Consider the following 55,521-nt stretch of genomic DNA (forward strand, 5'->3'; position numbering starts at 1 on the left):
GCGAGATCACCCGAAGCTCGCTGTACGACGACCACGGGTTCCCAGCGCTGGCCGAGGTCTGGCAGTTCCTGGCGGAGTCGAGCGCGCCCGCGCCCGTGTCGGCCGGCTCGCCGGAGGTCGCGTCCGTGCTGCGGGAGATGCTGCGGTCGCGCCCGGCGGCCCAGCAGGTGCCGGTGGACAACGACATCGCCGCGCTGTACTCGGTCGTCTGCGACGACGTCGCCTGGCCCCGGGAAATCGGGACGTACGCGCGCAACGTGGCGGTCGACCGTCGGGTGTTCCCGGCGACCGCCGGCATGCCGTCCAACGCGTGGCCGTGCGCCTTCTGGACGAGCCGCCCGACGGAGCCACCGGTCGAGGTCACCGACAAGGGGCCGCGCAACGTGCTGATCCTGCAGAACCTGCGCGACCCCGCCACGCCGTGGATCACCGGCTTCGGCCTGCGGCAGTCGCTGGGGAAGCGGGCCGACTTCATCAGCGTCGACCAGGGTGGGCACGGGGTGTACCTGTTCACGCGGGCGCCGTGTGCGAATGATGTCGCCACGGCCTTCCTCGCCCAGGGCGTCCTGCCGGCCCGTGACGCCTTCTGCCCCGGCCAGTCGCCCGGTGACGTGACCGGCTTGACCACCACCCCGAGGGTGCGGCTGCCGGGCCCGCTGGGCTGACGCGCGTTCGTCGACACGGGCGCCCCTCTCACCGGATATCCGATGGGAGGGGCGCCCTTGTCGACGACAGGGGATGTCTCACGCCGCGGCGAACCGGGACCGGTACGCGGTCGGCGTCGTGCCGACGTCCCGGCTGAAGTGCCGGCGCAGGGCGGCCGTGGTGCCGAAGCCGGCGCGTCGCGCTACCTCCTCCACCGGCAGGTCACCGCGTTCGAGGAGTTCCTGCGCGAGCTGTACCCGCTGGTGGTGCAGCCACCGCAGCGGCGTGGTGCCGGTGGTCTCCACGAACCGGCGGGCGAAGGTACGCGGGGACTGGTGGGCCCGCCGCGCCAGGCCGGTGACGGTGAGCGGGTGGTGGAGGTGCTCCCGGGCCCACGCCAGGACGCCGCCGAACTCGTCGGGGAGCGGCTCGATCACGCGGGGCAGGTACTGCGCCTGGTCGCCGTCGCGGTGCGGGGGAGTGACCATGCGCCGGGCGATCGTCGCCGCTGCCGTGGCGCCGTGCGCCTCCCGGACCAGGTGCAGGCACAGGTCGATGCCGGCGGCGGTGCCGGCGGAGGTCCACAACGGACCGTCGTGGACCCAGAGGGGACCGTTCACCACGGTCACCGCCGGGTGCCGGGCGGCCAGGGCGGCGGTGAGCCGCCAGTGCGTGGTCGCCCGGCGTCCGTCCAGCAGCCTCGCGTCCGCGAGCAGGAAGGCGCCGCTGCACAGCGCGGCGACGGGTATCCCGGCGTCGTGGGCCGCCCGCAGGGCGCGCCGTTCCGCGTCGTTGCCGGTCGGCGGGGCCGGTTCGGCGCCGGGTACCAGGACGAGGTCGGCCCCGGTGAGCCCGGACAGGCCGTGGGTGGCCGACAGGCTCGCGCCGCCGGCCAACCGGACCGGGCGCCGGCCCGGCGAGCAGCGGCGCAGGTCGAACGGTGGTACCCCGTCGTCGCGTCGGTCGACGCCGAAGACCTCGTGGATCACGCCGTAGTCGAACAGCCGGACGGCGTGGTGGAGGAGGACGGCCACGGTTCGCATGCCGCCATCATGCCAGCGTGATCACGCGTCGGGCCAGAAACGATCATGGCAGTATTCGGCGCATGATGGTCAAAGCTGCCACTGTCGCGGCGGCGTCCACCGATCCACGATGAACGGCATGACCAGCGATTTCGAGTCGGCGTCGGCTCCCGTCACCGTCCCGTCCAGTGCCACCCCGATCGAGCTGCGCCCCGACGCGGCCCTCATCGTCGTCGACGTCCAGACCGGCTTCGACGACCCGCGTTGGGGTCGCCGCTCCAACCCCGCCGCCGAGGAGAACATCGGCCGGCTCGTCGCCGGGTGGACCGCGACCGGGCGTCCCGTCGTACGCGTCCGGCACGCCTCGCGCCAGCCCGGCTCGCCGCTGGCGCCGCAGGCCCCGGGGCACGCGTACAAGCCGGTCGTCGCCGACCTGGAGCCGGCCCTGGAGGTCGTCAAGAGCGTGCACTCGTCGTTCCACGGCTCGCCGGACCTGCACGCCTGGTTCACCGGCGCGGGCATCGGGCAGGTGGTGATCTGCGGCATCCAGACCAACCGGTGCTGCGAGACCACCGCCCGGCTCGCCGGTGACCTCGGGTACGACATGCTCTACGCGCTCGACGCCACGTACACGTTCGACGAGGCCGGCATCTCCGCCGAGCAGATCATGGCCGTGACCGCGGCGAACCTGCACGGCCACTTCGGCCGGGTGGTCGGCAGCGACCAGCTGCTCGCCGCGCTGGGGGACCGCACCGCGTCGGTGTGAGCGGCCCCGCCGTCGGTGCCGGGCCGGCGGTCGGTCGACCGCCGGCCCGTTGGTCGGACCGCCGAGGATGGTGAAGCCGGCGAGGAACGGTCAGACCAGCGAGGATAGGACGAACAGCGCGCCCAGCGCGTACGCGAGCACGACTGAGCCGGCGGCCAGCACGCCGGACAAAGCCGCCGGTAGATGTCGGAACACCAGCACCATCGGCATCATCAGGGCGTGCGCCCGGACCTGGGTGGTGTGCGGCCAGATGACCAGCGGCGCCGTGAACATCAGGATCCCGTACCCGACGAGCGCGATGTCGAGCGCGGTGGCGCTCCGGCGGATGGCCTGCACGGCGACCACCAGCACGGCGGCGACCAGCAGGATGAGGGCGGCGCGCAGCTCCCAGCGGAGGGTGCTGACGATCTCCGCCGTCGGCCAGGGGTGTGCCCCGGTGCCCCTGGCGTAGGGAATCCTGCCCGTGTCGAGAAGCTGGCGGTACGACTCCACCGGGTTGTGCAGCCGCCCGCCGGTGACGCGGCGCTGGAAGTCCAGATACGGGGTGAACCGGCCGGTGTCGTACCACATGACGGCGCCGGTGACGACCACGCCGAGACACGTGAGCCCGCACGTCTCGGCCGCCTCCCGCAGCCACGCCCGGGAGCCGCGGGTCCGGGTCAGGAACAGGTACAGCAGCATGGCGGGTGCGATCAGCACCGAGATCCCGTACGTCATGGTGGCGAGCAGGCCGGCGATTCCGGCCGGCCGCGACTGCCCGGTGTCGAGCAGCCACCAGGCGACCAGTGCCAGGAGCACCGACAGCGCGATGGGGAAGATGGCGTGGTAGTAGACCGCGCCCGGCCAGGCGGCGGCCACCGTGAGGCAGGCGACCGTACCCCCGGTGACCCGGGCGCCGAGCAGGTGCCACACCGCGATGAGGGCGCCGAGCAGGGCCACCTCGGCGACGAACGCGCCGATGGTCACCAGGCTCCAGCCGCCGAGGAGGTGGACGGCCCGCAGCAGCAGCGGGTACAGCGGGAACCAGCCGATGTTGCCGCAGGCCTCGAGCACCTGCCCCGGCGCCGGGCAGCGTTCCACCCGGTAGCCGTGCTGCGCGATGCTCAGGTACTGGAACGTGTCGTACCGGGCCCGCGACATGGCGTCGAGCCAGTTGAAGCCATGGCGGCGGGCCGCGAACCAGAACAGCAGGTTTCCCGCCACGAGGGCCAGCAGCGGCGGGACCCAGCGCTCCAGCGCTTGGGAACTGCCCCTGCCGGAGGATCTGCGGACGGCGACCGTTGAGTGACCTTCTACCACCTATGTAGGTTATGTCCCTATTACTCTCTTCGTCGGTATGACGGCTGTTTATCCACCGCGAGCGGCCCGATGTATGGCCTGCCCGGTGGTGAGCGGCCCGTGCGGGCAGGGTTGTTCGGCGCTGCCTTCATGCATCTGGCACAATGGTCGGCTGGTATCCGGTACGTGTTCGGCGCCCTCTAACCCGGGCACGTCACCAGTCCACCGAGCTGCCGTTCGCGCGATCCCCACCGCGTGTAGCCGGCGAGGATCTCAACAACCACGAATCCAGGAGCGAGCAGACAGTGGCCGTACGCATCCGGCTTCTGCGGATGGGCAAGATCCGCAACCCCCAGTACCGCATCGTCGTCGCCGACTCGCGCACCAAGCGCGATGGTCGGGCGATCGAGTTCCTCGGGATCTACCACCCGAAGGAGGAGCCCTCGCTGATCGAGGTCAACTCCGACCGCGTGCAGCACTGGCTGAAGGTCGGCGCCCAGCCGAGCGAGGCCGTGCAGGCGATCCTGTCCAAGACCGGCGACTGGCAGAAGTTCAAGGGTCTGCCGGCACCCGAGCCGCTGAAGGTCAAGGCCGAGCGCGCCGACCGTCGCGCGGCGTACGAGGCTGCGGCGCAGGCTGCCGCCGGCGTGGCCGCCGAGGCCACGCCCGCGAAGAAGACCGCCGCCAAGAAGGCGGCACCCGCCGCCAAGAAGGCGGAGGAGCCCGCCGCCAAGAAGGCGGAGGCGCCCGCGGCCGAGCAGGCGGAGGAGCAGGCTGGTGCCGGCGCCGGCGAAACGGCCTGACTCGTTGCGCCCGGCGCTCGAGCACCTGGTGAAGGGCATTGTCGACCACCCGGACGACGTTCGCGTCCGGATGGTCGACTCCCGGCGCGGCCAGCGCCTGGAGGTCCGTGTGCACCCCGAGGACCTCGGTACGGTCATCGGGCGTGGCGGGCGTACCGCGAGGGCCCTGCGCCAGGTGATCACATCGATCGGCGGGCGCGGTGTTCGCGTCGAGATCGTCGATTCGTACTAGTCGCTGATGCAGCTCGTCGTCGGTCGGATCGTGCGCCCACACGGCATCCTCGGTGAGGTTGTCGTCGATGTGCGCACGGACGAACCCGCTGAACGCTTCACGCCCGGGTCGGTGCTGATCACCGACCCGGGCGGGCGCGCCGCTCCGCACGTGCCCGCGACCCTCACCATCGAGACCGTCCGGCCGCACCAGGGGCGGCTGCTGGTCGTCTTCGACAGCATCTACGACCGTGGCATCGCCGAGGGGCTGCGCGGCGTCCTGCTCTGCGTCAACAGCGAGGACGTGCGTACCAGCGACGACCCCGACGAGTTCAGCGACTTCGAGCTGATCGGGCTGGCCGTCGTCACGCCCGACGGGGAGCCGCTCGGCGAGGTGGTGCGCATCGACCACGCACCCTCCTCGGACCTGCTGGTCCTGCGCCGTCCCGACGGCCGCAGTGCGCTGGTGCCGTTCGTCAAGGCGATCGTGCCGGAGGTCGACGTGCCCGGTGGCCGGATCGTGGTGACCGCGCCCGAGGGCCTGTTCGACCTGTAGCTCTTTTCGCGATCCTGGACACCGGTGCCACCTTCAGGCCGCATTGCCGTCCACGATCGCAAGGTGAGGCGACCATGAAAGTCGACATCGTCACGATCTTCCCGGAGTACTTCGCCCCGCTCGACCTGTCGTTGATCGGGCGGGCCCGTACCACCGGGCTGCTCGACGTCGCCGTCCATGACCTGCGGACGTGGACGCATGACGTGCACCGGACCGTCGACGACACCCCGTACGGCGGCGGTGCGGGCATGGTGATGCGCCCGGAGCCGTGGGGCGAGGCCCTGGACGCGGTGGCGGGCGAGGGTGCCCGCCTGGTGGTGCCCACGCCCGCCGGGACCCCGTTCACCCAGGCGGCCGCCCACGAGCTGGCGGACGCGCCGCACCTGGTCTTCGCCTGCGGCCGGTACGAGGGCATCGACCAGCGGGTACTCGACCACGCCGCCACCCGGATGCCGGTCAGTGAGGTGTCGCTGGGTGACTACGTGCTCTTCGGTGGCGAGGTCGCCGTGCTGGTGATCCTCGAAGCGGTCGTCCGGCTGCTGCCCGGGGTGCTGGGCAACGCCGACTCGCTGCTGGAGGAGTCGCACACCGGTGGCCTGCTGGAGGCGCCGATGTACACCAAGCCGGCGAGCTGGCGCGGCCACGATGTGCCCGAGATCCTCCGTTCGGGTGACCATGGGCGGATCGCGCGGTGGCGGCGCGACCGGGCGCTGCTGCGTACGGCGGCCCGCCGGCCGGATCTGCTGGCCGCGCTGCCGCCGGAGAACCTGGACAAACGGGATGTGGCGCTTTTGACGGAGGCCGGATTTCAGGTCCGGCCCTCCGATATGGCAAAGTAGTGAGGTTGCCGCGGCCTGGTGCCGCCGTGACCCGTGGTCCTGGTAGCCCCGCGTTCCCGGTGACCCGGTAACTCAGTTCGATCTCAGCCGCGCGCCGTGTCCCGGTGCGCCTTGAGCCACGAGGATGTAGCAGCGATGAACTTGCTGGACGCTCTTGACGCCCAGTCGCAGCGGACCGACATCCCGGCCTTCCGTGCCGGCGACACGCTCAAGGTGCACGCGCGGGTTGTCGAGGGTAACCGTTCCCGGATCCAGATCTTCCAGGGCGTCGTGATCGCGCGCCAGGGCACCGGTCTGCGGGAGACCTTCACCGTCCGCAAGGTCAGCTTCGGCGTGGGCGTCGAGCGGACCTACCCGGTGAACAGCCCGGCGCTGGACCGTATCGAGGTTGTGACCCGCGGTGACGTCCGCCGGGCCAAGCTGTACTACCTGCGCGAGCTCCGGGGCAAGAAGGCCAAGATCAAGGAGAAGCGCGAGAAGCAGGCGAGCTGACGTCGGTTCGCGGGCTCCCCAAAGTAGCGCTGGCCCTCTAGGCTTGCGGCAGTGATGTACCGGGACTCCGACGAATACGACCCCTATCAACGGGACTCGTCTGACCGTGTCGAGCCGCACCCGCGGTACGAGCGCCCCTCCCCGGGATACGGCCCGGCGGGTGGGCGCTCGGACGTGCCGCCGCGGCGCGACCGGGAGCGCGACGGGTACCCCGCTGATCGGGTTCCGCCGGCTGCGCCGGTACGCGCCAAGCGCAAGGACATGCCGTTGTGGCAGGAGCTGCCGCTCCTGCTGATTGTGGCCTTCTGCCTCGCCGTGCTGGTGCGTACGTTCCTGGTGCAGGCGTTCTTCATCCCCTCCGGGTCGATGGAGGAGCGGCTGCAGGTCGGCGACCGGGTGCTCGTGAACAAGATCGTCTACGACGTGCGCCAGCCGGAGCGCGGCGAGATCGTGGTGTTCCGGGGTACCGACAACTGGGCTCCGGAGAACCAGGTCGACACCAACGCCGGGTTCTTCGCCAAGCTCGGGCACACCATCGGGGACCTGGTCGGCGTGAGCCAGCCGGGCGAGAAGGACTTCATCAAGCGCGTCATCGGCCTGCCCGGTGACACCGTGGCCTGCTGCGATGCCAACGGCCGGGTCACGGTCAACGGATACCCCCTCGACGAGCCGTACGTCACCGACAACTCGCCGATCGACGCGCCGCCCAGCCCCAAGGAGTGCCGCTCCCGGCGGTTCGGGCCGATTACCGTCGAGCAGGGCCAGATGTTCGTGATGGGCGACCATCGGCTGGTCTCGCAGGACTCGCGGTGTCAGGGTCAGGTGCCGATCGAGAACGTGATCGGGCGGGCGTTCACGATCGTGTGGCCGAGCAGCCACTGGGCCGGTCTCGGGGTCCCGGCCACCTTCAGTAAGGTGCCCAGGCCGTTCGCCGCCGCGGGGCCCCAACGGCAGCCGGTGGCCCCCGTCCCGTCGGGTGGAACTCCCGAGACGGTCGTCACCCTGCCGCTGCTGGCGAGTTCGGCTCTCGCGGCGCGTTCCCGGCGTGTTCGGTGGACGCGAGGACGTAGGCTCCTCGCGTGATTGACGAACAGGCCAGCCGGCACAAGAATTCGTTCTGGCGTGAGCTCCCGATCCTTGTCGTCGTCGCGTTCGTCGTCGCGCTTCTGGTTCGCGTGTTCGTGCTCCAGACGTTCTACATCCCGTCGGAGTCGATGGAGCACACCCTCAACATCAACGACCGGGTGCTGGTCAACAAGGTCGTCTACGACTTCCGCTCTCCGCACCGCGGCGAGGTGGTGGTCTTCAAGTCACCCACCTCGTGGCGCCGCGACCCTACCGAGGTCGACTTCATCAAGCGGGTCATCGCCGTCGGAGGTGACCATGTCGTCTGCTGCGACCAGCAGCACCGGCTGACGGTCAACGGCCGCGCGCTCGACGAGCCGTACCTGTACCACGACGCAGACGGCTCCGCCGACCTGCCCAGCGACGAGCCGTTCGACGTGGTCGTGCCGAAGGGTCGGCTGTGGGTCATGGGCGATCACCGGTCGCACTCCGGCGACTCCCGGGAGCAGTACCTCAACACCCGGGACACCACGGTCGCCACCATTCCGGAGGAATCCGTGGTGGGGCGCGCGTTCGTGGTCTTCTGGCCGCTCGACCGCGGGTCGTGGCTGACCGTGCCGAGCACCTTCGACCACGTACCGGACCCGCCCAAGCCGTGACCGGCCCTACCCGGGTGGTGGTCGCGTGGGTGTCGTAGCCCGGTCGTAGGCTGGGCTTGCCATGACTCGACCCGACGCGATATCCCGCCGGGCGGCCCGCGTACTGCTGGTCGACGCCTCCGGGCGGGTGCTGATGCTGCACGGCCGCGACCCGGCCCGGCCGGACCACGGATACTGGTTCACCGTGGGCGGCGGTCTGGACGAGGGCGAGTCGCCGGTCCAGGGCGCGGTGCGGGAACTGTTCGAGGAGACCGGTCTGCGGGTGTCCGCCGAGACGGTCGGCGCACCGGTCTTCCACGAGGTGATCGAGTTCCCCTTCGACGGGGCGTGGTACCGGCAGGAGCAGGACTTCTTCCTGCTGCGGGTGGACTCCTGGGAGGTCGACTTCACCGGCCACACCGAGATCGAGCGGGCCTCGGTCGATGCATACCGGTGGTGGCCGGTGGACGAGCTGCGCGCCACGGGCGAGCAGATCTATCCGCCGACCCTGCCGGACCTGCTGGCCACCCTGGCACCGGACCTGCTGGCCACCCTGGCACCGGACCTGCTGATGCCCCTGACGGTGGAGGACGGGCCGTGCTGAACCCACCGCGTACCGTCGTCAACCGCGGCGCCGGCCTGTACGCGCTGGAACGGGCATTGCAGCGGCGCGGCTTCCGGTACGTCGCCGGGGCCGACGAGGCCGGCCGGGGCGCCTGCGCCGGTCCACTCGTGGCCGCCGCGGTCGTCCTTCCGTCGGACCGGCGCGGTGAGATCGACGGGCTGACCGACTCGAAGCTGCTCGCCCCCGCCACCCGCGAACGGGTCTATGCGGAGGTCGTCGCGCGGGCGGTGGCGTACTCTGTCGTGGTCATCCCTCCGGGTGAGATCGACAGCCGGGGGCTCCACGTGTGCAACCTGGCCGGCATGCGGCGGGCCCTGGCCCAACTGCCGCAGCGCCCCGAGTACGTGCTCACCGACGGGTTCCCCGTCGACGGGCTCGGCGTACCCGGCCTCGCGGTGTGGAAGGGCGACCGGGTGGCGGCCTGCGTGGCGGCGGCCAGCGTGGTGGCGAAGGTGACCCGGGACCGGATCATGGTCGAGCTGGACGGCACCTGGCCGGCGTACGGTTTTGCCGTGCACAAGGGCTACGTGACCGCCGACCACACGGCCGCGCTGCGGCGGCACGGCCCCTGCCGGGTACACCGCTTCTCGTACGCCAACGTGGCCGCAGTGGTGGACGAAGGGTCGCAGCGGAGTACCGTCGGCGTGGCGTCCGGCGTGGCCGCACCCGGAACGGCGGCGGTGGGCGACAATGTTTGCATGGAAGGCGGAATGTGATGAGCGCCGAAGATCTCGAAAAGTACGAGACCGAGATGGAGCTCCAGCTCTATCGGGAGTACCGCGACATCGTCCGCCAGTTCTCGTACGTGGTGGAGACGGAACGTCGCTTCTACCTGGCCAACCAGGTGGATCTGCACGTGCGTAACTCCGACGGCGAGGTCTACTTCGAAGTCGAGATGCACGACGCGTGGGTCTGGGACATGTACCGTCCGGCCCGCTTCGTCAAGAACGTACGCGTGATGACGTTCAAGGACGTCAACGTGGAGGAGCTGGAGAAGCCGGACATCTCGCTGCCGGACAGCGGATTCGCCGGCTAGCTCCGCGTCAGGCAACGTCTGCGCGCTTGACCACCTCACGCGGCATTCGATCCTGCGCGTGCCGGGGTGCCCGGGCGTGACTCTCGTGGTCCGTGCCGTCGACACGGACGTGGCGCAGCGCGGTGAACCGGGCCAACGCGGCGCATCGCGCGCGCGATGGCGCTGCCGCGTCGTGGCGACCTGAGCGTCACCGAGGTCTGCTTCGCGGTCGGCCGCTCTCGCCGGGCACCTTCAGTTCCCGCTTCACCGAGCTGGTCGGCGTGCCGACCGGCGTCTATCGGCGCCACGCGGTGCGCGCGACGGCGGGTTCGGATCGTGCGTCGCGAAACAGGTGGCCAGACCGATCAGGATTCGAGAAGCGCGGACCCCCGAGCCGCGGCTAGCGTGACCGCCATGGACGGCACCGTTCACGCGACCTTCATTCCGCCCGACGGCCCGCACGCACCCCTGGCCTTCTGTCGCGACCACCCGGAGGTGGTCCCGGCGGTCCTCCTCGTGCGGGCCGGGCTCGGTTGAGGCGATCGGCCGACGGCGGCGTGGCCGGGGCCCGGAGGTTCCACGGCCGGAGCAGCGGAGAACCAGACATATTGCTCGAATCTGATCAGATCGAGCCAGGCGATGTCGATGGAGACCGCGAAGGCGGCTCCGCCCAACAGATGGAGACACGATGAGCAAGGCCACCCGGGCGGACTCGCAGTCGCCCGCGTCGCACGCTGCCGACAGCCACGATCTGATCCGCGTGCACGGCGCCCGGGAGAACAACCTCAAGGACGTCAGCGTCGAGATCCCGAAGCGCCGGCTGACGGTGTTCACCGGCGTCTCCGGCTCGGGCAAGAGCTCTCTGGTGTTCGACACGATCGCCGCGGAGTCGCAACGGCTGATCAACGAGACCTACAGCGCCTTCGTGCAGGGCTTCATGCCGACGCTGGCGCGGCCCGAGGTCGACGTCCTCGACGGGCTGACGACCGCGATCATCGTGAACCAGGAGCGGATGGGTGCCGACCTCCGCTCCACGGTCGGCACCGCCACCGACGCCAACGCCATGCTGCGCATCCTCTTCAGTCGGCTCGGGCAGCCACACATCGGCTCGCCGCAGGCGTTCTCCTTCAACGTCGCCTCGATCAGTGGCGCCGGCGCGGTCACCATCGAGCGCGGCGGCCAAACGACGAAGGAGCGGCGAAGCTTCAGCGTCCTCGGCGGCATGTGTCCGCGCTGCGAGGGTCGGGGATCGGTCAACGACATCGACCTGTCCCAGCTGTACGACGACAGCAAGTCGCTCAACGAGGGTGCGCTCACGATCCCCGGGTACAGCATGGACGGCTGGTACGGCCGCATCTTCACCGGCTGTGGCTTCTTCGACCCGGACAAGCCGATCCGCAAGTTCACCAAGAGGGAGCTGCACGACCTGCTCTACAAGGAGCCGACCAAGATCAAGGTCGACGCCATCAACCTCACGTACGAGGGGCTCATCCCCAAGATCCAGAAGTCGATGCTGTCCAAGGACGTCGACGCGCTGCAGCCGCACGTCCGCGCCTTCGTGGAGCGGGCGGTCACGTTCACCACGTGCCCGGACTGCGAGGGCACCCGGCTGAGCGAGACCGCCCGGTCGTCGAAGATCAAGGGGATCAACATCGCCGACGCCTGCGCGATGCAGATCAGCGACCTGGCCGGGTGGGTACGGGGGCTGGACGAACCGTCCGTCGCACCGCTGCTCGCGGCGCTGCAGGACACCCTCGACTCGTTCGTGGGGATCGGGCTGGGCTACCTCTCGCTCGACCGGCCATCGGGCACGCTGTCCGGTGGCGAGGCACAGCGCACCAAGATGATCCGCCACCTCGGCTCCTCGCTCACCGACGTCACCTACGTCTTCGACGAGCCCACCATCGGCCTGCACCCGCATGACATCCAGCGGATGAACGACCTGCTGCTGCGGCTGCGCGACAAGGGCAACACGGTGCTGGTCGTGGAGCACAAGCCGGAGGTCATCGGCATTGCCGACCACGTCATCGACCTCGGCCCGGGCGCGGGTACCGCCGGCGGCCAGGTGGTCTTCGAGGGTACCGTCGACGGGCTGCGGGCCAGTGGCACGCTCACCGGGCGGCACCTGGACGACCGGGCCTGCCTGAAGCCCTCGGTACGGACACCGTCGGGGGTGCTGGAGGTGCGCGGCGCCAGCACCCACAACCTGCGGGACGTCGACGTCGACATCCCGCTCGGCGTGCTGGTGGTCGTCACCGGGGTGGCGGGCTCGGGCAAGAGTTCGCTGATCCACGGCTCGGTGTCCGGCCGGGACGGAGTGGTGTCGGTCGACCAGACCCCGATCCGTGGCTCGCGACGGAGCAACCCGGCGACGTACACCGGACTGCTCGACCCGATCCGCAAGGCGTTCGCGAAGGCCAACGGCGTGAAGCCGGCGCTGTTCAGCGCCAACTCCGAGGGCGCGTGCCCCACCTGCAACGGCGCCGGCGTCATCTACACCGACCTGGCGATGATGGCCGGCGTCGCCACCCCCTGCGAAGAGTGCGAGGGGAAGCGGTTCCAGGCATCGGTGCTGGAATACCACCTCGGCGGCCGGGACATCAGCGAGGTGCTCGCGATGTCGGTGACCGACGCCGAGGAGTTCTTCGGCACCGGCGACGCGCGCACGCCGGCAGCAGCCGCGATCCTCGACCGGCTCGCCGACGTCGGGCTCGGTTACCTCAGCCTCGGCCAGCCGCTCACCACCCTGTCCGGCGGCGAACGGCAGCGGCTCAAGCTGGCCACCCACATGGCTGCCAACGGCGGCGTCTACGTCCTCGACGAACCGACCACCGGCCTCCACCTCGCCGACGTCGAGCAGTTGCTCGGCCTGCTCGACCGGCTCGTCGACTCCGGCAAGTCGGTCATCGTCATCGAACACCACCAGGCGGTCATGGCGCACGCCGACTGGATCATCGACCTCGGCCCGGGCGCCGGCCACGACGGCGGCCGGATCGTTTTCGAGGGCACAACGGCAGACCTCGTCGCCGCCCGCTCCACCCTCACCGGCGAGCACCTCGCGGCCTACGTCGGCGCCTGACCGAGACCCCCGCGGACACTCGCCTGTTCGACCCGTCCCCGCCAGCCGGGAACGGGCGGGTCGACAGGGGCGAGTGGCTCCACCCGTTGGCCACGCATGTGGTGGGCGAAGGCGGTGCTTGCCGGGCAGGGTGGTGAAGCGCGCAAGCGTTGCCCGACGCGGCACCAGGTCCCGTACCAGATCCACTCCGGTCCGGCACGCCCGTCCACAGTCACCCTCGCCGTCCACAGGGTCGGACCCGCGTCTGGTGACCACCCGTCCGCCGGCCCGATGCTGCCGGTATGCCCTTCGTACCCGCCCGCTCGTCCGGATTTCTGGCGCTCGCCGCCACCCTGCTGCTCGCGGTCCCGGCGGGGCCGGCGTCGTCGGCTCCACCTCGGCTGCCGGATCCGTCGCCGGCTCCACCGCGGCTGCCGGATCCGTCGCCGGTCCCCGGCCGGTTCGGGTGGCCGCTGGACGGGCCGCCACCGGTCGCCCGCCAGTTCACACCGCCGCCACGGCCGTGGCTACCGGGCCACCGGGGTGTCGACCTGGTCGGGCGGCCGGGCGTGCCGGTTCGCGCCGCCGGCCCCGGGACCGTCCGGTTCGCCGGCCAGGTGGGCGGCCGCACGATCGTGAGCGTCGACCACACCGACGGGCTGCGGACGACGTACGAGCCGGTCACACCGACCGTCGTCGCCGGGCAGGTGGTGCGCGCCGGGGACCCGCTCGGCGTGCTCGACGCCGGTCACGAGGGGTGTCCGGCCGCCGGCTGCCTGCACTGGGGGCTGCGGCGTGGTGAGGTGTACCTGGACCCGCTGGTCCTGGTCGGTCGGGGCCGGGTCCGGCTCCTGCCGCTGGCCGTGTGACGCCGCCCGACGATCGGGCGGCGTCAGCGCCGCTCCGGTCAGCGCCGCTCCGGTCAGAGCCGCTCCAGGAAGTCCGGCAGCCGCTCGGCGAGCCGGTCGTAGTCGGAGACCTGGTTGTAGACCTGGGCCGAAAGGCGGAGCAGCACCCGGTCCCGGAACGCGTTCATGCCCACCTCGACGCGCAACTCGTCGGCGACGCGCTGGCGCAGTGCCGCCACGGAGTCCGGGTCGGTTGCCAGGCCGGGAGGCAGCGGCACCACCCGCATCGCCAGCCCGGGAGGCCCTTCGGGCGCCTCGGCGTCGAGTGCCGCCGCAACGACCCGCTGACCGTACCCGGCGAGCTGGGCGTTGTGCGCGTGGACCGCCTCCAGGCCCATGGTGCGCAGGGTGAACAGCCCGGCCGGGGCGGCGAGCCACGGCGTGTAGTCGAGCGTGCCCTGCCACTCCACGCTGGCCGGGAAGCCCGTCTCCTGCTCCCAGGAGACGACCAGGGGCCGGAGGCGCTCCCGCCATGCGGGTGCCACGGCCAGCAGCGCGGTGCCGCGCGGCGCGTACGCCCACTTGTGCAGGTTGCCGACCCAGAAGTCGGCGCCGATGTCGGTGACGGCGACCGGGAGCTGACCGGGCACGTGCGCTCCGTCGACCAGGACGGGTACCCCGGCCGGACGCAGCGCCGCCGCGATGCGGGCGACCGGGAACAGCCGCGCGGTCGGCGAGGTGATCTGGTCGACGATCACCAGGCGGGTACGCCCGGTGACGGCTCCGGTGACCGCCGCGACGACCTCGTCGTCGGTAGGCGCCGGTGGCAGGGGCACCGTGCGGTGCACCGCACCGGTACGGGCGCAGGCGGCGTCGACGGCCAGCCGCACCGCGCCGTACCCGTGCTCGGTCGTGACCACCTCGTCGCCGGGGCGCAGGTCGAGCGAGCCCAGGACCAGGGCCGTGCCGGTGGTGGTGTTCGGCACCAGGGCGCTGCCGTCCGGGTCGGCGCCGAGGAAGGCGGCGAGGTGCCGGCGGGTATGGGCGATCCGGTCGACCAGGCCGACGGCGTGGAAGCGCAGCGGGTTGGCCTCCACCTCGTCGCGCAGCCGCTGCTGGACCCGCTGGACGGTGAGCGGCACCGCGCCGAACGAGCCGTGGTTGAGGTGGACGACCGACGGGTCGAGCGAGAACAGCAGCCGCCCACCCGGGATCGGCTTCGGCACCGGTGCGGCTGACACATTGTCGATCGTACGGGCTCGCGGCTGCGCCCGGTGGTACGCCGGGCGCAGCCGGGAGCCCCGGTCGTTCGACGGTCCGCGGGTCATACCCGGAACGCGCCGACGGGCTGCCGTAGCTGTGCGGACACGGCGTCCAGGTCGCCGGCCGCGGGACGGCTCAGGCGCGCGGGTGTGCCTGGCGGTACGCCGCCCGCAGCCGCTCCACCGAGACGTGGGTGTAGATCTGGGTGCTCGACAGCGACGCGTGCCCGAGGATCTCCTGGACCGCCCGCAGATCCGCGCCGCCCTCGACCAGGTGGGTCGCGGCGGAGTGCCGCAGCCCGTGCGGGGACAGGTGCGGCAGGCCGGCACCGGTCGCGGCGGCCGCCACGATCCGCCGTGCCGCGGTGGCGGCCAGCCGGCGGCCGCGCGCGCCGAGCAGCAGCGCCGCGCCGCTGTGCGGGCCGGCCAGCGCGGGCCGCCCACGCCGCAGGTACGCGTCGAGCGCCTGCTCGGCCGGTGCGCCGTAGGGCACGGTGCGCTCCTTGGCGCCCTTGCCGAAGACGCGGACCACCCGGCGACCGCGGTCGACGTCACCCTCGTCGAGCCCGCACAGCTCGCCGACGCGGATGCCGGTGGCGTAGAGCAGTTCGAGGACCAGCCGGTCGCGCAGTACGAGCGGGTCGTCGGGCTCCCGGGTCGGCGTGGTCACCAGCGCGGCGGCCTGGTCGGCGCGCAGGACGCCGGGCAGTTCGCGGTGCGCCTTGGGGCTTGCCAGCCGCTGGCCGGCGTCGGTCGGTGCGAGCTTCTCCCGGTAGGCCCAGGTGCAGAAGGTACGCGCGGCCGCGCCGCGCCGGGCGAGGGTCGTGCGGGCCGCGCCGGCCGTCCGCATCCGGGCCAGCCAACTGCGCAGGACGACCAGGTCGACGTCGGCGGGGGAGCGGGCGCCCATCCGGACGGCGTGGTCGAGCAGGGACACGACGTCGGCGATGTACGCCCGTACCGTGTGGACCGACCGGTTGCGTTCCCGGGACAGGTGCGCCGCGAACGCGTCGACCGCCTCCCGCATGGCGTCGGGCAGGCTGGCGTGCGTCTCCTCGGTGCCGCGGTGCGCGTTCACGCACGTGACGGTCGCCCGCACCGGCCCCGGCGGTCAAGGCGCCGCGCCGGTGCCGGCGGACGGTTGCTCCCGGTCGGACGCCGGCCACACGTACGGCAGGTCGTCGGGTACGTCGCCGAACAGTGGACGGTACCGCTCCGGGTCCTTGCGGACCAGTGCCGAACGGTGGCTCTCGTGCAGGTCCGCGCGGCCCAGCCAGGGCGGCAGTTCCCCGGCGGCGGCCAGTTCTTCCTGGGTACGCACCGGCCGGCCGTACTCGGTGAGGATGCTCGTGGCACAGGTGTCGGCGCGTCCCGCGGCGCACCAGACCCCGCACACCTCCAGCCCGTAGCGGACCAGCGCCTCCTCGTACCCCGCCCACATCCGGACGGCCGGGTGGCGTTTCCAGCCGTACCCGTGCCGGAGCAGTGCGCGCAGCACCTGCAGCGCCTCCACCCGCTGCTTGCCGAGCCGGCGCCGGTCGAGCGCGGCGGCGCTGGCCCGGAAGTCCGGGTAGGGCAGGAACGTCTGCACAGATACCGGTTTACTCCTGGCGGAGGGTTTACCCCGACGCGTGGTGGTTTGGTGCGGCCGGAGCGGGCGAACCGGACGCCCCGGCGATCATTGTTTCCGTCGGGTTTCCGAATCGTTATCGCGGCTGGACATCAAGGTCTGGACAGGTCTCGATGCAAGCGCTTGCATGTACCCCAATCCGGGACGCGCGTGCGCCCGGACCTGTCTGGCAATGAGGAGGCATGTTCATGGCCGTCCTGACGAGAGGACGCCGCGCGCTCGTGCTCGCCGGCGCCGTCGGCTTGGCGCTCATCGGCGCCGCCGGCTGTTCCAGCACGAAGAATTCCAGTGTCGACAAGAACTCGGCCGAGTGCGCCCCGTACAAGCAGTACCAGGGCCACGACGGCAAAGAGGTCTCGATCTACGCGACCATCCGTGACACCGAGGCGGACCTGCTCGAGCAGTCCTGGAGCCAGTTCTCCAAGTGCACCGGCATAAAGATCAACTACGAGGGCAGCGGCGAGATGGAGGCCCAGATCCAGGTACGGGTGGACGGTGGTAACGCCCCCGACCTGGCCTTCTTCCCGCAGCCCGGTCTGATGGCCCGCTTCGCCAAGTCCGGCAAGCTCAAGGCGGCACCGGCGAAGGTCAAGGACGTCGCGACGCAGAACTGGTCGAAGGACTGGATCGGGTACGGGTCGGTCAACGGCACCTTCTACGCCGCGCCGCTCGGCTCCAACGTCAAGTCCTTCGTCTGGTACTCGCCGAAGATGTTCAAGGACAAGGGCTACCAGATCCCGAAGACGTGGGACGAGCTGATCAAGCTCAGCGACCAGATCGCCGGCTCCGGCACCAAGCCGTGGTGCGCCGGCATCGAGTCCGGTGAGGCGACCGGCTGGCCGGCCACCGACTGGATCGAGGACATCATCCTCCGCGACCAGGGCCCGGACGTCTACGACCAGTGGGTCAACCACCAGATCCCGTTCAACGACCCCAAGGTCGTCTCGGCCGTCGACCGCGCCGGTTCGATCCTGAAGAACGAGAAGTACGTCAACGCCAGCTTCGGCGGCGTGAAGAGCATCGCGACCACCTCGTTCCAGGAGTCCGGCCTGCCGATCCTCCAGGGCAAGTGCGCGCTGCACCGCCAGGCGTCGTTCTACGCCGCGCAGTGGCCGCAGGGCACCAAGGTGGGCGAGGACGGCGACGTGTACGCGTTCTACTTCCCCGCGGTCGACCCGTCCAAGGGCAAGCCGGTCCTGGTGGCCGGTGAGTTCGTCGGCGCCTTCACCGACCGGCCCGAGGTGCAGGCGGTCCAGGAGTTCCTGGCCAGCGCCGACTACGCCAACGGCCGCGCCAAGCTCGGCTCGTGGGTGTCGGCCAACAAGGGTCTGAAGGTCGAGAACGTGCAGAGCCCGATCGACAAGCTGGCCGTGCAGATCCTGAACGACCCGACCACGGTCGCCCGGTTCGACGGCTCCGACCAGATGCCCGCCGCCGTCGGCGCCGGCTCCTTCTGGAAGGGCATGACCGAGTGGATCAACGGGACCGACACCAAGACCACCCTCGACCGTATCGAGTCGAGCTGGCCTAAGTAGTCGCGCCGACGGTGCCCGGCCGGCCCGCGTGCCGGCCGGGCACCGTCGCCCAGCTACCCCCACGGGAGGAAGGCGTAGATGGACTTCGCGACCGAGCAGCCAAAGTTCATCCAACTTCTCATCGGCCTCGCCGCGTTCGGCGTGGTCGTGGCCGCACTGCTGCTGTTCATCGACCGGGCACCCAAGCGGGGACAGGAGAAGTGGCAGATCGTGGGCTTCCTCGCCCCGGCCCTGCTGCTGCTGACGGTCGGCCTGATCGTCCCGGCGATCCGCACCACCGCGCTGTCGTTCCAGAACGGCGACAGCACACAGTGGGTAGGCCTGGACAACTACCGGTGGATGTTCTCCCAGGACGACGTCCTCCACGTGCTGCGCAACTCGCTGACCTGGGTCGTACTGGTGCCGCTCGCCGCCACCGCCATCGGCCTCATCTACGCCGTCCTGGTCGACCGGTCGCGGTTCGAGTCGCTCGCGAAATCCCTGGTCTTCATGCCAATGGCGATCTCGTTCGTGGGCGCCGGCATCATCTGGAAGTTCGTCTACGCCTACCGTGGCGACAAGGACTCCGAGCAGATCGGCCTGCTCAACCAGATCGTCGTCTGGTTCGGCGGGGAGCCGAAGCAGTTCCTGCTCAACCCGCCGCTCAACACGCTATTCCTGATCATCGTCATGGTCTGGATCCAGGCCGGCTTCGCCATGGTCATCCTGTCCGCGGCGATCAAGGCCATCCCGGCCGACATCATCGAGGCCGCCCGCATCGACGGCACCAACGCCTGGCAGCTGTTCTGGCAGATCACGCTGCCGTCGATCCGGTCGTCGCTGGTCGTAGTCGTGGTCAGCATCTCCATCGCCACGCTGAAGGTGTTCGACATCGTGCGCACCATGACCGGCGGCCAGTTCGACACCAGCGTCATCGCCAACGGCATGTACGACCAGGCGTTCCGGTTCGGGCAGGCCGGTCGGGGATCGGCCCTGGCCGTGTTCCTGTTCGTTCTCGTCCTACCGATCGTGATCTACCAGGTTCGTTCCCTGCGCGCCCAACGGGAGGGCCGATGACTGCCACCGCAGGCGCCGGCGCGGTCGTCGCGCCGGCCCCGATCGAAGCCCAGCCGACGACGGCCGCTCAGCGGGTACGCCGCAAGCTCAATACCCGGACCGCGAGCGTCGTGTCGATCCTGATCGCGGTCCTGTGGACGATCCCGACCTTCGGGCTGTTCGTCTCCTCGTTCCGGCCGGAGACCGACATCAAGACGACCGGGTGGTGGACGTTCTTCAGCAATCCGCAGGTGACGCTGGAGAACTACCAGGAGGTTCTGTTCGGTACCTCGTCGTCGTCGGGCCAGCTCGCCAGCTACTTCGTCAACTCGCTGGTCATCACGATCCCGTCGGTGCTGTTCCCGATCGCGTTCGCGGCGTTCGCCTCGTACGCGCTGTCCTGGATGCAGTTCCGTGGCCGGGACTGGCTGTACATCCTGATCTTCGCCCTGCAGATCGTGCCGCTGCAGATGGCTCTCGTCCCGCTGCTGAAACTGATCTCGACCGGGATCACGCTCGGCGGCGTCACCCTGCTGCCGGCTTGGGCGCCGCAGGGTACCGAGCGGTTCACGGCGGTGTGGCTGGCGCACACCTGCTTCGCGCTGCCGTTTGCCATCTTCCTGCTGCACAACGCGATGTCGGGCCTGCCCCGGGAACTCATGGAGGCGGCCCGCGTCGACGGCGCCACGCACGCGATGGTCTTCCGCCGGGTGGTCCTGCCGCTCATCATGCCGGCCATCGCGGCCCTGGCGATCTTCCAGTTCCTCTGGGTGTGGAACGACCTGCTCGTGGCGCTCATCTTCGCCGGTGGCAACGCCGAGTCCGCCCCGATGACCGTACGGCTGGCGCAGCTGGCCGGTACCCGCGGCAACGAGTGGCAGCGGCTGACGTCCGGGGCGTTCGTCTCGATCGTCATCCCCCTGATCGTGTTCCTGTCGCTGCAGCGCTACTTCGTCCGCGGGCTCCTGACCGGCAGCGTCAAGGGCTGATCCGCCCGCCGCGGCCGGGGGAGGCGGTCATGGCCAAGATCGACGATGTGGCGCGGCTCGCCGGGGTGTCCACGGCCACGGTGTCGCGCGCCCTGCGCGGGCTTCCGGTGGTGAACCCGCAGACCCGCGACCGGGTGCTGTCCGCCGCGGCCGAACTCGGGTACGTCGCGTCACCGAGCGCGTCCCGGCTCGCCGGCGGTCGCAGCGGGTCGGTCGGCGTGGTCGTACCGCGGGTCACCCGGTGGTTCTTCGCGACCCTGGTCGACGCCGTCGAGGAGGTGCTGCGCGCCTCCGGCCACGACGTCCTGCTGTTCAACCTGTCCGGCCGGCAGGCCGCCGGGCGCCTGCTGCACGGCGGTGGCCTGGACAAGCGGGTCGACGCGTTGATCCTGGCGTGCGTACCGCGCACCGCCGCCGACGACGCGGTGCTCGACCGGCTGGGCATGCCGGTGGTCGTCATCGGCGGCCGCCGGCCGGGGTGGGGAAGCGTGTGCATCGACGACGTGGCCGCCGCCCGTACCGCCACCGAACACCTCGTCGCGCTGGGGCATCGGCGGATCGCCCACCTGGCCGGCGACCCGTACGACGAGTTCGCGTCGACCGTCCACATCGACCGGCGGACCGGCTACCGGCAGGCGCTGGCCGCGGCGGGCCTGGCCTGCGACGAGGCGCTGGAGGTCGAGGTCGAGTTCACCGTGGACGGCGGCGCGGGCGGCATGGCCGAGTTGCTGCGGCGCGGCGACCCGCCGACCGCGGTCTTCGCCGCCTGCGACGAGATCGCGATGGGTGCGATGCGCACGCTCCGCGAGCGGGGCCTGAGGGTACCCGAGGACGTGAGCGTGATCGGGATCGACGACCACGACCTGTCCGCTGTCCTCGGCCTGACGACCGTGGCGCAGCCCGCGGCGGCGGAGGGGCGGCTCGCCGCGTCCATGCTGCTGGAGTCACTGACCGGCGGGGCGAACGTCCGGCCGCTCGACGTCGTGGTGCCGACCCGGCTGGTGCGGCGGGAAACCACCGGCCCGCCGAGGTCGGCGCCGGTGACGGTGCGCGCGCACGGGTCCCCGCGGCAGGCGTGAACGTCGGGTACGAGGGGATGGTGGGTGCCGTGACCGTACGGGCCGATCTGTCCGATGACGGTTCGACCGTCGTCGCCGCCCCTGGTGACACCCTCGAGGTGGCACTGCCGGAGAACGCGTCGACCGGGTACCGGTGGGCGTTCGAGCCGTCACCTGGTCTCGTCATCCTCGACGACCGGGTACTGCCGTCGTCGGACCAGCCGGGCGCCGGCGGTGAACGCGTCTTCGCCGTCCGCGTCGACGCCCCCGGGGAGGTACGGGCGCGGCTACGCCGTTCATGGGAGCCCCCGGAGAGCGCGGCGCGGTCGTACACCCTGCGGGTGCGTACCGACTGAGCCCGGACGGGCGGGCCGGGCTCAGCTCAGCCCGGCAGGTTGCGGGTGATTCCAGCCGGCCGGGGGCCGTGCTGCGTCAAGCGGCCGTCGGATACGCCAGCAGCAGCGCACTGCGCAGCTGGGCAGCGTCCCGTACCGCCATCGCGTGGCCACCGGGCAGTCGCAGCTCAAGGCCGAAGCCGAGCTGGCCGGCCCGTACCGCCGCGGCGGCGAGCACGGCGACGGCCGAGTTGTCGATGGACGGGACCTCGACGAGGTCGACGACCACCGGGCGGGTGCCGGCGTCCAGTAGCTCTTGCAGCACGCGGTACAGCTCGGGAGCGACGGCGCCGTTGAGCGTCCAGTCGGTCCACACGAGTGCGGCGCCGTCGAGGCGGACAACGACGAATGAGTTCATTACCACCGGCCTCCTCGTGGACTGAGGTGTCCCGGCTCTACCCGCCGATGACGCACTGAAAACGTCCCGGCTTCATCGTTTGTGGTGAAATCCGCCGACCGGGCGTCTGCCCGGGTGCTGCCGGGTGTCTGCCGGGCGTCCCGGTGAGCCCTTCCGCTCCGGTGACCCCTTCCGTCCCGGTGAGCCCTTCCGCTCGGGGGATCGTCCCTGATGGACGGCGACGACCGGTGCCGCCCGTCGCGTCTACGGTTCTTTGGTCGCCATCGCGGGGTCTTTGGTCGCCATCGCGATGCTGCCGGGTTGTCAACTTCGGTTGACAACCTTCGCCGTGTCAACGTAAGTTGACAGCATGAGTGAGGTTACGGAGCTGGCCGCGGCGGCCGGCGGTGCGGACGCCCGGACAGGGCTGCGCGCCGTGCTCGCCCTGCGGCGACTGGCGGAGAGCCTCGAAGTGCTCCAGGTCGCCAACGCCAGGCGGCAAGGCTGGTCCTGGCAGGAGATCGCTGACGCACTCGAGGTCAGCAAGCAGGCGGTGCACAAGAAGCACGCCGGCCGGGTGCCGGCGCGGGATTCCCGGGAGGCGTGATGTTCGAGCGGTTCACGATGAACGCGCGGCAGGTTGTCGTCCTGTCGCAGCAGGCAGCCAGGGAGTTGCATCACCCCTTCATCGGTACCGAGCACCTGCTGCTGGCGCTGCTCGACAGCGGTTGTGGCGCCACCCATGTGATCCTTCGTGAGGCGGGCGTGACGCGCGAGCGGGTCCTCGCCGACATCAACCGGATGGTCCGCCCCGATGCTGTTCCGCTCGGTGAAGGCGACGCCGCCGCGCTGGAGGCGATCGGGATCGACCTGGAGGCCGTGCGGGCCAAGGTGGAGGAGCTGTTCGGGCCGGGGGCGTTGCAACCGACGCAGCCGGAGGGGCGACGGGGGTGGCTTCGTCGCAAGGTGATCGGTGATCACCGGCCGTTCAGCGTCCGGGCGAAGAAGGTGCTGGAGCTGTCTCTTCGGGAGGCGGTCGCGCTGCGCCACAACTTCATCGCACCCGAGCACATCCTGCTGGGCATCCTGCGGGAGAGCGGCGGCCTGGCGGCGAAGATCCTCGCCGAGGAGGGGCTCAACGTCACGGTCCTGCGCCGCCAGGCCATCGCGGCGCTCACCAAGGCCGCGTGACTCAAGTCCTGCGGGATGCGTGTGGGCGCTCGCAAGATCCGGGCAATGTCGCACGTATTGCTGTTATCGGAGTCGGCGAAGCAGCAAAGAGTGCGACATTGTCCGGATCTTGGTGGCGCGGACGTATCCGCGCGCCGCGGTGCCTCGTCACGGCGGCTTCGGCGCCAGCCGGTACCCGTCGCCGTGCTCGACGACGAAGCCGGCAGCGACCAGCGCCGGTAACGTCCGGCGGGCGTCCCGGCCACTCACGCCGGCCGCCGCGGCGATCTCCTCGGCGGTGCGCGCCCTGCGCGGCAGTACCGCGTCGAGCAGTTGGGCCGCGAGCGGCTCGAGCGTGTCATGTGGACGGTCGGGTCCGCGGGGTGTCGGCGCGAGGTCGTCACCGATGCGCCCGACCTCCTCGATCACTTCCTTGTGGTCGCTGACGAGTCTGGTGCCGACCTCACGCAGCTCCGCGTGGCAGCCGACGGACATGGCGCTGGTGACCGGGCCGGGTACGGCCATCGCCGCGCGGCCGAGCGCGCGGGCCCGACCGAGAGTCTGCCGAGCGCCGCTGCGGCCGGCCGCCTCGACCACCACGGTGCCCCGGGTGGCCGCGGCGATCACCCGGTTACGGATGAGGAAACGCAGCCGGTGCGGGGCGGACCCGAACGGCCACTCGCTGACCAGCAGCCCGGCCTCGGCGATCCGGTCGAAGAGGTTGGCGTGGCCGAGCGGGTACGGGCGGTCGACGCCGCAGGCCAGGACGGCCACGGTGAGCCCGCCCGCGGCGAGCGCGGCCCGGTGCGCCGCCGCGTCGATGCCGTACGCGCCGCCGGACACCACGGTCCAGCCGCTCCCGGCGAGCCCATGCGCCATCTCGGTCGCCACGTAGGTGCCGTAGTTGCTGGCGGCACGCGCACCGACGACGGCCACCGACCGGTCGAGCGCCTCGTCGAGCGGTGTGTCGCCGCGTACCCACAGGCAGTGCGGCGGGTCGGTGTCGCGCTCCACCGCGCGGCCGTCGGCGGCGCGGCTGAGGTGGGCCAGGTTGTCGAGCTGAGCCGGCCACTCGTCATCTTCGGGGATGACCACTCGGGCGCCCAGTCGCTCGGCGCTGTCGAGCAGCCTCCGGGCCAGGTCGAGGGCGCTGGCGGTGTCGGCTCGGGGGTGGGCGTCCGCCGGGCCGGCCAGCCGCAACCGGGCCGCTTCGTGCAGCCGCTCCGAGACCGAGCCTCGAAGCAGCCGGTCGAGTCCTTCGGCCGGGCCGACCTGCCGGACCAGGAGGCCCAGTTCCCGGCTGCCCGGCTCCGCCAGGCAGCCGAGAGCCACCCGGGCCAGCCGCACGTCGTCGGTACCGCTCACCGGAGCGCTCCTTTCCGTAGCTCGAACGCCTCCGCCACGTCGCCGGCGCCGGGCCGGTCCCGGCCGTCGAGGTCGGCCACCGACCAGGCGACCTTGATCACCCGGTCGTGGCCGCGAGCCGACAGCGTTCCCTGGTCGAGGGCTTTCGCCAGGACGGCGGTGGCCGGTCGGGGGAGTCGCCACCGGGGGTCGCGCAGCGCGGCACCGGTGACATCGGCGTTGCAGGTGGCGCCCATACCCCGCCAGCGGGCCGCCGCCGCGGCCCGGGCCCGCGCCACCCGGGCTGCCACCACCGTCGAGGGCTCTCCGGCCGCGTGGTCGGTCAGGAGCGCCGCGGAGGCCACCGGCAGCAGGGTCACCTGCAGGTCGATGCGGTCGAGCAGCGGTCCGGACAGCCGTCCGAGGTAGCGCCGGCGTACCAGCGGGCTGCAGTCGCAGTGGCGGTCGCCTTCGGGGCTGGCGCAGGGGCACGGGTTCGCGGCGAGGACGAGTTGGACGCGGGCCGGGTACCGGGTCTCACCGCCGGAGCGGTGCAGCCGGACCTCGCCGTCCTCCAGCGGCTGCCGCAGCGCGTCCAGGACGCGGCGGTTGAACTCGGGGGCCTCGTCGAGGAACAGGACACCCCGGTGGGCGAGGCTCAACGACCCCGGCCGGGCCAGCCCCGAACCGCCGCCGACCAGCGCCGGCATCGTGGCGGTGTGGTGCGGTGCCTGGAACGGCGGCCGGCGGATCAGCGGGCTGCCGGCGGGCAGCGTACCGGCGATCGAGTGTACGGCGGTCACCTCCAGCGCGGCGTCGTCGTCGAGTGGCGGCAGGATCGTCGGCAGGCGTTGGGCCAGCATGGTCTTGCCGGCCCCGGGCGGGCCGAACAGGGCGAGATGGTGGCCACCGGCGGCGGCCAGTTCGATCGCCCGCCGGCCCCGCTCCTGACCCAGAACGTCGGCGAGATCCGGGCCGGCCGGCGGTGCGGTCACGCTCACCGACGGCGGTGGCCGCAGCGGTACGCCGTCGCGGGCGAAGTCGATGAGCGCCCGCAGCGAGTCGGCGGCCCGGACGGTCACACCGGGTACCAGGCTCGCCTCGGCGGCGTTGGCGACCGGGACGACGACCTGTTCCAGCCCCGAGCGGGCGGCGGCCAGCACGGCCGGCAGCACCCCGCGGACCGGGCGGACCGTGCCGTCGAGGCCCAGCTCGCCGAGCAGGGCCGCCCGGCGCAGCAGGTCGACCGGTACGGCCCCGGCGCCGGCGAGGACGGCCACCGCGACGGCAAGGTCGAAGCCGGAACCGTGCTTGGGCAGGTGGGCCGGGAGCAGGTTGACGGTGATCCGCCGCTGCGGCCAGGACTCACCAGAATTGATCACCGCTGAGCGGACCCGGTCGCGCGATTCGACCAGCGCGGCGTCCGGCAGGCCCGAGACCACCAGCGCGGGCAGGCCGGTCGCCAGGTGCGCCTCTACGACGACGGCCGCGCCGGTGACGCCGAGCAGCGCCACCGAGTGGACCTTCGCGTACCCCATCAGAACGCCCCGCGTACGTGCTCGACGTGGGCCGCGCCGGCGGGCTGGGGGAGCACGCTCACGACGTCGAAGCGCACGGTGTGCGGGCGCAGCCCGGCCTGGGCCAGCCACTGGGCGGCGAGCCGGCGCAACCGGCGTACCTTCGTCGCGTCGACCGCCTCCGCCGGGGTGCCGAACCGGTCGCTGCGACGGGTCTTCACTTCGCAGAAGACCAGGTCGGATCCGTCGCGGAGGATCAGGTCGATCTCGCCGGCACGGCAGCGCCAGTTGCGGTCCAGCACGACCATGCCCTGTTCGATCAGGTGCGCGCACGCCACCCGCTCGCCGTACGCGCCGACCGCGTCCTTTGCTTGCGTCATGGCGTAGGACGATCGGCGCCCGGCGGGGCGGGGACAAGGCGACCATGATCGAGATGTGGACGGCGAGGGTGGCTGTGGACGGGGTCGCGCCGACGCTGGTGATCTGCTACGCGCTACGGGTTCCCGCAGGTCGTGGTTACCGGTCCGCCGGGTGCCGGTCACCTCGGCCGCGGTTGGCGGAATGCTCATGGTCGACGCCCGACGAGTGATCTCAATTGACGCTCATCGGGCCAGCCATGGTACGACGAATCAGTCGCGCGCGACGACGATCGACCTCTTGCCCGGCTGGGTCACGATCAGCCGGGTTTCGGTAGCGGGCGCATGGCGCGTACCGTGTCCCGACTGCACCCTGTGTCTGCCCATCAGGTAAAGCTCGCTGGGCAGGATCTACCCGGTGTCCAGTTCGCTGTCATGGATCTGCTCGCTGATCGCATCAGCACGCCGCTCGTACAGCGGGCGCGGGTCCAGCGGGACCGTGATCGCAAAGGATCCGCGGTTCGGGCCGTCGAGTGCCTAATCGTCGTCCGACGTGATGCCTGCGGCGCGGCAGATCCGCCGTACCTGTTCGCGGGAGTATCCGGTCGTCGCCACGATGTCGCGCTGACGTACCCCGGCTCGGGCCGCACGCACGATCGTTTCGGCCAGCTGTTCGCGAGCACGGACAACGTCAGTCTTCGCATCGTCGACGATGCGTTTTGCATTCGCCTGGGCGGTATCAACGGCAGCCTGCGCCTCGTGATAGGCGCGCGTTGCGGCCTCAAGGTCGTCCAGCACGGTGGCCATGCTGTCACCGTGCTTCCGTTGCCACATTTGTCGCCACCTAAGGTGGCCACATTATTGGCCTATGGAAGTGGCCACATCTAGCATGTCGTGTGCGCCATATGTAGGCGGACCTCGGCCGGTGATCGCACCACCAGCCGGGGCCCTTGATCGCTCTGGGAGGCGACCCATGACCAATATGCGGGCTCAGGACTTCGCGCCCGTCGCGCCGCTCGACACCGAGCCGCTCGGCGCGTTCACCGATCCCCGACAGCGCGAAGAGGCGCTGCGTGACGCCCTGCGCGGCATCGACCTGGGTACCTACGATCAGCGGATCATCGACTGGAGCGTGAAACGGTTCGACAACTCGATGCTGCGGGTGTACGTCAGTTGGCTGGAACGCGTGCGCCGGGCGGGCATGGTCGACCTGCTCGACGTCGAGGCCGCCCGCCTGCGCGTTGCGCGACGCGGCGTGCGGGGTGACGGCGGACCCGGTTCCTCGCGGTGACCGCGCACCGGCCGATGCCCCGGACCTGGACGTGTGCCGCCTGTGGCCGGCCCTGGCCGTGCCCCACCCGTCAGCGGCAGTTCCTGGCGGAGTACGACGGGGCGTTGGCGACGCTGACCCTCACGCTCGGCTCGGCGATGATCTACGCCGCCGACGAACTCCGCGACGTTCCCGCGGGGCGGCTGCACGATCAGTTCATCGGGTGGCTGCCGGGCTGGCGTTGAGGATTCGTTGTAGATCTTGGCAAGTTTGGCACCGCTATTGGTGCCAAACTTGCCAAGATCGGGAAGGCGGGCCAACGCGCTCCGCGTCGAGAGCTTCCGCGGTCGGTCCACCCCTCGTCGCGTACCTCGTCAGACCGGCGGCCAGTCGGTAGCGTCGTCGCTGCTGTCGTCGGCCTCCAGGCGTTCCATGCGCCGGCTCAACCAGGCGTGGGCGAGCAACAGGTAGCCGCCGAGGAACAGGACGGCACCGGTGCCGAAGAGCCATCCCAGCGCGTGATCCCCTGCTGCCTGCCGCGCGGCCGGGTCGAGCCAGTGCGACCGGGGTACCAGCACGGCGGGCAGGCAGCACCCGACCAGGCAGGACAGCGCCAGCAGCGCGTTGCCCGCGATCAGGGCGGCCCGCGTTCGTCGCATCGCACCTCGCTGCAGGATTCGACCCGTCGACCGGTGACGACGAGGCGCCGGTCGTCAGGCGGACAGCTTCCGCAACCGGTCCACCGCCTCCTCGAGTACCTCGTCGCGCTTGCAGAACGCGAACCGGATCAGGTGCCTACCTGCCGAGACGTCGTCGTAGAAGACCTGGGTCGGCACCGCCACCACGCCGCACCGCTCCGGCAGGGACCGGCAGAACTCCACGCCGTCGATACCCCCGAGCGGGGTGATGTCGGCGGTCACGAAGTACGTGCCCTCGGAGCGCAGCACCGCGAACCCGGCCTCGGCCAGCCCGGCGCACAGCCGGTCGCGCTTGGCGCGCAGCGCGTCCCGGAAGCCGTCGTAGTACGCGCGCGGCAGGCCGAGCGCGACCGCCACCGCCGGCTGCTGCGGGCCGGCGTTGACGTACGTGAGGAACTGCTTGACCCGCAGGACGGCGGAGACCAGCGGTGCCGGGCCGCACGCCCAGCCGACCTTCCAGCCCGTACACGAGAAGGTCTTTCCCGCCGACGAGATCTGCACCGTGCGCTCGCGCATGCCGGGCAGCCCGGCGATCGGCAGGTGGGCGCCGTCGAAGGCCAGGTGTTCGTACACCTCGTCGGCGACCGCCACCACGTCGTGCTCGACGCAGAGTGAGGCGATCAGTCCCAGCTCCTCGGCGGTGAAGACCTTGCCGGTCGGGTTGTGCGGCGAGTTGAGCAGCACCATCCGGGTACGCGGGCCGAACGCCGCCCGCAGCTGGTCCGGGTCGAAGGTGAAGCCGCCGCCGGACGCCCGCAGCGTCACCGGCCGGCGCACCGCCCCGGCGAGGGCGATCGAGGCGGCGTACGAGTCGTAGTACGGCTCGAAGCAGATCACCTCGTCGCCCGACTCGCAGAGCGCCAGGATCGCGGCGGCGATCGCTTCGGTGGCACCGGCGGTGACCAGGATCTCACCGTCCGGGTCGTAGTCGAGGCCCCAGAACTCCCGCTGGTGCGCCGCGATGGCCGCGCGCAGCTCCGGGATGCCCGGCCCCGGTGGGTACTGGTTGCGCCCGTCGCGGATCGCGCGTACCGCCGCCTCCAGCATCTCCGGTGGCCCGTCCGTGTCGGGAAAGCCCTGGCCCAGGTTGACCGCGCCGGTACGCACGGCCAGCGCGGACATCTCGGCGAAGATCGTGGTCCCGAACGGGCGCATTCGGGCGACGAGCGGATCCGTGACCATGGTCACGAGCCTAGGGGGCGACGGACGTCATTTTCACGCGTACTGGCGGCCGGTTGTCCCAGTCGCCTACGGTGCGCTGTTGTGGATTCACATCGCAGCTACCCGTCGGACGAGCCCAGCGGCCAGAACCGCCAGCCGGAACGGGCCTACCCCGACCCGGAGTGGGACCGGCCGGGTGATCCCCGCTACGCGCCGGTGTCGCCGGCCCCGGTATCCGGTGGCGTGATGTACGGGCAGCGCCCGGCACACGCCGAGCAGCCCGAGTACGCCGAGCGGGCCACGTACCCCCAGCCCGCCTACGCCGCCGAGCAGCCGGCCTATGCGGCTGAGCAGCCGAGCTACGCCGCCGGCCAGGCCGGTTACGCCGACCAGCAGGGGTACACCAGCGGGCAGCAGACCTACCCCGCCGACCAGCAGGGGTACGCCGGCGGGCAGCAGACCTACCCGTCGCGGCAGGAGTACGCCGAGCAGTCCGGTTACGCCGAGCAGTCCGGTTACGCCGAGCAGTCCGGTTACGCCGCGCCGGCCCGGTCACACGACAACCCCGGTTACGGCGAGCACCAGCCGGCGCAGTCCGCCCGGAGCGGGTACCCGCAGCACGAGGTCGAGTCGCCGTACTCCACGCTTGACGACACCGGCGGCCGGGGACGTGGTGACGGCGCGGCCGTGCTGGCCATGCCGGTCGGCCAGCGCCCCGGTGAGCAGCAGTCGTCCGCCCCGGCGGGGCGCGAGGCGGTGGCGTCCGCGACGGTGCTGACCCCGGCGCCGTCCGGGTTCCCGTACCCGCAGGAGCAGCCGGCCCCGCAGACGCGTCCGGCGTACACCGCGCAGAGCGGGGCGTCGGCGTCCGCGGCGGTCCACGCGACCCCCGGCTCGGGCCTGCCCTACCCGGGCGCCGACACCGCGTCCGCGTCGGGCGGGTGGTCCACACCCGGCGGTGACCCGCGTCCGGTGTCGGGTGACGCCGGCCCGGTGTCGGGTGGTCCGCGTCCGGTGGCGGACGACGTCCGCCCGGTGTCGGGTGGCCCGCGTCCGGCCGACGCGGAAGAGGAGACCCAGTTCATGCGGCACAACACGGAGGCGATCGACCGCGCCGCGCTGCGCCGTCCCGCGGGCGGCCCCGGGCAGCTCGGCGACGGGGTCTACCGGTCGCGCCGGCCGGGCGCCGCGGCTGCGATCGTGGCGGTCACCGTGCTGTGCGAGCTGGTGGCGCTGAGGTTGCTGGCCTCGGCCTTCTTCGCCTCCAACGTCCAGGTGGGCAACTCGGTCGCGGGTCTTTTCCTGGTACTGGGGCTGCCGATGTTCGGCCTCGGCATGTACGGGGTGCTGAGCGGAGCGGCGGCCGCCCCCGGTGCGGGAGCACGGACCTGGCTGCGCGCGCCCCTGGTGTACCTACCGGTCGCGCTGGCCTTGTTCGTCGTCGCGGGGCTGGCGGCCGGCGGCTGACCCGGCGGCGGACCCCGTTCCGGTGCGCCGGCCGCTGCCCGGCGGCGGACCCCGTTCCGGTGCGCCGGCCGCTGCCCGGGCGGACCCCGTTCCGGTGCGCCGGCCGCTGCCCGGCGGCGGACCCCGTTCCGGTGCGCCGGCCGCTGCCCGGGCGGCTCCGGCGCGCCGGCCGTTGACCCACTGGTAAACCGGACAAAAGCGGCGCGGGTTCTCCGCGATCGACGTGATCGGGTGGGTGGGGCCGGGGCTGGTCACGCTTCGGCGTACACTCGACGACTGGCGACCACGACATGTGGTCGACCTCGCGCGCCCTCCTCACCGCTCGGCCGCCCCGCGTGGCCCGGCCGGTCCGAGGCGGCGGCCGTCCTGGTCCCGGTGTCCGTTGACATCGGGTGGCTTGCGGCCGGCGACTGGGCGCCAGGACGGTGGGCCGCCGGTCCACCGTGACAACCAGGGCTAACTGAGGAGCATCACCCATGGCCGTCGTGACCATGCGTCAGCTGCTGGAGAGCGGTGTCCACTTCGGGCACCAGACCCGCCGCTGGAACCCGAAGATGAAGCGCTTCATCTTCACCGAGCGTAACGGTATCTACATCATCGACCTGCGCCAGACGCTCGACTACATCGAGAAGGCGTACGAGTTCATCCGGAGCACGGTCGCCGAGGGCGGCTCTGTGATGTTCGTGGGCACCAAGAAGCAGGCCCAGGAGGCGATCGCCGAGCAGGCGGCGCGGGTCGGCATGCCGTACGTCAACCACCGCTGGCTGGGCGGCATGCTCACCAACTTCCAGACGGTGTACAAGCGGCTCCAGCGCATGAAGGAGCTCGAGTCGATCGAGCAGACCGGCCAGTCGCAGGGCTACACCAAGAAGGAGACCCTGCAGCTGTCGCGCGAGAAGATCAAGCTGACCCGCACCCTGGGCGGCCTGCGTGACATGCAGAAGATCCCGGCCGCGGTCTGGATCGTCGACACCAAGAAGGAGCACATCGCCGTCGATGAGGCCCGCAAGCTGGGCATCCCGGTGATCGCCGTGCTCGACACCAACTGCGACCCGGACGAGGTCGACTTCCCCATCCCGGGTAACGACGACGCGATCCGCTCCGCCGCGCTGCTCACCCGCGTGGTCGCCGATGCCGTCGCCGACGGTCTGATCGCCCGTTCCGGCAAGTCCCGCCGCGCGGACGAGAAGCCGGAGGGCGGCGCGGTCGGCGTCGACGAGCCGCTGGCCGAGTGGGAGCGCGAGCTGCTCCAGCGCTCGGACGCCGGTGCGTCCGCGGACGCCCCGGCCGCCGCGCCCGCCGAGGCGTCGGCCGCCGCGCCCGCCGAGGCGTCGGCCGCCGCGCCCGCCGAGGCGTCGGCCGCCGAGTCCGCCCAGGCCTGATCATCAGCCGTCGCGCACCGCTTCCGAGTGGTGCGCGACGGCGCGGGGTCCCGGTCGCCGCGCAGCGGCATGCCCGGGGTCCGGCAAGGCCCATGAACCGTCGCCCACCCACGTCTGAACCGAGAGAGAGCAATGTCCGACTTCACCGCCGCGGACGTCAAGCGGCTCCGCGACCTCACCGGCGCCGGCATGATGGACTGCAAGAAGGCCCTGCAGGAGTCTGAGGGCGACTTCGACAAGGCTGTCGAGTTCCTGCGCATCAAGGGCGCCAAGGACGTCGGCAAGCGGGCCGGCCGCACCACCGCGCAGGGCCTGGTCGCGCACGCCGGCAAGGCGCTGCTGGAGCTCAACTGCGAGACCGACTTCGTGGCCAAGAACGCCGATTTCGTCGCGCTGGCCGACCGGATCGTCGGCCACATCGACGCGACCCGCCCGGCCGACCTGGAGTCGCTGCTCAACTCCAAGCTCGGCGACGGCCGTACGGTCGCCGAGACGGTCGAGGCCGAGTCGGCCAAGATCGGTGAGAAGCTCGTGGTCAACCGCTTCGCCGTGCTCGACGGTCAGATCGCCGTGTACATGCACCGCAAGAGCCCCGACCTGCCGCCGCAGGTCGGCGTCGCGGTGGAGTTCGCCGGTACGGCGGGTGCCGCGGACGAGGCCCGGATCGACGAGGCGCGCGGTGTCGCCATGCAGATCGCCGCGATGCGCCCGAAGTTCCTCAGCCGGGACGAGGTTCCCGCTGACGTGGTCGAGTCCGAGCGGCGCATCGCCGAGCAGACCGCCCGCGAGGAGGGCAAGCCCGAGCAGGCGCTGCCGAAGATCATTGAGGGTCGGGTCAACGCGTTCTTCAAGGACTTCGTCCTGCTGGAGCAGCCGTCGGTGACCGACCAGAAGAAGTCCGTACGTCAGATCCTCGACGAAGCGGGTATCACCGTGTCGCGGTTCGTCCGCTTCGAGGTGGGCCAGGCCTGATCGGCCGAGAGCCAGAACAGCGAGGGGGTCGCCGGTGTCCGCGCAGGACCGCCGCGACCCCCTCGGTGTAGGCGCCCGGCTGTCCGGCGCCGCACAATCAACTACAGGGAAGGGCTGTCGATGACGAATACCGCCGAATTGGCCGTACCCGCCTACGCCGGGGGCGAGCAGGCGCGCGCCCGTCGGGTCGTGCTCAAGCTGTCCGGTGAGGTCTTCGGTGGTGGCGCGGTCGGCGTCGACCCCAACGTCGTCCAGTCCGTCGCCGCTCAGATAGCCACCGTGGTACGCAAGGGTGTCCAGGTCGCGGTCGTGATCGGCGGCGGCAACTTCTTCCGCGGCGCCGAGCTGCAACGCCACGGCATGGACCGCGCCCGCGCGGACTACATGGGCATGCTCGGCACCGTGATGAACTGCCTCGCACTCCAGGACTTCCTGGAGAAGGAGGCCATTGACACCCGCGTGCAGTCGGCGATCCACATGGCCCAGGTCGCGGAGCCGTACATCCCGCGCCGAGCGATCCGCCACCTGGAGAAGGGCCGTGTGGTGATCTTCGGTGCCGGCGCCGGCATGCCGTACTTCTCCACCGACACGGTCGCCGCGCAGCGCGCCCTCGAGATCCACGCCGACGCCGTGCTCATGAGCAAGAACGGCGTCGACGGCGTCTACACCGCCGATCCGCGCACCGACCCGACGGCGATCAAGCTGGACTCGGTGACGTTCGACGAGGCGCTGCGCCGCGGGCTGCGGGTGGTGGACGCCGCGGCCTTCAGCTTGTGTATGGACAACCGGCTGCCCATGCTCGTGTTCGGAGCCGAGGGCTCGGACACCATCATTCGCGCGGTCATCGGTGAGAGGATCGGGACGCTCATCACAGCGGCGTGAGGCCCGGCAGGCCCACGCCGTCGGCGAGAGGCCCACAGATTTAGGGAGGCGACGGGTTACGTGATCGACGAGACACTCTTCGAGGCCGAGGAGAAGATGGACCGGGCGATCGTTTTCGCCAAGGAGGAGTTCGCGACGATCCGGACCGGTCGGGCTACTCCGGCGATGTTCGCCAAAATCATGATCGACTACTACGGTACGCCCACGGCACTGCCCCAGATGGCCTCGATCGCGGTGCCGGAGCCCCGGATGGCGATCATCAAGCCGTACGACAACTCGCAGCTGCACGCCATGGAGAAGGCGATCCGCGACTCCGACCTCGGCGTCAACCCGGCCAACGAGGGCACCCAGTTGCGCATCGTGCTGCCGCAGATGACCGAGGAGCGGCGGCGCGACATGATCAAGGTCGCGCGGCACAAGGGCGAGGAGGCGAAGGTCGCCATCCGCAATGTCCGGCGCAAGGCCAAGGACGAGCTCGAGCGCCTGATCAAGGACGGCGAGGCGGGCGAGGACGAGGTACGGCGCGCCGAGAAGGAGCTCGACGACCTCACCCACAAGTACGTGGCGAACGTCGACGAGGTCGTCAAGAACAAGGAAGCCGAGCTTCTCGAGGTCTGATGGCATACCGCGACGCACCGGGCTGGCCGGATCCCACCGATCGCGGCCCGGACGATTCTCACCCCGGCCGACGTCGGGCGCGGCACCTTGATGCCGCGCCCGACGCGTACCCGGGACCGGGTGTGGGTGATCGGGACCTACGGCCCGGCTTCGACCCGGGGCCGGGCTACGGCACCGGTTCCGGGTACGGGTCGGGGTCGGGCTACGGCAGCGGTCCAGGCTACGACGCCGGGTCGCGTTACGACCCCGCGCAGGGCTTCGGCTCGCCGCCCGACTTCGGGCCGGCCGCAGGCGTCGACCCTGGGGCGGACGTCGACCGCGATCCGGGCTTCGGCCGGCGGGAGCGCGGCCGGCACGCGGCCGCCGAGGAGCGCGAAGACGACCCTGTCGCCGCTCCGGACGCTACGGCCGAGGTTCCGATGGTCACGGGTACGGCCGGTCCGGACGCTACGGCCGAGGTTCCGATGGTCACGGGTACCGCCGGTCCGGACGCCACGGCCGAGGTTCCGGCGATGGGGGATGGGGCCGGTGCCGGGGAACCGGATGAGGCCACCCCGGTGGAGGTCGCCGACATCTCCGCGGCGTCCCCCGCCCCGGCGCCGCCGGCCGGCAAGGGAGGCCGGGCGGGGCGCAACCTTCCCGCGGCCATCGGAGTGGGCGTCACGCTCGGCGCGATCGTCCTCGTGTCGCTGTTCCTGTGGCCGCCGGCGTTCCTCGGTGTGGTCGCCATCGCGATCGCCGTCGGCACCTGGGAGATGGTCCGGGCGGTGGGTGCCAGCGGGGTACGGCCGCCGATGGTCCCGCTGATCGCCGGTGGTGTCGCCATGGCCTGCCTGGCGTGGTACGGCGGGGCCGAGGCGCTCGTTCTCGGCCTGCTCGCGACGGCGCTGGCGGCCCTGGTCTGGCGGCTGGCGGACGGTCCGGTCGGCTATGGGCGCGACGTGGTGGCGGCCATGCTCATCGCGGTGTACGTACCGTTCCTCGGCGGCTTCGCCGTGCTGCTGGCCCGCGCGCCGGAGGACGGGCCGCTGCGCGTCCTGGCTGCCCTCGCCGGCGTAGTTCTATCTGATACCGGCGGATACGTCGCAGGCGTCTTTTTCGGCAAGCGACCGATGGCGCCCTCGGTCAGCCCGAAGAAGTCCTGGGAGGGTACGGCCGGCTCACTGCTGGCCGCGGCGGCCGGCGGCGGGCTGATGCTGTTCTTCATGTTCGATGTGGCCTGGTGGTACGGAGCCCTGTTCGGCGCCGCGATCGCCCTGGCCAGCGTGCTCGGTGACCTGGCCGAGTCCCTCATCAAGCGGGACCTGGGCATCAAGGACATGAGCAGCCTCCTGCCCGGTCACGGCGGGCTGATGGACCGGCTGGACTCGATCCTGTTCGCCGCCCCGACCGCGGTCGCGGTGTTGGCGCTCGTCGTACCGGCCACGACATGAACGCCGCACCCGGTCGCGACCTGGGTACCGCCGCCGGTCCCGACGTCGACGCCCCGGCCGGTGGCGGAATGCGCGGATCAGCCGGTCGCGTTATGCGCAGGTCAACCGGTCGCGGGGTGCGCGGGTCGGCCGGTCGGAGCGTCCACGCGCCGGCCGGTCACGAGATCAACGCCTTAGGGTTCGGCCGACCAGACGAGGGGTGCCGCATTCCCGAGCCTGTCGGACCAGGGCACCGCCGTTGCGGCCGCCGGCATGAAACACTGGGTAGGCCATGACTTCACTTCCCCTTATCGACAGCTCGTCGTCGCAGGCCAAGCCGCCGTCGGCGGGACGGCCCGCGATGCCTCCGCGCCACCTTGCTGATCTTGATCTCGCCGGGCGTCGGTCCGCTGTCGCCGAACTCGGGGAGCGCGAGTTCCGCGCCGGCCAGATGTCGGCCCACTACTTCGGCCGGCTCGTGCGCGACCCGGCCGCCATGACCGACCTGCCCGCCTCCGCCCGGGAGCGGCTCACCTCGGCCATGCTGCCGCAGCTGCTGACGCCGGTGCGCGAGCTGGCCTGCGACGACGGCGCCACCCGCAAGACGCTGTGGCGGTTGCACGACGGGTCGCTCGTGGAAAGCGTCCTGATGGGCTACCCGGACCGGGTCACGGTCTGCATCTCCAGCCAGGCCGGATGCGGCATGGCCTGCCCGTTCTGCGCCACCGGACAGGCGGGCCTGACCCGCAACCTGTCCACGGCCGAGATCGTCGACCAGGTCGTGTCGATGGCGGCCGTCGCGGCGAGTGGCGACATCCCGGGGTCGCCCGCGCGCCTGTCCCACGTGGTCTTCATGGGCATGGGTGAGCCGCTGGCCAACTACCCCCGGGTGATCGGCGCGGTCCGGCGCCTCACCGAGCCGGCTCCCGAAGGGCTGGGCCTGTCCCAGCGCCACATCACCGTCTCGACGGTCGGTCTGGTCCCGGCGATCCGCCGGCTGACCGCCGAGGAGCTGTCAGTGACGCTGGCGCTGTCCCTGCACGCCCCCGACGACGAGCTGCGCGACGAGCTGGTCCCGGTCAACCAGCGCTGGAAGGTGGCCGAGGTCCTCGACGCCGCGTGGGAGTACGCGGAGCGGACGGGGCGGCGCGTCTCCATCGAGTACGCCATGATTCGGGACGTGAACGACCAGCCTTGGCGAGCGGATCTTCTCGGTGAACTCTTGTCGGGCCGGCTCGCTCATGTCAATCTCATTCCGCTCAACCCGACTCCGGGAAGTCGATGGGACGCGAGTCCGAAACCGGTCGAGCGCGAGTTCGTCCGGCGGCTTCGTGCGGCGGGGGTCCCGACCACGGTCCGGGACACCCGCGGTCGCGAAATCGACGGGGCCTGCGGACAGCTGGCGGCGTCGGAGGTGGCACAGTGAGCGCGAGGAGCGCCCGTGGTGGGCCGGCCGAGGCGAAGCCCGGCCGGGCCGGCGCGGGCGTAGGGCGAAGCGGGCCCCGTAGTCGCGAACAAGGTGCCAGAGTGAGCGTGGGGCAGCTCAGCGCAGCTATCGAGGAGACACGGTGACGAGTCAGGGTCAGCGCTTCCGCCGTCGGGCGCTGCGTCGCGGGTACAAGGTCGACGAGGTCGACGCGTTCCTCGACCGGGTCGAGGCGACGCTCGCCGGCAATGCCGGCGACACTCCGGTCGCTGCGCAGGAGGTGCACGACGTCGTCTTCCGCGTGCGCTTCGGCGGGTACGACGAATGGCAGGTGGACCTGCACCTCGACCGGGTCGAGCGGCAGCTCGCGGAGTTCGAGGAGCGCAACGCGGCGCCGTACGGGCGTGAGCAGCGCCCGCCGGCCCCGGAGCGGATGGCCCCGCCGCCGATGGCCCCGCCACCGGTGCGCGACGACCGCATGATGGCGCCGCCGGTCGCGCCGCCGTCGATGGCGCCGCCGATGGCCCAGCCGCCGCTGCCACCGCGGCCGGTCTCGCCGGTACCGACTCCGCCGGCGCCGACCGGGTACGACCGGTACGACGAGCCCACGCGGTTCAGTGGCTTCGACACCGGCGGCTTCGAGCCCGGCCGTCACGGCAAGAGCGACATGACCACCGAGATCCGGATGCCCGACAGCGGGTTCGACCAGCCGTATCCTCCGGTCGGTCCGCCCAGCCCGTCGATGCCGCCGGAGGTCGCCCGCATCGACCAGCTGCGCCGCACGTTCCAGCTGCGCCGCTTCGGCAGTGGGTACGACCGGGTCCAGGTCGACCGGCTCTTCGAGACGGTCGTCGACGCCCTGTCCGGCCGCTCCGGCACGCCTCTCAGCGAGGCCGAGCTGGACCCGGCGCAGTTCAGCCTGGTCCCCGGCGGTTACTTCGAGGCTGAAGTGGACGCGGCGCTCAAGGAGGTACGCGACATCCTCGCCAGGCGTCGCTGACCGGCCATCGCTGACAAGTGAACAATCCGCTCCTCCCGCTGGTCATCGTCCCGGCGGGCACCATCGCACTTCTCGCGTACGCGCTGCGCCCCGGTAACCCGGTCGTGGCCGCCGGCCGACTGACGCTCGCCCGTACCGCCGTGGTCGCCGGCGGGTACGCCGTCGTGAGCGTCGAGGTGCTGTCCGCGCTGCGCCGGCTCACCACGGCCGGGGTGGTCTCGGCCTGGCTGCTGGCGCTGGTACTCGCCGGCGTGGCGGCCGGGTGGCGGCACCGGCGCGACCGGCCGGGCGGTGCCGAGCCGCGGCCCCTGGTGGTCGAGCGCTGGCACGCCCTGACCCGTGGCGAGCGGACCGTTGCCGTGGTCGTCGCCGGGCTGCTGCTGGCCGAGTTGCTGCTCGCGCTCGCATCGCCGCCGAATACGTACGACTCGCAGTCCTACCACCTTCCCAAGATCGAACACTGGGTGGCGCAGGGCGACGTCGAGTTCTACCCGGTCCGCATCCACCGCCAGGTCACGTACGCGCCGGGGGCCGAGTACGTGCTGACCCACCTGCGCCTGCTCACCGGCGGTGACGCGCTGTACGGCCTGCTGCAGTGGTCGGCCGGGGTGGTCGCGGTCCTGGCGGTCACCCGGCTGACCCGGCAGCTCGGCGGGGGCCGGCGCGCCCAGTTGCTGGCCGCGTTCGTGCTGGCCAGCGCGCCCGCGGTGGTCCTAGAGGCGAGCAGCACCCAGACCGACCTGGTGACGGCGGGGTGGGTGGCCTGCCTGGCGACCCTGATCCTCGACAGCGTGGGCGGCCGCCACCGGGTGCCCGCCTCCGCCGCCGGACCGGGCAGCGTCGCCGGCCCGGGCAACGCTGTCGGGCCGGATGCCGCCGCCGAACCGGCCGCCCTCGCCGGGCCGGGCACGGTCGTGCTGCTCGGCCTGGCGACCGGGCTGATCGCGCTGACCAAGCAGACCGGTCTGTTCGCGGCCGCTCCGCTGCTGATCTGGTGGGGACTGGCCGGGCTGCGCCGGGGCGCCCGCGCCGGCCGCCCGGTCCGCGCCGCCGCCGGGCTCGCGGCGTCGACGCTGGTCGTCCTGGCCATCATCGCGGCGGTGACCGGGCCGTACGTCTGGCGGGTCTACGCCGAGTTCGGCCACCCGCTCGGACCGGACTACCTGCGCAACTCGATCACGATGCAGCGCCACGACCCGGCGGCGTTCGTCGTCAACGGCGCCCGGCAGGCGCAGTCGCTGCTCGACACGCCCGTACCGGTGCTCAGTGACTGGACGGCGGCCGGGGTGGATGCGCTGGCCCGCACCCTGGGGGTCGACCCGTCCGACCCGCGGATCACGTTCGACCGCACCACATTCCCGGCGGAGGTGTGGTACCCGTCCGAGGACAAGGCGGCGTACCCGGTCCAGGCGCTGATCATGATGGTCGGCGCGGTGGTCTGCCTGGTCAGGCCGGCGCTCGCCGGTGCGGCGCGGGCCGCCGCGGGCCGGCGCCGGGCGTACGCCTGCGTGCTCCTGGCGGGGCTGGCGCTGCACACCGGCACGGTCAAGTGGCAGCCGTGGGGTAACCGGCTGTTTTTGTACCTGGTCGTCCTCGCGGCGCCGCTGGCGGGGCTGATGCTCGCGGCCGTGTTCACGGCGGCCGGGGCGCGCCGGGCGCGGGCCGTGGCGACAGGGGAGGTCGGACCCCGGAGCCGGCGTGCGACCGGTACCGCGCTGCTCGCCGGGTTCGTCACCGTGACCCTGGTCGTCGGCGGCGTGGCCGGTGCGCTCTCGGCGCTGTACGGGTGGCCGCGACGGCTCGTCGGCTCCCAGTCGGCGCTGGTGCTCGACAACTGGCACGGCCGGTTCGTCGCGCGCCCGGAATGGGCCGACCAGTACGTCCAGGTGGCTGCCGTGATCCGGGCGTCAGGGGCGCAGTACGTCGGGATCGTCCAGAGCAACGACACCTGGGAGTACCCGTGGTGGTTGCTGCTGCGGGGCCGTCACCTGCTGGCGATGCACTCGATGCTGCCGCACCACCAACCGAACTACCAGCGCATCGACGCGGTCGTGTGCGCCGGCCCGGAGCAGATGTGCCGCGACTCGGTGCCGCCGGACTGGAAAGTGCGTATGTACGGCGAGGTCGGTTGGGCGCTTCCGCCGGCCAAGGCGCCGGCGGCAACGCCCTGACGCCGGCCGAGGTGCCGGCGGTAGCGCCCGGACGCCGGAGAAGACTCCTGCGTCAGGGCGCTACCACGGATCAGTCGCGCAGGCCGTTGCGGCGCAGCACCCAGTCGCCGATCATCATCAGCACGATCAGGCCGGCGAGGGCGTACAGGAAGTAGTTCTCGGTGTTGCCCTTGTGGTTACCGATGCTCATGAGCAGTAGGACCACGATGGCCACGACTGCGCCGACCCGGGCCTTACGCGGGTTGACCGGCTTGCGCTGGTCAGGGGAGAGAACCGGCTCGTTCCCAGCCACGTCAGGGTCCTTCCACTCTGTGCTCGAACAGCTTGCGCTAGTTTGGCATGCCCGGATCGCGGCACGGCGCGGGGGACACGCACGTGTGGGGCCGGACTCGGTTCGCGGTGGGCTTCTCGGGTAGCGTCGGGGCCGACGAGCCAGACGCGAGGAGCGGGAGGGACACGCGGTGCGACTGACCGGCACAGGCCACGCGAGCATGCGGATCGACACCCCGGCGGGGAGTATCCTGTGCGACCCGTGGGTCAACCCGGCGTACTTCGCGTCGTGGTTCCCCTTCCCGGACAACTCTCAACTGGACTGGGAGACCCTGGGCGACGTCGACTACCTGTACGTGTCGCACCTGCACCGCGACCACTTCGACGCCGAGCATCTCAAGCGGTTCGTCAGCAAGAAGGCGACGGTGCTGCTGCCGGAGTACCCGACCAGCCAGCTCGAGGACGAGTTGCGCGACCTGGGCTTCACCAGCTTCCTGCGGACGAAGAGCAACGAGGTGCACGCCCTCGACGGCGGCCTCAACATCATGATCCAGGCGCTGATCTCGCCGACCGACGGCCCGATCGGCGACTCGTCGCTGTGGGTGGAGCACAACGGGATCCGCGTGCTCAACCAGAACGATGCCCGCCCGGCCGACCTGTCGGTCTTCGCCGAGTTGGGCCACGTGCACGCGCACATGCTGCAGTTCTCCGGCGCGATCTGGTACCCGATGGTCTACGAACTGCCGGAGTCGGCCAAGCGGGCGTTCGGTAAGCAGAAGCGCGACCGCCAACTCGACCGCACGATCCGCTACATCGACGACCTGAAGGCGTCGTACGTGTTCCCGATCGCCGGCCCGCCGTGCTTCCTTGACGACGAGCTGTGGCAGTTCAACGACATCTTCGGCGACGAGGGCAACATCTTCCCCGACCAGCAGTGGTTCTCCGACCGGTACCGGGAGATGGGCCGCGACAACGAGGTGATCCTGCTGCCGGGCACGGTCGCCGAGCTGACCGCCGACGACTGCAAGGTCACCCACCCGGTGCCGGACGTGCGCGAGTTCTTCGCCGACAAGAAGCCGTACCTCGAACAGATGCGCGAGCGGAAGCGGCCGATCATCGAGGCGGAGAAGGCGACCTGGCGGCACCCGGAGATCGACGTCCTGGCGGCGCTGAAGCAGCGTATCGAGCCGCTGCTGGAAGAGTCGATCTACCTGGCCAAGGGTGTGGGCGGGCCGGTCCGCTTCGACCTGGTCAGTTACGACGGCGAGAGCGTCGAATCCATCGTGGTGGACTTCCTCGGCAAGGAGGTCCGGCCGTACACCGATGAAAAGGTCCGCTACCGGTTCCGCACCCAGCGGGAGCTGATCGAGCACCTGATCTACGTCGACGAGGGCGACTGGGTCAACTCGCTGTTCCTGTCGTGCCGGTTCTCGGCGGCGCGCATCGGCCAGTACAACGAGTTCATCTACGCGTTCTTCAAGTGCCTGTCCGAGGAGCGGCTGCAGTACGCCGAGGGCTGGTACGACGAGCACGAGCGGACCACCGACGCCGAGGACGTCACCCTGGGTGGCTGGGTGGTGCAGCGCCGCTGCCCGCACCTCAAGGCCGACCTCACCCGGTTCGGCAAGATCGACGACGGGGTGCTCACCTGCCAGCTGCACGGCTGGAAGTTCGACCTCGCCAGCGGCAAGTGCCTGACCAGCGTCGGGCACAAGGTCCGGGCGCGGCGCGCCGACGAGCCGGCGCCGGAGGCGCAGCCGGCCCCCTAGTCGAGAGCTGCCCCGCCCGGTGTGGCGTCGTTCGTCCGGTGACGTCGCTGACCTGACCGCGTTCGTCACAGACGTCGTTCGTCACACCGGGCGTATCACCGGTTCCGGTCGCCGCACACGTCCGTTGTGCTAGCGTGGCTGGCGTTGCGATTGTGGTTCCCAGAAACTGTGTAGGCGCCTGTGAGATCCTGGCACAGGCGCTTTTGGTTTACCCGGGCTTGTTTTCCGGATCGGGTGCGCATTGCGGCGAATGGGATCTGCGACGTGTGGATCCCGCCATCAGCCCGTGAAGGAGAAAGACATGGCTGTGGGTACCGTCAAGTGGTTCAATGCGGAAAAGGGCTTCGGCTTCATCGCGCCCGACGAAGGCGGCGACGACATCTTCGCTCACTTCTCGGCGATCCAGTCGAACGGCTTCCGCACGCTGGAGGAGAACCAGCGCGTCGAGTTCGAGGTCGGGCAGGGCCGCAAGGGCCCGCAGGCCGAGAACATCCGCGTCATCTGAGCTGTCATCTGACGTTCGTGTCCGCGATCTGACGGTCGCGTAGACACGGTCGCGTAGACACCGCGGCGGGCCGTGCCGGAAAGCGCGGCCCGCTGCGGTGTGCACGACCCGCGGCCCCGCTGCGGTGTGCACGACCCGCGGTGTGTACGGCCCGCCGCGGTGCGCATGGCTTTCGATCCGACCGGCGCTGTCGCCGGCCGGCTTCACCCTCGGCTCGTTCCGGTGAGCTCCGGGCCGCGAACGGCTCCCGGGCCTTCCTCGACACGCGCCGCACGCGAGGAAGGTTGTTCCTTGAGACGATCCGACCCATCCCGTACCGACGGACGGCGTCGCCGTTCGGTCACGACACCGATGGCTGCCACGAACGGGCAGACCGCGTCCGTCAAGCGCGCGCCGACCGCGCCCGTCAAGCGCGCGCAGAGCGCGCCGACCGCGCCCGCCAGGACCGCCCCTGCCGCGCCGGCCACACCGGCCCCGACGGCCGTCGCCCGGACGTTCGGCGAACTGCCGCTGCCGACCGCCCTGCTGGAGGTCCTCGACCGGCAGGGGCTGCGGACCCCGTTCCCGATTCAGGCGGCCACCCTGCCGGACTCGCTGGCCGGGCGGGACGTCCTCGGCCGGGGCCGGACCGGTTCGGGCAAGACCATCGCGTTCGGGCTGCCGTTGCTGGCCCGTACCGCCGGGCGCCGGGCGGCGCCGCGCCAACCGCTCGCGCTGATCCTGGTACCGACCCGGGAACTGGCCCAGCAGGTCAGCACGTCGCTCGCGCCCTACGCCGCGGCGGTCGACCTGCGGGTGGCGACGGTCTTCGGGGGCGTGTCGATCGGGCGGCAGATCGACGAGCTGCGCCGTGGCGTCGAGGTGCTGGTGGCCACGCCGGGACGGCTGAACGACCTGATCGAGCGGGGCGACTGCCGGCTCGCCGAGGTCGCCGTCACCGTTCTCGACGAGGCCGACCAGATGGCCGACATGGGTTTCCTGCCGCAGGTCACCAGGCTGTTGGACCAGGTCAGGCCGGGCGGCCAGCGGATGCTGTTCTCCGCCACGCTCGACAGCAACATCGACCGCCTGGTCCGTCGGTTCCTGGTCGATCCGGTCACGCACAGCGTGGACCCGCCCGCCGCGGCGGTCACCACCATGGCGCACCACGTCCTGCACGTCGACCTGGCCGACAAGCAGGACGCTGTCGCCTCGATCGCGGCGCGTGACGGCCGTGTGATCATGTTCATGGGTACCAAGCACCGGGCGGACCGGATGGCCCGGCAGTTGCTGGCGGCCGGGGTACCCGCCGCGGCCCTGCACGGCGGGAAGTCCCAGCCGCAGCGCACCCGTACCCTCGAGCAGTTCCGCACCGGCGTGGTCACCGCGCTGATCGCCACGGACGTGGCCGCCCGCGGCATCCACATCGACGGGCTGGACCTGGTCGTGAACGTGGACCCGCCGACCGAGGCCAAGGACTACCTGCACCGGGGCGGGCGGACGGCACGGGCGGGCGAGACCGGCACCGTCGTGACCCTCGTCCTACCCGAGCAGCGCCAGGACCTGGAGCGGCTGCTCAGGACCGCCGGTGTCGCGGCACGATCGGTACGGGTCCGGCCGGGTGGCTCCGAGCTGGCGGAGATCACCGGTGCCCGTACGCCGTCGGGTGTACCGGTGACCCTGCCGGTTCCGGTGCAGCCGCAGGCACAGCCGGCGGCCGGGGCACGGCGCCGGGGTCGGGGCGGTAACGGCAACGGCGGCGGTAACCCCGGCGGCGGCAACGGCGGCGGCAACGGCGGCGGTAACCCCGGCGGCGGCAACGGCGCCGGTAGCGGTGGCCGGGCCGGCAACGGTGGCGGCCAGCGCACGCCGGGTCGGCGCGCGGGCCGGGCCGGGCGCGCGGCGACCGCGGAGCCGGGGCCGCGTGGTTCGAATGCCCGAGGTCGGACGGTCCGGTAGCGTCTAGTCATGCCGGAGATCGTGTACCCGCCAGTCATCGTCGCGGCCAAGACGATGTTCCGGCTCCTCGACCTGCGTATCCGGGTCGAAGGCGCCGAAAACGTCCCCCGTACCGGGGGCGCGGTCCTCGCCAGCAACCACGTCAGCTACCTCGATTTCATCTTCTGTGGCCTGGGAGCGCACCCGGCCAAGCGGCTGGTGCGGTTCATGGCCAAGGAGTCGGTCTTCCGTAACCGGGTCTCCGGTCCTCTCATGCGTGGCATGAAACACATCCCGGTGGACCGCGCCGCCGGGCTGGGCTCCTACCGGCAGGCGTTGAACGCGTTGAAGGGCGGCGAGGTCGTCGGCGTCTTCCCGGAGGCGACGATCAGCCGGTCGTTCACCATCAAGGAGATGAAGTCCGGCGCCGCGCGGATGGCGGCGGCCGCCCGGGTACCGCTGATCCCGATGGCGGTGTGGGGTACCCAGCGGCTGTGGACCAAGGGCCGGCCCCGCACGCTCACCCGCCGGCACCTGCCGATCTCGATCCTGATCGGCGAACCGCTGCGGCCGGGTCCCCGCGACAACGGCAACGAGGTGATGGCCGAGTTGCGGACGAGGATGACCGCGCTGCTGGACCGGGCGCAGCGGGAGTACCCGGAAAAGCCCGAAGGGCCCGCGGACGGGTGGTGGCAGCCGGCACACCTCGGCGGTACGGCGCCGACCCCGGAGGAGGCGGCCGTCCTCGACGCTCGCGGCAAGGCATCGGGCGAGGAAGCCGAGTGAAACCCTTGTACGTCACCGACCGGCTGGCCGTGCGGCCGTGGACCGACGAGCCGGCCGACGTCGACCGGGTGTTCGCGATCTACTCGCAGTGGGACGTCGCGCGCTGGCTCGGCGCACAGCCACGGGCCATGGCCGACCGGGCCGAGGCGGCGGCGGTCGCCAAGCGGTGGGCCGAGTTCACCGCGCGGGACGACCGGTACGGGTGCTGGGCGATCGAGGTCCGCGACGGCGGAGTGGCCGCCGGTTCCGCGCCGGGCGAGGACCGCAGCTCGCGAGGACCGCAGCCGCGCGTCGTGGGTTCGGTGCTGTTCACGCCCCTGCCCGGCGGCGACGGCGAGGTGGAGGTCGGCTGGCACCTGCACCCGGACTCGTGGGGTCACGGGTACGCGACCGAGGCCGCGCGCGGCGCGGTCGAGCGCGGGTTCGCCTCGGGCCTGACCGAGGTGTACGCCGTGGTCCGCCCGGACAACGAGCCGTCGATGGCGGTGTGCCGGCGGCTGGGCATGACCCCGCTGGGTCGTACGACCCGCTGGTACGGCGTCGAGGTGGAGGCGTTCCGGCTCACCGCCGGCTAGCCCGGCAAGGCTGATCATGGGTACGTTGCCTCGTGGACGGTGACCCGCGGGCGCGGCGGGGCATCGCGTCCGTAAGATCAACGCTCCACTGACCCGGGGAGGTCGAGGATGCGGGTCGAGTTCGACGTGTCGCTGGACAGGGAGCTGCGCCGGCGGCTCGACGCGGTCTCGCCCTACCGCCCGCTTCGACAGATTCTGATCGGGCCGCCGTGGCCGGAACGCGTTCAGACGGTGACCTGGCGACGCGGTGCGGGTTCTTCCCGAGATCCTCACCGCGGCCGGTCTGCCTCATCAGGGACAATGAACCGGTGACCAGCCCCCGTGACATCGTGCTGCTCGGCTCGACCGGCTCCATCGGCACCCAGGCCGTCGACATCGTCCGGCGCAACCCCGACCGGTTCCGGGTGGTGGGTCTCGGTGCGGGTGGCGGCAACGTCGAGGTGCTCGCCGCGCAGGCGCTCGAACTGGGCGTCGAGGTCGTCGGGGTGGCGAAATCGAGCGCCGTGCAGGACCTGCAACTGGCGTTCTACGCCGAGGCCAGCAAGCGGGGGTACGCGACCGGGGACTTCCGGATCCCCAAGATCCTCGCCGGCCCCACCGCGATGGCCGAACTCGCCGAGTGGCCGTGCGACGTGGTGCTCAACGGCGTCGTCGGCTCGCTCGGCCTCGCGCCGACCCTCGCGGCGCTGCGCGCCGGCCGTACCCTTGCGCTGGCCAACAAGGAGTCCCTGGTGGCGGGTGGTTCCCTGGTGCGGGACGCGGCCCGGCCCGGCCAGATCGTGCCGGTCGACTCGGAGCACTCGGCGCTCGCGCAATGCCTGCGCGGCGGGCGCGCCGACGAGGTGGCCCGGCTGGTGCTGACGGCGAGCGGGGGACCCTTCCGAGGGCGCCGGCGCGAAGAGCTGGCCGGCGTGACACCCGAACAGGCGCTGGCGCACCCGACGTGGAACATGGGCCCGGTCGTCACGATCAACAGCGCCACCATGGTCAACAAGGCGCTCGAGGTGATCGAGGCGCACGAGCTGTTCGGCGTCGGGTACGACCGGATCGAGGTCATGGTCCACCCGCAGTCGGTGATTCACTCCATGGTCGAGTTCACCGACGGGTCGACCCTGGCCCAGTGCAGCCCGCCGGACATGAGGCTGCCGATCGCGCTCGCCCTCGGCTGGCCGGACCGGGTCCCGGCGGCGGCGCCGGCGGTCGACTGGACGCGGGCGCACACCTGGGAGCTGTCTCCGCTCGACGCCGAGGCGTTCCCGGCGGTCGCGCTGGCCAAGGCGGCGGGGCGGGCCGGCCGGTGCCGGCCGGCGATCTACAACGCCGCCAACGAGGAGTGCGTGGCCGCGTTCGTGGCGCACCGCCTGCCGTTCCTCGCGATCGTCGATACGGTCGCCCGGGTGCTGGATGATTCACCGGATTTTGCGGAACCGGGTACCGTCGAGGACGTGCTCGCGGCGGAGTCGTGGGCGCGTTCGCGTGCCCGCGACCTCATCGCGGCGGTGGAAGGAGCCTGATGGCGCTGGTTTTCGGGATCGTCGTCTTCGCCCTCGGCATCCTGATATCGGTCTGCCTGCACGAGGCCGGTCATATGGGTACGGCCAAGGCATTCGGCATGAAGGTCACCCGCTACTTCGTCGGCTTCGGGCCGACGTTGTTCTCGTTCCGGCGCGGTGAGACCGAGTACGGGGTCAAGGCGCTGCCACTGGGTGGTTTCGTCAAGATCGTCGGGATGACCCCGCAGGACGACGACGTCGAGCCCGGGGACGAGAAGCGGGCGATGTGGCGCTTCCCGGTGTGGAAGCGCACGGTCGTCATGTCCGCCGGCTCGATCACCCACTTCATCCTCGCGTTCGTGGCGCTGTGGGCACTCTTCGCCTTCATCGGTGTGCCCGACCCGGACCGGATCGGTACCTCGCCGGCGACGGTCGGTTCGGTCTCGTCCTGCGTCAGCGACTTCAAGATCGACCCGCAGACCAAGCAGCAGGCGGCCTGCAAGCCCGGCACCGACCCGGCCAGTCCGGCGGCGAAGGCGGGGCTGCGGCGCGGTGACGTGATCACCTCGATCAACGGGGAGAAGATCTCGACCTACGCCGAGATGCGCCAGGTGGTGCAGCGGATGGGCGGCCAGGACGCGAAGATCACGTACACCCGGGACGGCGAGAGCCACACCGCCACGGTCGCCATCCCGGCCGTCCTGCGGCTCAAGGAGAACATCGGACCCAAGACGGCCGACCAGATCACCGACGCCGACCTGGAGCGCGCCGGCATGCTCGGCGTCACGGCCGCGATGCCGCTGACCACGGTCGGCCCGGTTTCGGCCGTGGGCGAGGCGGGTAGTCAGATGGGCCGTACGGTCGTGCTGACCTTCGAGTCGCTCAAGCAGATACCGGAGAAGATCCCGGCGCTGGTGAAGTCGATCTTCGGCGCCGAGCGTGACCCGAACACCCCGGTCAGCGTGGTCGGCGCCAGCCGGATCGGCGGTGAGCTGATCTCGGTCGGCGACTGGGTGAGCGTGCTCAGCCTGTTCGCCGTGCTCAACCTGTTCTTCGGCATTTTCAACCTGCTGCCGCTGTTGCCGATGGACGGCGGTCACATCGCGATCGCCTGGTACGAGCGGGTCCGTTCGTGGATAGCCGTGCGGCGGGGTCGTCCCGACCCCGGTCGCGTCGACTACATGAAGCTGACGCCGATCACCCTCGCGGTGATCTCGGTCCTCGGCGTCTTCGTGGTCCTGACCATGACCGCCGACGTCGTCAACCCCATCACCCTTCCCAAGTGAGAGCATCGTGACCGCTATTAATCTCGGTATGCCGTCCGCCCCTGCGCAGCCACTCGCCCCGCGTCGGAAGAGCCGGCAGATCATGGTCGGTCCGGTGCCGGTCGGCGGTGGCGCGCCGGTCAGCGTCCAGTCGATGACCACGACGCTCACCGCGGACGTCAACGCCACGCTCCAGCAGATCGCCGAACTCACCGCGGCGGGCTGCCAGATCGTCCGGGTCGCCGTGCCGAGCCAGGACGACGTCGAGGCGCTCCCGGCGATCGCGAAGAAGTCTCAGATCCCGGTCATCGCCGACATCCACTTCCAGCCGAAGTACGTCTTCGCGGCGATCGACGCCGGCTGTGCCGCGGTGCGCGTCAACCCGGGCAACATCCGGCAGTTCGACGACAAGGTCAAGGAGATCGCGAAGGCGGCGTCCGACGCGGGTGTCCCCATCCGGATCGGCGTCAACGCCGGCTCGCTGGACAAGCGGCTGCTGGCCAAGTACGGCAAGGCGACGCCGGAGGCACTGGTCGAGTCGGCGCTGTGGGAGTGCTCGCTGTTCGAGGAGCACGGCTTCCGCGACATCAAGATCTCGGTCAAGCACAACGACCCGGTCGTCATGATCCAGGCGTACCGGCAGCTCGCTGAGCGCTGCGACTACCCGCTGCACCTGGGCGTGACCGAGGCCGGGCCGGCGTTCCAGGGCACCATCAAGTCGGCGGTCGCGTTCGGCGCGCTGCTGGCCGAGGGGATCGGCGACACCATCCGGGTCTCGCTGTCCGCGCCTCCGGTGGAGGAGGTCAAGGTCGGCACCCAGATCCTGGAGTCGCTCGGCCTGCGCGACCGTGGTCTGGAGATCGTCTCGTGCCCGTCGTGCGGGCGGGCCCAGGTCGACGTGTACACCCTCGCCGAGGAGGTCACCGCGGGCCTGGAGGGGCTGCCGGTGCCGCTGCGGGTCGCCGTCATGGGCTGCGTCGTCAACGGCCCCGGTGAGGCCCGGGAGGCCGACCTCGGCGTCGCGTCCGGCAACGGCAAGGGCCAGATCTTCGTCAAGGGACAGGTCATCAAGACCGTGCCGGAGTCGCAGATCGTGGAGACCCTGATCGAGGAGGCGCTCCGGCTGGCCGAGGAGATGGGCGCCGAGCTGCCGGAGGAGCTGCGCGGCCTGGCTCCGTCGGTGACCGTGCACTGACCTGAACCGCAAAGGTGCCCCCCGGAAAGCACGCTTTCCGGGGGCACGTCCTTTCCGGGACACCGTCCTTTCCGGGCACCGTCGCGTGGTGAGGGCACAGTCCATTCGGGGCACCGCCGCGTGGCGAGACCCGCGTCCGTGGCGCCCCGGCCGTCGGGTCCGGGCCCGACGCCCGGAAATCCGACCGGCGCCCTCCTATCGGACGAAGCGATCTGGCACGCTGGAGCACATGCTCACGGTGCCCGTCCGGTTGCTCGGTGACGTCGACCGCCGTGCCGCCGAGCGGGTCCTCGATCTTGAGCCGTACACCGGCGCCCAGGTCGCCGAGCGGGTCGCGCTCGCCGGTCTGTCGCGCCGCCGGCAGGAGGCACGGATCTTCGGCTACGGCGCCCGCCACCAGCTCGAGGCGCTGTGCTGGCTCGGCGCAAACCTGATCCCGGTGCACGCGGGTACGGCCGCGGCCGACGCCTTCGCCGACCTGGTCTCGGCGGAGATGCGGACCTGCTCGTCGATCGTGGGGGACGCCGCCGCCGTCTTGCGGATGTGGCAGCGCCTGCGTCCGGTGTGGGGCGAGGCCCGGGACGTCCGCGAGTGCCAGCCGCTGCTGGTCACGGCCGAGCCGTCGCCGGTGGCGCCGGACCCGCAGGTGCGCCTGGTGAAGCCACGCGAGGTGGACCTGCTCTACCCGGCCGCGGTGGCGATGTACACCGAGGAGGTGGGTGTCTCGCCGGTCGTCGAGGGCGACGACGGCTACCGCAACCGGGTGCGCGACCTGGTCCGCGGCGGCCGGGCGTACGCCCGGTTCATCGACGGCCAGGTGGCCTTCAAGGCGGAGCTGGCGGTGATCACCCCGCACACCGCCCAGGTGCAGGGGGTGTGGACGGCACCCCGGTGGCGCGGTCAGGGCCTGGCGACGGCGGGCATGGCGGCGGTCGTGCGGGACGCCCTGCGCCGGGTGGCGCCGACCGTGACGCTCTACGTCAACGACTTCAATGAGCCCGCCCGCCGGGTCTACGACCGCTGCGGGTTCCGCCGGGCCGGCACGTTCGCCACCGTGCTGTTCTGACCGCCGCTGCCGTGGTTACCACGGCGACCGGCTGATCGGCGAGGTTGCCCGGACCACGACCAAGAACATCGCCAGATTCAAGGTGCGCAAGCCCGAACCCCGCGCCGGCCCCGGGGGTACGGCGACTGCACGTCGGGAGACAACGTGAGCGAATGGGATCGCCCGCAGCAGGAACGCCGCGCCGCCTACCGGCGCGACGCGGCACTGATCGGTCCGCTACCCCGGTAGCCGGACACGCAACGCCTGGATGAACCAGTCGAGCATCGGTGCCAGGCTTTCCGGGGCCGACCAGCCGTTGATCACTGAGAGCAGTTGAAGGTAGCGCTCCCTGCGAGGGTCGTTCGCGGTCTGCAGCTGGGTCAGCAGCCGACGCCGAAGGGCGACATCGTCGGAGCGGCCTACGGCGTGCGCATAATGAGCCATGACCGACACGACCACTGACTCAGCCCGAGGCGAGGCGGGGTCGATGCCGGCGGCCAGGGCTGCGCCGGCCTGATCGCGGACGATCGCGACAGCGTCACGACGCACGCCCATGGCGCTGTCCTGGGCGTGCTCGGCCGCATACTGCTCAGCCATTCGCCGCGTGCTGGCGCGAAAATCGAGGTCCTGAGACAGTTCGGCCAGCTCGACCCATGCCTCGACCTGCTCGGGCTCGGGATTGTCGGGTAGTTCGGGGGTCAGCGAACGCCTGATCCCGACGAATTCGGGGCAGGCGTCCAGGCCGCCGAAGGCGGTGTCGAGGAAGGTGCCGATCAGGCGGCGACGTTCCTCCTCGGAGAGTTTGGCCAACGTGTGCATGAGATCCATCTCCTCAGGGGTCGACCCGCGCTTGGCCACCGCCATCAGCACTGCGCGGCGCAGGCGCAGCGTCCGGATCTGCACCTCCAGCGCTTCGGCGTGTGCTGCGGCGACCTCGGGAAGCGAGGTCTCCCGGTCCAGGACTTTCCGAATCGTCGGAAGGTCCAGCCCAAGGTCGCGCAATGTTCGCACGAGGTCTATGCGTGCGACCGCATCGATGCCGTAGCGACGGTAGCCGGCCGGGCTGCGGATAGTCGGCGGCACGAGTCCGCAGTCGGAGTAGAACCGGATGGCCTTGACCGTCAGTCCAGTCCGCCGGGCCAGGTCCCCGATCGAGTACAGCGTGCCGCCGTCCATGCCCTCACCTTCAGGCCTCCCCTTACCGGAGACTCAAGCTCGTTCGCGTGCCCGCAGCAAACCACTCTTCATCCACAAGTCACGGCACCTCCTCGGTGTGGACCCGCAGTCACAGTATGTAACCGACGGGTCCGGGCATCGCGTCACGCATTGACTGGACCCCGGTTCACCACCGGCCGGGTCGTCGACGCCATCCCGCTGCGACTGCCGCCGTCGCTGGACCTCTAAAAGGTCTGATGCGGACCCACTTGCCTGATCGGGATCCGTTGACAGTGCATCGATGCTGACGAATCATCGGATGCGCAGTGACACGTGCCACTGCCCTCACCTTCATGAGGAGTCGCCGATGAGCGCCACCGCTCCCGAGCCGGCCGTGGCACCGGCCACCGACGATGCCGACGAGGCCCTGCTCGCCCGCCTGGGGTACAAGCAGGAACTGCGGCGCCGGCTGTCCACCTTCTCCAACTTCGCGGTCTCGTTCTCGATCATTTCGATCCTGGCCGGTGCGATCACCTCGTACGGCATCGCCATGAACGCCGGTGGCCCGCTGTCGATCACTCTCGGCTGGCTCTTCGTCGGCGGCATGGTCACCCTGGTCGCGCTGGCCATGGCCGAGGTCTGCTCCGCCTACCCGACGGCGGGCGCGCTGTACTGGTGGGCCAGCGCCCTGGCCCGGCGCAACCGCGCCGCCTGGGCCTGGTTCGTCGGCTGGTTCAACTTCCTCGGCGAGGTCGCCGTGACGGCGGCCATCGACTTCGGTGCCGCCACCACGACGATGGCGTTCCTGAGCCTGACGACCGGCGTCGAGGTCACCAAGTGGAGCGTGTTCGGCGCCTTCATCGTGATCATCGTCGCGCACGGCCTGCTCAACACGTTCGGCGTCAACCTGGTCAAGATCCTCTCCGACGTGAGTGCCTGGTGGCACCTCGTCGGGGTCGCGGTGATCGTCGGCGTCCTCGCGGTCGTACCCGATCAGCACAAGCCGGTTCCGGAGGTGTTCTTCGAAGTCAGGAACGCCACCGGGTTCACCTTCGGCGGGGCGACGGTCTACGCCGTGCTGATCGGCCTGCTGATGGCGCAGTACACGTACACCGGCTACGACGCCAGCGCGCACGTGGCGGAGGAGACCCACGACGCGGCGCGCAGCGCGCCGCGCGGCATCGTGGCGTCGGTGGTCGTGTCCGTGGTCGCCGGATTCTTCCTGCTGTTCGCGATCACCTGGTCGATCCAGGACTACGACGCCGAGGCGGCCACCCCGCTCGGGTTGCCACCGGCGCAGATCTTCATCGACGCGGCCGGTCCCGCGCCCGGCAAGCTCCTGCTGTTCGTCTGCGTCGTCGCGCAGTTCTTCTGCGGCATGGCGTCGGTGACGGCGAACTCCCGGATGTCGTACGCCTTCGCCCGCGACGGCGCGCTGCCCGGTTCGCGGCTGTGGAAGCGGGTCAACCCCCGCACGGGTACGCCCACCAACTCGATCTGGCTGTGCGTGGCCTGCTCGACGGTGCTGGTACTGCCGTCGCTGGTGAACACCACCGCGTACCTGGCGGTCACGTCGATCGCGGTGATCGGCCTGTACATCGCCTACGTGGCCCCGGTGTACCTGCGGCTGCGCAATCCCGACTTCCAGCCCGGCCCGTGGCACCTCGGCCGGTGGAGCGGCCTGGTCGGCTGGACCGCGATCGTCTGGGTGGCGGTCATCTGCGTCCTGTTCGTGCTCCCGACGGCCAGCCCGATCGAGTTGGAGAATTTCAACTACACGATCGTGGCGGTGGGGGTCGTGCTGCTCGGCGCCGGGCTGTGGTGGATCCTCGGAGCCCGGGCCTGGTTCACCGGGCCGCGCCACCTCGTCGACGCACCGGCCGGGCCGGCGGCACCGGCCGAGCGGTGAGGGGGGCCGGTCCGGTGGGCGCCGCCGCCGGGGCGAGCGTCCCGGGACCGGCCGGTCCGCGGCGCGCGAAGGAGGAGGCCGATGCCGGAGCAGGCGGGGGACGGGACCGGTATGCCGGTGTGGCGGCCGGTGCGGGGCGGCAATGCCTTCGAGATCACGGTGGCGCGGCTGGCGCAGGCGATCCGGCTCGGCATGGTCGCTGCGGGGGAGCGGCTGCCGCCGGAGCGCGAACTGGCCGAGAAGCTGCGGGTCAGCCGGGTGACCTTGCGCCAGGCGATCGGGGCGCTGCGCGAGGCCGGCTACCTCGAGTCGCGGCGGGGCCGGGCCGGCGGCACGTTCGTGGTGTCCGCCGGCGCGGACCAGGACCGTCCGGACGCGGCGGTCCTGGCCCGCGAGATGGGCGAGACGCTGCACGACGCGCTGGACTTCCGGCGGGTACTCGAACCGGGAGCGGCGATGCTCGCGGCCACCCGCGCGCTGTCGGCCGCCGACCGGGCGCACCTGGTGGGCTGCCTGGCCGCGTCGCGGGACCGGGACTCAGGCGTACGGCGTACCGCCGACTCCCGGCTGCACCTGGCGATCGCCGCGGCGAGCGGGTCGCCGTCGGTCGCCCAGGCCGTGGCCGACGTGCAGCTGCGTCTGGACCGGCTGCTCGCGGCGATCCCGGTGCTGAGCCGCAACCTCGACCAC

At 71.3% G+C, this 55,521-nt stretch carries 58 protein-coding genes and 1 pseudogene (2 of these 59 only partly in view); 45 read left to right on the forward strand and 14 right to left on the reverse strand.

What is annotated here, in order from left to right:
• Window positions 1-665, forward strand: the 3' portion of a protein-coding gene (locus ACNTMW_RS07185) for an alpha/beta fold hydrolase (protein WP_426632617.1). 925 nt of this gene lie to the left of the window's left edge; 665 of the gene's 1,590 nt are visible here — the last part of the coding sequence; its start codon lies beyond the left edge, outside the window; its stop codon occupies window positions 663-665.
• A gap of 78 nt (window positions 666-743) precedes the next feature.
• Here ACNTMW_RS07185 and ACNTMW_RS07190 read toward each other — a convergent pair whose 3' ends face one another.
• Entirely contained in the window at window positions 744-1,688 is a 945-nt protein-coding gene (locus ACNTMW_RS07190) for a GlxA family transcriptional regulator (protein WP_426632618.1), read from the reverse strand.
• A gap of 118 nt (window positions 1,689-1,806) precedes the next feature.
• Between ACNTMW_RS07190 and ACNTMW_RS07195 the strand changes: the two genes are divergently transcribed.
• Window positions 1,807-2,433, forward strand: coding sequence for a cysteine hydrolase family protein (locus ACNTMW_RS07195; RefSeq protein WP_426632619.1), 627 nt, complete (start codon window positions 1,807-1,809; stop codon window positions 2,431-2,433).
• A gap of 90 nt (window positions 2,434-2,523) precedes the next feature.
• Here the strand turns inward: ACNTMW_RS07195 and ACNTMW_RS07200 are convergent, their stop codons facing one another.
• Entirely contained in the window at window positions 2,524-3,732 is a 1,209-nt protein-coding gene (locus tag ACNTMW_RS07200) for a hypothetical protein (RefSeq protein ID WP_426632620.1), read from the reverse strand.
• A 284-nt stretch (window positions 3,733-4,016) separates the two neighbouring features.
• On the opposite strand from ACNTMW_RS07200, the gene rpsP reads away from it, so the two are divergent.
• The 14 genes and pseudogenes from rpsP (at window position 4,017) to ACNTMW_RS07270 (ending at window position 13,881) form a co-directional block, all read left to right on the forward strand.
• On the forward strand, window positions 4,017-4,514 hold the full coding sequence (gene rpsP, locus ACNTMW_RS07205; protein WP_426632621.1) for a 30S ribosomal protein S16: 498 nt from the start codon (window positions 4,017-4,019) through the stop codon (window positions 4,512-4,514).
• The gene (locus ACNTMW_RS07210; RefSeq protein WP_426632622.1) at window positions 4,489-4,746 is read left to right on the forward strand and encodes an RNA-binding protein; all 258 of its coding nucleotides are present in this window, start codon (window positions 4,489-4,491) and stop codon (window positions 4,744-4,746) included. Before rpsP ends, ACNTMW_RS07210 begins: the two co-directional genes overlap by 26 nt.
• 6 nt (window positions 4,747-4,752) lie before the next feature.
• Window positions 4,753-5,280 carry a ribosome maturation factor RimM gene (gene rimM, locus ACNTMW_RS07215; protein WP_426632623.1) on the forward strand — a complete coding sequence of 176 codons (528 nt, stop codon included), beginning with the start codon at window positions 4,753-4,755 and terminating at the stop codon, window positions 5,278-5,280.
• A gap of 74 nt (window positions 5,281-5,354) precedes the next feature.
• Window positions 5,355-6,119, forward strand: coding sequence for a tRNA (guanosine(37)-N1)-methyltransferase TrmD (gene trmD, locus ACNTMW_RS07220; protein WP_426632624.1), 765 nt, complete (start codon window positions 5,355-5,357; stop codon window positions 6,117-6,119).
• A gap of 135 nt (window positions 6,120-6,254) precedes the next feature.
• Window positions 6,255-6,611: a 50S ribosomal protein L19 gene (gene rplS, locus ACNTMW_RS07225; protein ID WP_426632625.1), complete on the forward strand. Its 357-nt coding sequence runs from the start codon at window positions 6,255-6,257 to the stop codon at window positions 6,609-6,611.
• 261 nt (window positions 6,612-6,872) lie between these two features.
• Window positions 6,873-7,694 carry a signal peptidase I gene (gene lepB, locus ACNTMW_RS07230; RefSeq protein WP_426632849.1) on the forward strand — a complete coding sequence of 274 codons (822 nt, stop codon included), beginning with the start codon at window positions 6,873-6,875 and terminating at the stop codon, window positions 7,692-7,694.
• Entirely contained in the window at window positions 7,691-8,335 is a 645-nt protein-coding gene (gene lepB / locus ACNTMW_RS07235) for a signal peptidase I (protein WP_426632626.1), read from the forward strand. The genes lepB (ACNTMW_RS07230) and lepB (ACNTMW_RS07235) overlap by 4 nt, the downstream gene beginning before the upstream one ends.
• A gap of 61 nt (window positions 8,336-8,396) precedes the next feature.
• The gene (locus ACNTMW_RS07240) at window positions 8,397-8,918 is read left to right on the forward strand and encodes an NUDIX hydrolase (RefSeq protein WP_426632627.1); all 522 of its coding nucleotides are present in this window, start codon (window positions 8,397-8,399) and stop codon (window positions 8,916-8,918) included.
• Entirely contained in the window at window positions 8,912-9,655 is a 744-nt protein-coding gene (locus ACNTMW_RS07245) for a ribonuclease HII (protein WP_426632628.1), read from the forward strand. The genes ACNTMW_RS07240 and ACNTMW_RS07245 overlap by 7 nt, the downstream gene beginning before the upstream one ends.
• A complete protein-coding gene (locus ACNTMW_RS07250; RefSeq protein ID WP_426632630.1) occupies window positions 9,655-9,975 on the forward strand; it encodes a DUF2469 domain-containing protein in 321 nt (106 codons plus the stop codon). Before ACNTMW_RS07245 ends, ACNTMW_RS07250 begins: the two co-directional genes overlap by 1 nt.
• Before the next feature lie 135 nt (window positions 9,976-10,110).
• A pseudogene (locus tag ACNTMW_RS07255) lies at window positions 10,111-10,363 on the forward strand (helix-turn-helix transcriptional regulator); the annotation flags it as partial.
• Window positions 10,364-10,368: 5 nt separating this feature from the next.
• Window positions 10,369-10,491, forward strand: a complete 123-nt coding sequence (locus tag ACNTMW_RS07260; RefSeq protein ID WP_426632631.1) for a hypothetical protein — start codon at window positions 10,369-10,371, stop codon at window positions 10,489-10,491.
• Between the two features lie 151 nt (window positions 10,492-10,642).
• Complete coding sequence (locus tag ACNTMW_RS07265) at window positions 10,643-13,033, forward strand: ATP-binding cassette domain-containing protein (RefSeq protein ID WP_426632632.1); 2,391 nt, start codon at window positions 10,643-10,645, stop codon at window positions 13,031-13,033.
• A 281-nt stretch (window positions 13,034-13,314) separates the two neighbouring features.
• The gene (locus ACNTMW_RS07270; protein WP_426632633.1) at window positions 13,315-13,881 is read left to right on the forward strand and encodes a murein hydrolase activator EnvC family protein; all 567 of its coding nucleotides are present in this window, start codon (window positions 13,315-13,317) and stop codon (window positions 13,879-13,881) included.
• Window positions 13,882-13,934: 53 nt separating this feature from the next.
• Here the strand turns inward: ACNTMW_RS07270 and ACNTMW_RS07275 are convergent, their stop codons facing one another.
• The 3 genes from ACNTMW_RS07275 to ACNTMW_RS07285 form a co-directional block, all read right to left on the reverse strand.
• Window positions 13,935-15,101 carry an aminotransferase class V-fold PLP-dependent enzyme gene (locus ACNTMW_RS07275; RefSeq protein WP_426632634.1) on the reverse strand — a complete coding sequence of 389 codons (1,167 nt, stop codon included), beginning with the start codon at window positions 15,099-15,101 and terminating at the stop codon, window positions 13,935-13,937.
• A 157-nt stretch (window positions 15,102-15,258) separates the two neighbouring features.
• Window positions 15,259-16,149: a tyrosine recombinase XerC gene (locus ACNTMW_RS07280; protein WP_426632850.1), complete on the reverse strand. Its 891-nt coding sequence runs from the start codon at window positions 16,147-16,149 to the stop codon at window positions 15,259-15,261.
• 84 nt (window positions 16,150-16,233) lie between these two features.
• Window positions 16,234-16,713: an MSMEG_6728 family protein gene (locus ACNTMW_RS07285; protein ID WP_426632635.1), complete on the reverse strand. Its 480-nt coding sequence runs from the start codon at window positions 16,711-16,713 to the stop codon at window positions 16,234-16,236.
• A gap of 227 nt (window positions 16,714-16,940) precedes the next feature.
• Between ACNTMW_RS07285 and ACNTMW_RS07290 the strand changes: the two genes are divergently transcribed.
• The 5 genes from ACNTMW_RS07290 (at window position 16,941) to ACNTMW_RS07310 (ending at window position 21,725) form a co-directional block, all read left to right on the forward strand.
• Window positions 16,941-18,287, forward strand: coding sequence for an ABC transporter substrate-binding protein (locus ACNTMW_RS07290; protein ID WP_426632636.1), 1,347 nt, complete (start codon window positions 16,941-16,943; stop codon window positions 18,285-18,287).
• A 78-nt stretch (window positions 18,288-18,365) separates the two neighbouring features.
• Window positions 18,366-19,343, forward strand: coding sequence for a carbohydrate ABC transporter permease (locus ACNTMW_RS07295; RefSeq protein WP_426632637.1), 978 nt, complete (start codon window positions 18,366-18,368; stop codon window positions 19,341-19,343).
• A complete protein-coding gene (locus tag ACNTMW_RS07300; RefSeq protein ID WP_426632638.1) occupies window positions 19,340-20,311 on the forward strand; it encodes a carbohydrate ABC transporter permease in 972 nt (323 codons plus the stop codon). The genes ACNTMW_RS07295 and ACNTMW_RS07300 overlap by 4 nt, the downstream gene beginning before the upstream one ends.
• Window positions 20,312-20,340: 29 nt before the next feature.
• Window positions 20,341-21,390 (forward strand): LacI family DNA-binding transcriptional regulator, encoded by a 1,050-nt coding sequence (locus ACNTMW_RS07305; RefSeq protein WP_426632639.1) that lies wholly within the window; start codon window positions 20,341-20,343, stop codon window positions 21,388-21,390.
• 29 nt (window positions 21,391-21,419) lie between these two features.
• Entirely contained in the window at window positions 21,420-21,725 is a 306-nt protein-coding gene (locus ACNTMW_RS07310; RefSeq protein WP_426632640.1) for a protease inhibitor I42 family protein, read from the forward strand.
• A 76-nt stretch (window positions 21,726-21,801) separates the two neighbouring features.
• Here ACNTMW_RS07310 and ACNTMW_RS07315 read toward each other — a convergent pair whose 3' ends face one another.
• Window positions 21,802-22,122, reverse strand: coding sequence for an STAS domain-containing protein (locus ACNTMW_RS07315; RefSeq protein ID WP_426632641.1), 321 nt, complete (start codon window positions 22,120-22,122; stop codon window positions 21,802-21,804).
• Window positions 22,123-22,471: 349 nt separating this feature from the next.
• Here ACNTMW_RS07315 and ACNTMW_RS07320 point away from each other — a divergent pair, with 349 nt between their 5' ends.
• A complete protein-coding gene (locus tag ACNTMW_RS07320) occupies window positions 22,472-22,708 on the forward strand; it encodes a helix-turn-helix domain-containing protein (RefSeq protein ID WP_426632642.1) in 237 nt (78 codons plus the stop codon).
• Window positions 22,708-23,292, forward strand: coding sequence for a Clp protease N-terminal domain-containing protein (locus tag ACNTMW_RS07325; protein ID WP_426632643.1), 585 nt, complete (start codon window positions 22,708-22,710; stop codon window positions 23,290-23,292). The genes ACNTMW_RS07320 and ACNTMW_RS07325 overlap by 1 nt, the downstream gene beginning before the upstream one ends.
• A 147-nt stretch (window positions 23,293-23,439) precedes the next feature.
• Here ACNTMW_RS07325 and dprA read toward each other — a convergent pair whose 3' ends face one another.
• The 4 genes from dprA to ACNTMW_RS07345 form a co-directional block, all read right to left on the reverse strand.
• Window positions 23,440-24,636 carry a DNA-processing protein DprA gene (gene dprA / locus ACNTMW_RS07330; protein ID WP_426632644.1) on the reverse strand — a complete coding sequence of 399 codons (1,197 nt, stop codon included), beginning with the start codon at window positions 24,634-24,636 and terminating at the stop codon, window positions 23,440-23,442.
• On the reverse strand, window positions 24,633-26,153 hold the full coding sequence (locus tag ACNTMW_RS07335) for a YifB family Mg chelatase-like AAA ATPase (RefSeq protein WP_426632645.1): 1,521 nt from the start codon (window positions 26,151-26,153) through the stop codon (window positions 24,633-24,635). Before ACNTMW_RS07335 ends, dprA begins: the two co-directional genes overlap by 4 nt.
• Window positions 26,153-26,512: a YraN family protein gene (locus ACNTMW_RS07340; RefSeq protein ID WP_426632646.1), complete on the reverse strand. Its 360-nt coding sequence runs from the start codon at window positions 26,510-26,512 to the stop codon at window positions 26,153-26,155. Before ACNTMW_RS07340 ends, ACNTMW_RS07335 begins: the two co-directional genes overlap by 1 nt.
• A 513-nt stretch (window positions 26,513-27,025) precedes the next feature.
• Window positions 27,026-27,295 (reverse strand): hypothetical protein, encoded by a 270-nt coding sequence (locus tag ACNTMW_RS07345; protein WP_426632647.1) that lies wholly within the window; start codon window positions 27,293-27,295, stop codon window positions 27,026-27,028.
• 166 nt (window positions 27,296-27,461) lie between these two features.
• Between ACNTMW_RS07345 and ACNTMW_RS07350 the strand changes: the two genes are divergently transcribed.
• Window positions 27,462-27,779, forward strand: coding sequence for a hypothetical protein (locus ACNTMW_RS07350; protein WP_426632648.1), 318 nt, complete (start codon window positions 27,462-27,464; stop codon window positions 27,777-27,779).
• Window positions 27,776-28,003 (forward strand): hypothetical protein, encoded by a 228-nt coding sequence (locus tag ACNTMW_RS07355; RefSeq protein ID WP_426632649.1) that lies wholly within the window; start codon window positions 27,776-27,778, stop codon window positions 28,001-28,003. The genes ACNTMW_RS07350 and ACNTMW_RS07355 overlap by 4 nt, the downstream gene beginning before the upstream one ends.
• Window positions 28,004-28,132: 129 nt before the next feature.
• On the opposite strand, the gene ACNTMW_RS07360 is transcribed toward ACNTMW_RS07355, so the two are convergent.
• Together ACNTMW_RS07360 and ACNTMW_RS07365 are read right to left on the reverse strand one after the other, a co-directional pair.
• Entirely contained in the window at window positions 28,133-28,417 is a 285-nt protein-coding gene (locus ACNTMW_RS07360) for a hypothetical protein (protein WP_426632650.1), read from the reverse strand.
• A gap of 54 nt (window positions 28,418-28,471) precedes the next feature.
• Window positions 28,472-29,638 carry a pyridoxal phosphate-dependent aminotransferase gene (locus tag ACNTMW_RS07365; RefSeq protein WP_426632651.1) on the reverse strand — a complete coding sequence of 389 codons (1,167 nt, stop codon included), beginning with the start codon at window positions 29,636-29,638 and terminating at the stop codon, window positions 28,472-28,474.
• Window positions 29,639-29,719: 81 nt separating this feature from the next.
• Between ACNTMW_RS07365 and ACNTMW_RS07370 the strand changes: the two genes are divergently transcribed.
• The 9 genes from ACNTMW_RS07370 (at window position 29,720) to ACNTMW_RS07410 (ending at window position 40,947) form a co-directional block, all read left to right on the forward strand.
• A complete protein-coding gene (locus ACNTMW_RS07370) occupies window positions 29,720-31,084 on the forward strand; it encodes a hypothetical protein (protein ID WP_426632652.1) in 1,365 nt (454 codons plus the stop codon).
• Between the two features lie 476 nt (window positions 31,085-31,560).
• Window positions 31,561-32,466, forward strand: coding sequence for a 30S ribosomal protein S2 (rpsB, locus tag ACNTMW_RS07375; protein ID WP_426632653.1), 906 nt, complete (start codon window positions 31,561-31,563; stop codon window positions 32,464-32,466).
• Window positions 32,467-32,598: 132 nt separating this feature from the next.
• A complete protein-coding gene (gene tsf, locus ACNTMW_RS07380) occupies window positions 32,599-33,438 on the forward strand; it encodes a translation elongation factor Ts (protein WP_426632654.1) in 840 nt (279 codons plus the stop codon).
• 120 nt (window positions 33,439-33,558) lie between these two features.
• Window positions 33,559-34,320 carry a UMP kinase gene (gene pyrH / locus ACNTMW_RS07385; protein ID WP_426632655.1) on the forward strand — a complete coding sequence of 254 codons (762 nt, stop codon included), beginning with the start codon at window positions 33,559-33,561 and terminating at the stop codon, window positions 34,318-34,320.
• 60 nt (window positions 34,321-34,380) lie between these two features.
• Entirely contained in the window at window positions 34,381-34,938 is a 558-nt protein-coding gene (gene frr, locus ACNTMW_RS07390; protein WP_426632656.1) for a ribosome recycling factor, read from the forward strand.
• A gap of 122 nt (window positions 34,939-35,060) precedes the next feature.
• Complete coding sequence (locus ACNTMW_RS07395; RefSeq protein WP_426632657.1) at window positions 35,061-36,371, forward strand: phosphatidate cytidylyltransferase; 1,311 nt, start codon at window positions 35,061-35,063, stop codon at window positions 36,369-36,371.
• 271 nt (window positions 36,372-36,642) lie between these two features.
• On the forward strand, window positions 36,643-37,776 hold the full coding sequence (gene rlmN / locus ACNTMW_RS07400) for a dual-specificity RNA methyltransferase RlmN (protein WP_426632658.1): 1,134 nt from the start codon (window positions 36,643-36,645) through the stop codon (window positions 37,774-37,776).
• A gap of 142 nt (window positions 37,777-37,918) precedes the next feature.
• Window positions 37,919-38,776 carry a DivIVA domain-containing protein gene (locus tag ACNTMW_RS07405; protein WP_426632659.1) on the forward strand — a complete coding sequence of 286 codons (858 nt, stop codon included), beginning with the start codon at window positions 37,919-37,921 and terminating at the stop codon, window positions 38,774-38,776.
• A gap of 17 nt (window positions 38,777-38,793) precedes the next feature.
• Window positions 38,794-40,947, forward strand: a complete 2,154-nt coding sequence (locus ACNTMW_RS07410) for a hypothetical protein (RefSeq protein WP_426632660.1) — start codon at window positions 38,794-38,796, stop codon at window positions 40,945-40,947.
• Between the two features lie 70 nt (window positions 40,948-41,017).
• Here the strand turns inward: ACNTMW_RS07410 and ACNTMW_RS07415 are convergent, their stop codons facing one another.
• A complete protein-coding gene (locus ACNTMW_RS07415; protein WP_426632661.1) occupies window positions 41,018-41,239 on the reverse strand; it encodes a DUF2631 domain-containing protein in 222 nt (73 codons plus the stop codon).
• A 169-nt stretch (window positions 41,240-41,408) separates the two neighbouring features.
• Here ACNTMW_RS07415 and ACNTMW_RS07420 point away from each other — a divergent pair, with 169 nt between their 5' ends.
• The 9 genes from ACNTMW_RS07420 (at window position 41,409) to ACNTMW_RS07460 (ending at window position 51,788) form a co-directional block, all read left to right on the forward strand.
• The gene (locus ACNTMW_RS07420; protein WP_426632662.1) at window positions 41,409-42,986 is read left to right on the forward strand and encodes a Rieske 2Fe-2S domain-containing protein; all 1,578 of its coding nucleotides are present in this window, start codon (window positions 41,409-41,411) and stop codon (window positions 42,984-42,986) included.
• A 301-nt stretch (window positions 42,987-43,287) separates the two neighbouring features.
• A complete protein-coding gene (locus ACNTMW_RS07425) occupies window positions 43,288-43,491 on the forward strand; it encodes a cold-shock protein (RefSeq protein WP_426632663.1) in 204 nt (67 codons plus the stop codon).
• A 504-nt stretch (window positions 43,492-43,995) separates the two neighbouring features.
• On the forward strand, window positions 43,996-45,429 hold the full coding sequence (locus tag ACNTMW_RS07430; protein ID WP_426632851.1) for a DEAD/DEAH box helicase: 1,434 nt from the start codon (window positions 43,996-43,998) through the stop codon (window positions 45,427-45,429).
• A gap of 9 nt (window positions 45,430-45,438) precedes the next feature.
• A complete protein-coding gene (locus ACNTMW_RS07435) occupies window positions 45,439-46,194 on the forward strand; it encodes a lysophospholipid acyltransferase family protein (protein ID WP_426632664.1) in 756 nt (251 codons plus the stop codon).
• Window positions 46,191-46,769 (forward strand): GNAT family N-acetyltransferase, encoded by a 579-nt coding sequence (locus ACNTMW_RS07440; protein ID WP_426632665.1) that lies wholly within the window; start codon window positions 46,191-46,193, stop codon window positions 46,767-46,769. The genes ACNTMW_RS07435 and ACNTMW_RS07440 overlap by 4 nt, the downstream gene beginning before the upstream one ends.
• Window positions 46,770-47,077: 308 nt before the next feature.
• The gene (gene dxr, locus ACNTMW_RS07445; RefSeq protein WP_426632666.1) at window positions 47,078-48,283 is read left to right on the forward strand and encodes a 1-deoxy-D-xylulose-5-phosphate reductoisomerase; all 1,206 of its coding nucleotides are present in this window, start codon (window positions 47,078-47,080) and stop codon (window positions 48,281-48,283) included.
• Window positions 48,283-49,548, forward strand: a complete 1,266-nt coding sequence (locus ACNTMW_RS07450; RefSeq protein ID WP_426632667.1) for a M50 family metallopeptidase — start codon at window positions 48,283-48,285, stop codon at window positions 49,546-49,548. Before dxr ends, ACNTMW_RS07450 begins: the two co-directional genes overlap by 1 nt.
• Before the next feature lie 7 nt (window positions 49,549-49,555).
• A complete protein-coding gene (gene ispG, locus ACNTMW_RS07455; RefSeq protein WP_426632668.1) occupies window positions 49,556-50,722 on the forward strand; it encodes a flavodoxin-dependent (E)-4-hydroxy-3-methylbut-2-enyl-diphosphate synthase in 1,167 nt (388 codons plus the stop codon).
• Window positions 50,723-50,951: 229 nt separating this feature from the next.
• Complete coding sequence (locus tag ACNTMW_RS07460) at window positions 50,952-51,788, forward strand: GNAT family N-acetyltransferase (RefSeq protein ID WP_426632669.1); 837 nt, start codon at window positions 50,952-50,954, stop codon at window positions 51,786-51,788.
• 216 nt (window positions 51,789-52,004) lie between these two features.
• Here the strand turns inward: ACNTMW_RS07460 and ACNTMW_RS07465 are convergent, their stop codons facing one another.
• Window positions 52,005-52,943: a helix-turn-helix domain-containing protein gene (locus ACNTMW_RS07465; protein WP_426632670.1), complete on the reverse strand. Its 939-nt coding sequence runs from the start codon at window positions 52,941-52,943 to the stop codon at window positions 52,005-52,007.
• 346 nt (window positions 52,944-53,289) lie between these two features.
• On the opposite strand from ACNTMW_RS07465, the gene ACNTMW_RS07470 reads away from it, so the two are divergent.
• The gene (locus ACNTMW_RS07470; RefSeq protein ID WP_426632671.1) at window positions 53,290-54,831 is read left to right on the forward strand and encodes an amino acid permease; all 1,542 of its coding nucleotides are present in this window, start codon (window positions 53,290-53,292) and stop codon (window positions 54,829-54,831) included.
• Between the two features lie 81 nt (window positions 54,832-54,912).
• Window positions 54,913-55,521: the 5' portion of a FadR/GntR family transcriptional regulator gene (locus tag ACNTMW_RS07475; protein WP_426632672.1), read on the forward strand. It continues 123 nt past the right edge of the window; only the first 609 of its 732 coding nucleotides appear in the window; it begins with the start codon at window positions 54,913-54,915; the stop codon falls past the right edge of the window.

Origin of the sequence: Planosporangium spinosum, assembly GCF_049999945.1 — a bacterium.
GTDB classification, from domain to species: Bacteria; Actinomycetota; Actinomycetes; order Mycobacteriales; family Micromonosporaceae; genus Planosporangium; species Planosporangium spinosum.

Excerpts from the sequence above, each read along its gene's own strand:
- tsf (WP_426632654.1), top strand. The coding sequence starts at position 32,599 with ATGTCCGACTTCACCGCCGCGGACGTCAAGCGGCTCCGCGACCTCACC.
- ACNTMW_RS07460 (WP_426632669.1), top strand. The coding sequence starts at position 50,952 with ATGCTCACGGTGCCCGTCCGGTTGCTCGGTGACGTCGACCGCCGTGCC.
- ACNTMW_RS07250 (WP_426632630.1), top strand. The coding sequence starts at position 9,655 with ATGAGCGCCGAAGATCTCGAAAAGTACGAGACCGAGATGGAGCTCCAG.
- ACNTMW_RS07450 (WP_426632667.1), top strand. The coding sequence starts at position 48,283 with ATGGCGCTGGTTTTCGGGATCGTCGTCTTCGCCCTCGGCATCCTGATA.
- ACNTMW_RS07305 (WP_426632639.1), top strand. The coding sequence starts at position 20,341 with ATGGCCAAGATCGACGATGTGGCGCGGCTCGCCGGGGTGTCCACGGCC.
- ACNTMW_RS07300 (WP_426632638.1), top strand. The coding sequence starts at position 19,340 with ATGACTGCCACCGCAGGCGCCGGCGCGGTCGTCGCGCCGGCCCCGATC.
- ACNTMW_RS07435 (WP_426632664.1), top strand. The coding sequence starts at position 45,439 with ATGCCGGAGATCGTGTACCCGCCAGTCATCGTCGCGGCCAAGACGATG.
- ACNTMW_RS07360 (WP_426632650.1), bottom strand. The coding sequence starts at position 28,417 with ATGCGACGAACGCGGGCCGCCCTGATCGCGGGCAACGCGCTGCTGGCG.
- ACNTMW_RS07465 (WP_426632670.1), bottom strand. The coding sequence starts at position 52,943 with ATGGACGGCGGCACGCTGTACTCGATCGGGGACCTGGCCCGGCGGACT.
- ACNTMW_RS07195 (WP_426632619.1), top strand. The coding sequence starts at position 1,807 with ATGACCAGCGATTTCGAGTCGGCGTCGGCTCCCGTCACCGTCCCGTCC.
- ACNTMW_RS07280 (WP_426632850.1), bottom strand. The coding sequence starts at position 16,149 with ATGCGGGAGGCGGTCGACGCGTTCGCGGCGCACCTGTCCCGGGAACGC.
- ACNTMW_RS07350 (WP_426632648.1), top strand. The coding sequence starts at position 27,462 with ATGACCAATATGCGGGCTCAGGACTTCGCGCCCGTCGCGCCGCTCGAC.
- ACNTMW_RS07270 (WP_426632633.1), top strand. The coding sequence starts at position 13,315 with ATGCCCTTCGTACCCGCCCGCTCGTCCGGATTTCTGGCGCTCGCCGCC.
- ACNTMW_RS07290 (WP_426632636.1), top strand. The coding sequence starts at position 16,941 with ATGGCCGTCCTGACGAGAGGACGCCGCGCGCTCGTGCTCGCCGGCGCC.
- ACNTMW_RS07295 (WP_426632637.1), top strand. The coding sequence starts at position 18,366 with ATGGACTTCGCGACCGAGCAGCCAAAGTTCATCCAACTTCTCATCGGC.
- ACNTMW_RS07315 (WP_426632641.1), bottom strand. The coding sequence starts at position 22,122 with ATGAACTCATTCGTCGTTGTCCGCCTCGACGGCGCCGCACTCGTGTGG.
- ACNTMW_RS07240 (WP_426632627.1), top strand. The coding sequence starts at position 8,397 with ATGACTCGACCCGACGCGATATCCCGCCGGGCGGCCCGCGTACTGCTG.
- ACNTMW_RS07470 (WP_426632671.1), top strand. The coding sequence starts at position 53,290 with ATGAGCGCCACCGCTCCCGAGCCGGCCGTGGCACCGGCCACCGACGAT.
- rlmN (WP_426632658.1), top strand. The coding sequence starts at position 36,643 with ATGACTTCACTTCCCCTTATCGACAGCTCGTCGTCGCAGGCCAAGCCG.
- rimM (WP_426632623.1), top strand. The coding sequence starts at position 4,753 with ATGCAGCTCGTCGTCGGTCGGATCGTGCGCCCACACGGCATCCTCGGT.
- rplS (WP_426632625.1), top strand. The coding sequence starts at position 6,255 with ATGAACTTGCTGGACGCTCTTGACGCCCAGTCGCAGCGGACCGACATC.
- ACNTMW_RS07425 (WP_426632663.1), top strand. The coding sequence starts at position 43,288 with ATGGCTGTGGGTACCGTCAAGTGGTTCAATGCGGAAAAGGGCTTCGGC.
- lepB (WP_426632849.1), top strand. The coding sequence starts at position 6,873 with ATGCCGTTGTGGCAGGAGCTGCCGCTCCTGCTGATTGTGGCCTTCTGC.
- ACNTMW_RS07325 (WP_426632643.1), top strand. The coding sequence starts at position 22,708 with ATGTTCGAGCGGTTCACGATGAACGCGCGGCAGGTTGTCGTCCTGTCG.
- ACNTMW_RS07320 (WP_426632642.1), top strand. The coding sequence starts at position 22,472 with ATGAGTGAGGTTACGGAGCTGGCCGCGGCGGCCGGCGGTGCGGACGCC.
- ACNTMW_RS07335 (WP_426632645.1), bottom strand. The coding sequence starts at position 26,153 with ATGGGGTACGCGAAGGTCCACTCGGTGGCGCTGCTCGGCGTCACCGGC.
- ACNTMW_RS07345 (WP_426632647.1), bottom strand. The coding sequence starts at position 27,295 with ATGGCCACCGTGCTGGACGACCTTGAGGCCGCAACGCGCGCCTATCAC.
- pyrH (WP_426632655.1), top strand. The coding sequence starts at position 33,559 with ATGACGAATACCGCCGAATTGGCCGTACCCGCCTACGCCGGGGGCGAG.
- rpsB (WP_426632653.1), top strand. The coding sequence starts at position 31,561 with ATGGCCGTCGTGACCATGCGTCAGCTGCTGGAGAGCGGTGTCCACTTC.
- ACNTMW_RS07265 (WP_426632632.1), top strand. The coding sequence starts at position 10,643 with ATGAGCAAGGCCACCCGGGCGGACTCGCAGTCGCCCGCGTCGCACGCT.
- ACNTMW_RS07190 (WP_426632618.1), bottom strand. The coding sequence starts at position 1,688 with ATGCGAACCGTGGCCGTCCTCCTCCACCACGCCGTCCGGCTGTTCGAC.
- ACNTMW_RS07260 (WP_426632631.1), top strand. The coding sequence starts at position 10,369 with ATGGACGGCACCGTTCACGCGACCTTCATTCCGCCCGACGGCCCGCAC.
- ACNTMW_RS07340 (WP_426632646.1), bottom strand. The coding sequence starts at position 26,512 with ATGACGCAAGCAAAGGACGCGGTCGGCGCGTACGGCGAGCGGGTGGCG.
- trmD (WP_426632624.1), top strand. The coding sequence starts at position 5,355 with ATGAAAGTCGACATCGTCACGATCTTCCCGGAGTACTTCGCCCCGCTC.
- ACNTMW_RS07365 (WP_426632651.1), bottom strand. The coding sequence starts at position 29,638 with ATGGTCACGGATCCGCTCGTCGCCCGAATGCGCCCGTTCGGGACCACG.